This is a genomic window from Clostridium sp. 1001275B_160808_H3 (assembly GCF_015550425.1).
Taxonomy (GTDB): domain Bacteria; phylum Bacillota; class Clostridia; order Clostridiales; family Clostridiaceae; genus Clostridium.
This window is the reverse complement of the sequence record NZ_JADNAT010000006.1, coordinates 57,672-115,342: the sequence shown is the minus strand read 5'-3', so window position 1 is coordinate 115,342 and position 57,671 is coordinate 57,672. Positions and strand designations below refer to the sequence as shown.

Genomic DNA, 57,671 nt, shown 5'->3' with positions numbered 1-57,671 from the left:
TTATAGGAAAAATAAAGAAGATAAAATAGGTGATATAATGAATAATATTTTAAATTACAGTTTAGATGAAATTTCCTTATGGATGAAGGAAAATGGAGAAAGTGCTTTTAGAGCAAAACAAGTTTTTTCATGGATTTACAAGAATATTTGGGATTTCGATGATATGAAGAATTTACCTAATTCTCTAGTAGAGAAACTTAAAGAAAATTTTTATATAGGAATACCAAAAGTTGTAGAAAAGTATGAGTCAACTTTGGATGGTACACAAAAATTATTATTAGCTTTCGATGATGGTAACATCATTGAAAGTGTAATAATGAAATATAAACATGGAAACTCTATATGTATTTCTACACAAATTGGATGTAGAATGGGATGTAAGTTTTGTGCATCAACTTTAGAAGGTAGAGTGAGAAATTTAACAGCTGGAGAAATTTTATCAGAGGTTATTGTAGCACAAAAGGTCTTAGGAGAAAGAATCTCTAATATAGTATTGATGGGAAGTGGAGAGCCTTTAGATAACTATGAAAATGTTACTAAATTCTTAGATTTAGTAAATGCAGAGTATGGTTTAAATATAGGTCAAAGACATATAACTTTATCTACTTGTGGATTAGTACCTAAGATTTATGAACTAGCAGATAAAGGATATAGCATAACACTAGCTATATCATTACATGCATTTAGTGATGAAAAAAGAAGAGAAATAATGCCTATTGCCAATAAATATTCAATAAAAGAAATACTACAAGCGTGTGATTACTATTTTGAGAAAACGGGTAGACGTATAACTTTTGAGTATTCATTAGTATCAGGTATAAACGATGGTAAGGAAGACGCGAAATCCCTTTCAAAATTATTAAAAGGAAGGCATTGTCATGTTAACCTTATACCTGTTAATGAAATAAAAGAAAATACTCTAAAAAGACCTTCAAAAAAGACTATAGAAGAATTTGAAAAGATAGTAAATGAAAATGGAATTGAAGTAACTGTAAGAAGAGAAATGGGTAATGACATCAATGCAGCTTGCGGCCAATTAAGGAGAAATTTCTTAAAGTCTCAAAATTAGAGGGAGTGGGTGTTCATGATTGGTATAAAAAGTGATGTAGGGAACTTAAGAAACCTAAATGAAGATTATGCAGAATTTTATGAAGATGAAGAGTTTAAAATTTATGTAGTGGCAGATGGAATGGGCGGACATAATGCTGGCGAGATTGCTAGTAAAATGGCTTCAAAATCTTTAATAAAATACATAAGAGATAATTTTAAAAATATTAATAATACAGAAATATTAAGAAAAGCTATTAAACATGCAAACTTGAAAGTTTTTAACTTAGCACATTGCAATGAAACTTATAATGGAATGGGGACTACTTTAGTTGCATGTTTAATAACTAAAGATACAATTCAAGTAGCTAATGTTGGAGATAGTTCTTGTTATGGAATTAAAGTAAATAAAATTACTAAAATAACAAAGGATCATTCTTTGGTTCAAGAACTATTAGATTGCGGTAGCATTTCTAAGGAACAAGCTGTAAATCATCCTCAAAAAAATGTTATAACTAGAGCAATTGGAACAGAAGAAACTGTAGATGTAGATGTATTTGATATAGAAAAAGATAAATTTGAGTTTTTTCTTATGTGTAGTGATGGATTAAGCAATGAAATAGATTTAGAAGAGGTTTTATCATTTGAAATAGAAGAAAAATACTTACAGAATATTTGTGAAAAGCTTGTTGAATTAGCTAAAATTAATGGTGGAAGAGACAATATAACTGTAATGTTATTTGGAGGAGAGGTGTAATATGAACGGAATTATACTAGGTGGTAGATATGAGCTTCTTGAAAAAGTAGGGGAAGGCGGAATGTCTGAAGTTTATAAAGCTAAATGTAATAAGCTTAATAGATTTGTTGCAGTAAAAATATTAAAAAAGCAATTTGCAGACAATAAAGAAATTTCTCAAAAGTTCAAAAGAGAAGCAACTGCCATTGCAAATTTATCTGATACTAATATAGTTAATGTTTTGGATGTAGGTACACAAGATGATATAGATTATATAGTAATGGAATATATAAGTGGAAAAACTTTGAAGGAGTTTATTAATTATAGTGGAAAGCTTAATTATAGTACTGCTATAAAAATAGCACTTCAAATAGCTAAAGCTTTAGATTGTGCACATAGAAATAATATTATCCATAGGGATATAAAGCCACAGAATATATTAGTTACAGAATCTGGTGAAGTAAAGGTTACTGATTTTGGAATAGCAAAATCTACAGATTCTCAAACTATAACTAATACTACAAGTATTATTGGATCAGCACATTATCTTTCACCAGAGCAAGCAAAAGGAACATATATTGATTTTAGATCAGATATTTATTCTTTTGGAATAGTTTTATATGAAATGGTTACAGGAAAACTACCTTTTGAAGGTGATTCACCAGTTACAGTTGCATTAAAGCATTTGCAAGAAGATCCTATTCCACCTAAAAATATAAATTCTGCTATTCCAGATAGTTTGAATAAGTTAATACTTAAGGCTGTTGAGAAAGAGCCAATTAAGAGATATCAAAATGCAAAAGAAATTATTCAAGATTTGCAAAAAATACAGGAAAATCCAGATGTAGTTATTGGTAATCCAATCGTTGATAATAGTGATCATACTATAATTATGACACCAATTAATAATCAAAAAGCAACTAATATTTCTAAATTACAAGATGATTATTATGAAGACGATGAGTATGACGAAGATTATGATGATGATTATGAAGAAGAAGATGATGATGAGCTACCTAAGAAGAAAAAGAAAAACAAAAATTCAGCTAAAAAAGCTATAGTTATAATTGGAATTATAATTGGAGTTATAATTTTAGGTTCTGTGGGTTTCTTCTTAGCTCAAGGGAATGGAAGTAGTAAAGAAGTTGAAGTTCCAAGTATTATTGGAAAGACTATAGATGAAGTTAAAGAAGAAGTTGAAAAATTAGGCTTAAAAATAGAAATTAAATCTACACAAAATAGCGATAAGCCTGAAAATACTATATTAGAAACAGATCCAAAAGCAGGAACAAGAGTAAAAAAAGATTCGACAATTAAAGTTGTGGTTTCAGCTGGAGAAGAACAAATTGATATGCCTGATTTTAGAGATTATGAAGTTAATAATATAAAGCAAGTTTTAATATCTCAAGGATTCACTAATTATACAATTAGTGAAGAATATAGTGAAACATTTGATAAAGGATATTTAATAAGACAAAGTCCTGAAGCTCATTCTAAAATTAGTAAAAATACTAAGATAGATATAGTAGTTAGTAAGGGACCAGAAGTTAAACTTATAGATGTAAAAGATGTAAAAGGTAAATCATTATCAGAAGCTCAAGAGTTATTAAATGGTCTTAAAATTGAGGTTAAAGAAGAAATAACTAAGGATAAAAAACAAGATGGGGTAGTATTAGATCAAAGTTACTCTGGTACTAAGGTTCAGGAAGGAACGCCAATTACTTTAACAGTAGGAAAGTATGAGGAGAAGGTTAAGGAAGAAGCTATAGATATTGCTGGATTAGGACTTAAGTCAGGAATGAGAGTAGATGACGCAGTAACAATACTTCTTTCACACGATTTATCATATGAAATTGATGGTGTTGGAGATATCGTTGAAAGTTTTACTAAGGAAATCAAAAAAGGTCAAACAGTAAAAATTAAAGCCAAAAATTCAGCTAATGCAGAAGAACAAGAGAAACCTCAAGTCAATAACAGCAATATAAATGCTAACAATAGTGCTAATAATAATGAAGATAATCAATAAAATAAAAATCAGCTTTTAGCTGATTTTTATTTTATTTAAAATTTATTTGCATTTTTTGGTGAAATCTGTTTATTATAAATATAAAGATTAAATTATTCGGAGGAAGTATGGAAGGAAAAATAATAAAAGGCATTGGTGGGTTTTACTATGTTAAAACTAAAGAAGGAATTATAGAATGTAAGGCAAGAGGAAAATTTAGGCATAAGGATATGAAGCCTATGGTTGGAGATAATGTAGATATAAATGTTTCTAATGGAAAAGGAGTAATAGAAGATATACACGATAGAACTTCTGAATTAATAAGACCTACGGTAGCAAATGTTACACAAGCTTTTGTAGTGTTTGCAATAAAAAATCCAGACATTAATTTTGATCTTTTAAATAGATTTTTGATTTTATGTGAGTATAACAATATTAAGGCAATAGTTTGTCTAAATAAAGTAGATTTAGCAAGTACAGAAGAAAAAGAAGAAGTTAAGAAAAAAATTAATGATATTGGTTATGATGTATTATTTATAAATGCAAAAAAGGGATTAGGCATAGAATTACTTAAAGAAAGATTGAAAGATAATGAAACTGTATTATGCGGTCCTTCTGGGGCAGGGAAGTCAACTCTTATAAATACTCTTATAAATAGATCACATATGGAAACAGGAGTTGTATCAGAAAAAATAGGTAGAGGAAAGCACACTACAAGGCATAGTGAGCTTATTGAAATAGAAGATGGATATTTAGTAGATAGTCCAGGTTTTTCAAATATAGATATTAGCTTTATGGACAAAGAAGAACTTAGATATTCTTTCCCAGAATTTGAAGAATACAATCATAATTGTAAATTTAGAGGATGCCTTCATAATAAAGAACCTGAATGCGCAGTAAAAAAGGCACTACAAGAAGGTAAAATTAACGAAACTAGATATAATTTTTATATAAGAATACTAGAAGAATTACTAGAGGGGGAAAAATACAAATGGTAAAAATATCACCATCAATATTATCAGCAGACTTTTCAAAATTAGGTGAAGAAATTATTAATGTAGATAAGGCGGGAGCAGACTTTATTCATATAGATGTTATGGATGGAAATTTTGTGCCTAATATAAGCATAGGATTACCAGTAATAAAATCAATAAGGAATAAAACATCTAAAATTTTTGATGTTCATTTAATGATAGAAAATCCATCAAGATATATAGATGAATTTGTAAATGCAGGAGCAGACATAATAACTATACATTATGAAGCAGAAAAGCATATAGATAGAGCTATAGAATATATAAAATCAAAGGGAATAAAAGCAGGAGTATCACTAAATCCTGGAACTCCAACTTTTGTTTTGAAGGATATAATAAATAAATTAGATTTAGTTTTAATTATGTCGGTTAATCCTGGATTTGGTGGGCAAAAGTTTATACCGTATACTTTAGAGAAAATTAAAGAAGTTAAAGAAATGAGCTCAAATTCAAATAAAGATTTATTAATAGAAGTAGATGGAGGGGTAGATAGAACAAATGCTAAAGTTATAATTGAAGCTGGAGCTAATGTTTTAGTAGCTGGATCTGCTGTATTTGGAGATGGAAAACTTGAAGAAAATATAAAAGCAATAAGAGGAGAATAAAATGAAGGCAGTAATAGTATCAGGAGGAAAAGCACCTTCAAAAGAACTATTGTTAAATGAAATTAAGGATGCGCATTTAATAATAGGTGCTGATAAGGGGTGTGAGGTATTATATAAGTATAATATATCTCCAAATTACATATTAGGTGATTTTGATTCAGCTAATAAAGATATAATAAAAGCTATGGAAGTTTTAGATTGCGAAAAGCTTAAATATAAAAAGGAAAAGGACTTTCCAGATACAGAAATTGCCTTTAACTTAGCAATTGAAAAAGGTGCTAGTAATATAGTGTTATTAGGAGCTACAGGAACGAGATATGATCATTCACTAAGTAATTTAGGACTCATGCTAAAAGGCTTAAAAAAGTCAATTTGCACTAAAATAATAGATGATAACAATAAAATTTTTTTGACTGATAAAAGCATAGTACTAAAAGGAAATAAAGGAGAAACTGTGTCTTTTCATGCATATTGCGAGGTAGTAAAAAATCTTAATATAAATGGAGCTAAGTATAATCTTTTAAATTATGATTTATATTTTGGTGATGGATTAACAACATCGAATGAATTTATAGGTAATGATATAGAAGTTACATTTGATAATGGAATTTTAATGGTTCTCTATACACAAGATTAAATTTAAAAAAGTAATCACTCATTTTATTTATTTGCATACAATGTATATAAAGAGATGAGTGATTTTTTATTGGAGGGAGAATTTATGAAGATAATAGCTATAAAATTACCGAAGTTTATTTCGAATTTTATAAGATTTTTTAAAAGAAAAAAATAAAATACATATGAAGAGTATATGACTATTAAGGAAGAATCCTTTAAAAATTAAAAAAGGCAAAATAAAAAATGCAATTGCTAAGTCAATTGCATTTTCTATTTGAACTTATATTGCTCTTTGAACCTTACCAGATCTAAGGCATCTTGTACATACATGAACTGTCTTTGGTGTTCCGTTAACTAAAGCCTTTACTCTCTTTATGTTAGGAGCCCAAGTTCTCTTTGATTGACGATGTGAGTGGGAGTATTGAGTTCCAGATACAACCCCTTTATTACAAACTTCGCATCTTCTTGCCACTTGAAAACACCTCCTTATTTGTGAAGATAATTTCTCTTCAATAGGACAGATTAAATTTTAACATAGTAAGTGTCAAAAAAGCAAGAGAAATTGAGAAAAAAATGAAAAAACTTTTAAATTAAAAAAAATTATATATCTAAGCATATTTCCATATACTAACCTATGTAATATTTACTTGAATAATAAATGTAAGTAATATAAAATATAGTATAAGGATATTTATAAGGAGGATTCTATATGGTAGGATATTCAAATGAACTTGGAAATATACATTACTCTGAAGAGGTACTTGCAAAAATTGTTGGACTTTCAACTATGGAGTGCTATGGAGTAGTTGGTATGGTTTCTAAGAATGCCACTGAAGGCTTATGGGAATTAATGAGAATAGAAAATTTAAGTAAGGGTGTTAAGCTAAAGTTTAATGAAGATAAATTAGTTATAGAATTATATGTTATGGTTGAATACGGAACAAAGATTTCTGTAATAGCAAATAACATAATACAAAAGGTACGTTATAGTGTGGAAAACTTTACTGGATTAAAAGTTTCATCTGTTACAGTAAATGTTCAAGCAGTTAGAGTCTAGGAGGTAAAAAGATGAAATATCAGAAAATAAATGGCCATGATTTTTATAATATGGTTGTTAACGCTAGCAATAGATTGTTAGAAGAAAGTGAATACGTTAATTCTTTAAATGTATTCCCTGTTCCAGATGGAGATACAGGAACAAACATGTCAGCTACATTTAAAGCTGCGGTTAAAGAGATAGAAGGATTAAATTCTGATTCAATTGCAGAAACTTCAAAAAAGCTTGCAAAAGGAGCTTTAATGGGTGCAAGAGGAAATTCAGGAGTAATTCTTTCACAAATACTAAGAGGTATCTCTAAGGGATTAGAAGGAAAAACTGAAGTAGACACTGTAGAACTTGCAATAGCGTTTAAAGAAGGTAGTAATGCTGCTTATAAAGCAGTTATGAGACCAACAGAAGGAACTATACTTTCTGTAATTAGAGCAGCTGCAGAAGCAGCTATAGATACAGATGTTAAAGATGTGGTAGATCTTATGGATGTTATAGTAACAGAAGCAAAAATAATGTTAGATAAAACTCCAGATTTATTACCAGCTTTAAAGAAGGCTAAGGTTGTAGATTCAGGTGGAATGGGATTATATATTATCCTTAAAGGGATGTATGATGCTTTAAAAGATGATATAAAAGCAGAAATAAAAGATATTAAGCCAGCTTCATCTAAAATGCAAGGAGCTCAAGGTACAGAAGATATTGATATAAAATTTGGATATTGTACTGAATTTATAATTCTTGCAGATGCTATTAAAGCAGACAAATTTAGAGATGAAATAATACCTATGGGAGACTCACAAGTTGTAGTTGGATATGAAGATGTAATAAAAGTACATATTCATACTAATGATCCTGGTGCTGTTTTAGCAAAGGCTGTTAAATTAGGAGAATTATCTAAAATAAAAATAGATAATATGAGAGAAGAGCATAGAGAAGTGCTTTTAAGTAAAGAAGAATATAAAGAAGCTCATGTAGATGATTCAAATCATTTTGAAGGTGAAGCTGCTGTTGAAGAATTAGAGCAAGAAAAGAAGAAATATGCTTTCGTAGCAGTTGCTATGGGAGAAGGAATAACGAATATATTTAAAGATTTAGGTGTTGATTATGTTATAGAAGGTGGTCAAACGATGAATCCTTCAACTCAAGATATAATGGAGTGTGTATCTAAATTAAATGCTGAACATATATTTGTTTTACCTAATAATAAAAATATAATAATGTCAGCAAATCAAGCAGCTGAAATATCTGATAAAGATGTTAAAGTTATTCCAACAACTACAATTCCTCAAGGGATAACATGCATAACTATGTTTAATCCAGAAGCTGAAGTTGAGGAAAATATAGATAATCTTAATGAAGCAATGGGAATGGTTAAGACAGGTTCTGTAACTTATGCTGTAAGAGATACAGAAATGGATGGAATAGAAATAAAAGAAGGAAATATGCTTGGACTAATTGAAGGCAAGATAAAGAAAGTTGGATCATCATATTGTGATGTCGCAAAAGAAGTACTTGCTGAGATGATAGATGAAGAAAGTGAACTTATAACAATATTATATGGTGCAGATGTTACTGAAGAAGAAGCAGAAAAATTTGCAGAAGAAATAGAAGAAAAGTATGAAGATTTAGATGTTCAATGCTACAGAGGAGCACAACCTCTTTATTACTTCTTAATGTCAGTGGAATAATGATAAGAGCACAAGTTACTACTTTATTTACATAAGTGGAAACTTGTGCTTTAATATTTATTGAATTAAAATTTTGAGGTGAGCAAATGAATATATTTATGGAAATATCTACTCTAAAAGGAGTGGGACCAAAGCTTACTGAAAAGCTTAATAAATGTGGGATATTTACCATATATGATTTACTTTTATATTTTCCTAGAGATTATGAATTTATTAAAGGTGATGTTGACTTTAATGAAATAGATGGCGAAGAAAAACAAATTTTAACTTGTAGAGTAATAGGATACGATAGAGATGTTAAAACTAAAACTGGTAAGATAATATCTGCAATAAAATTTGATTATAAAGGACATATAGTTATCGCAAAATGGTTTAATCAAAGATACATAAAAAATTCTTATAGATTAAATGAATCTTATGATTTAGTTGGGAAGTTTAAAAGAACAGGAAATTTATTAGAAGTAATAAATCCTATGGTTGGATGTAGAGATGCAAAAAAAAGCGAAATTATCCCCAAATATCCATTAAAGGGTGATTTAAGTGATAGGATAATTACAAAGCTTATAAATCAGATATTAGATGAAGTAATAATAACAGATAATTTACCAAAGGAAATTTTAGATAAGTATAATATGATAGGTCTTGATAAAGCTATCAGAGAAATACATTTTCCAAAAGGAAAAGGTGATTTAAATCAAGCAGTTATAAGATTAAAATTTCAAGAATTATTTACCTACTCAATGAAACTGTTATTACTTAAAAATAAGTTAAGAAGCAATGATGGTATTTCTTTTTATTGGCATAAAGAATTAACTTTGTTAAAGGAATCATTACCTTTTAATTTAACAGATGCACAAACAAAAGTTGTTAGAGAAATCTTAAGAGATCAAAAAAGTAAATATTCTATGAACAGGTTAGTTCAAGGGGATGTTGGTAGTGGAAAAACTATTGTTGCCATAATAGCTATGTTTAATGTTATAAAAAATGGGTTCCAAGCTTCTTTAATGGTTCCTACAGAAATACTCGCTAATCAACATTATGAAGAAACATTGAAAATTCTAAAAAATTTCAATGTAGAAGTTGAATTGCTAACTGGAAGTACTAGTTTAAAAGAAAAAAGAAGAATAAAAGAAAGAATATCAACTGGAGAACCATTAATAGTTATAGGAACACATGCGTTAATACAAGAAGATGTAGATTTTACCAATTTAGGACTTGTTATTACTGATGAACAACATAGATTTGGTGTTGAACAAAGAAGTAAGCTTATAAACAAGGGAAGAAGACCAGATGTTTTAGTTATGACAGCTACACCTATTCCTAGGACACTAGCTTTATATATGTATTCTGATTTAGATGTATCAATAATTGATAAGTTGCCTCCAGGAAGAAAGAAAATAGATACAAGATTTTATTCTGAAAATGATAGAATGTTAGCGTATGATTTAGCTTTAGATGAAATAGGAAAAGGAAGGCAAGTTTATATAGTTTGTCCTTTAATTGAAGAAAATGAGAAAATGGAATTAAATTCAGTAGAAAAGCTTTATGAAGAATTAAAAGATGGTGTATTCAGGAATGTGAGTGTAGAAATATTACATGGTAAAATGAAGCCAAAAGAAAAAGATGAGCTCATAAACTTATTTAAAGATAATAAAGTAAAAGTTATTATTTCAACCACTGTTATTGAGGTAGGTGTAAATGTGCCTAATGCATCAATGATGATTATAGAGAATTCAGAAAGATTTGGATTAGCACAACTTCATCAATTAAGAGGGAGAGTAGGAAGAGGGCAATATGAATCATATTGTATTTTAATAGGAAAAGCTAAAAATGAAAAGACAAAAAAGAGAATGGAAATAATGACAGAGTCAACAGATGGTTTTTATATATCAGAACAAGATCTTAAGCTAAGAGGTGCAGGTGAAATGTTTGGACTTAAGCAAAGTGGGGATATTGGGCTTGTTCTTGCAGATATATATGAAGATATAGATATATTGAAATGTGCAAGATATGAAGCTAATAATTTAATTAACTCTGATAAAATAGAGCATGTAAAATTATGTAATGAAATATCTAATTCAATTGAGAGATATAGTCGATATATTTGTTTTAACTAAAAAAATTGTATATAAAGAAATATTATGTTAAAATTGAAATGATAGTACCTAAGGAGGAAACTAAATGAGAATAATAGCAGGAAAAGCAAGAGGAAGAAAATTAATACCTCCTGCAACTATGGAAACTAGACCAACTTTAGATAGAGTAAAAGAAGCTATGTTTAGTATAATTCAAGGATACATACCAGAAGCAGTTGTTGTAGATGTTTTTGCAGGGACAGGAAGTCTTGGTTTAGAAGCAGCAAGTAGAGGAGCTAAAGAAGTTTATTTAATTGATAAAAGTAACACAACATTTCCTTTATTAAAACAAAATGTAGAAAATTTAAAATTTCAAGATTTTTGTACTCCATTAAATATGGATTCATATGATGCTTTAAAAATGTTAAATAAAAAAGGAAAGATTTTTGATATTATATTTATAGATCCACCTTATTGTAAGGAAATGATTCCAGAAGCAATAAAAATAATTAAAGAAAATAATATGCTAAAAGAAAGTGGAATAATAGTCACTAAAATAGATTCTATAGAAGAAATATATGATGGATATAAAGATATAAAGTTATTACAAAGTAGAAAGTATGGTAATACAACAGTATGTTTTTATAAATATGAGGAGTAATTTAAAAGGTGAGAGATATGAATATAGCAGTTTATCCAGGAAGTTTTGATCCTATTACTAATGGTCACTTAGATATAATTACTAGGGGCGCTAAAATTTATGATAAGCTTATAGTTGCAGTGCTAGTAAATATGGATAAAAAATGTTTATTTGACATTGAAGAAAGAGTTGAGTTAATAAAAAAAGTTACTAAGGATTTAAAAAATGTAGAAGTCTTAAGCTTTGATGGATTGTTAGTGGATTTTGCAAGAATGCATAATTCAAAAGTTATATTAAAGGGTCTTAGAACAGTATCTGACTTTGAATATGAATTTCAAATGGCACTTATGAATTCTAAACTTGATTCAGATATAGAAACTGTATTCATTATGACTTCTTCAGAATATTCTTACGTAAGTTCATCTTCAGTAAAGCAAGTAGCAAAGTTTGGTGGAAATATTAAAGGTCTTGTACCTGAAGAATTAATTACAGAAGTTATGGATAGATTTTAATGATTTTTATCAAGGGGGAAGAGGTATGGAGAAGATTGAAGTTAATATTATAGAACTTTTAGAATACTTAGAGGAATTAATTGAAACAGCACCTAAGGTACCTATAACAGGTAAAAGTGTAATAGATAAGAAGGAATTCTTAGAAGTAATAGATCAAGTAGTAAATTATCTTCCAGATCAATTAAAAAAAGCACAATGGGTAATGACTGAAAAGGATAGAATTTTAGGTGATGCTCAAAAGCATTATGAATCAACCAAAAGTGAAATTATGGAAATGATGAAGCAGAAAGTTGAAAATCATGATATAGTTAAGGAAGCAAAAATAAGAGCTAATGAAATAATTGCCCTAGCTCAAAGAGATGCTAAGGCAATTAGAATTGGTTCTAGAGAATATTCAACAGAAATTTTAGCTCAATTAGATAGAGAAATTGAAGAAAAAAGAAATACGCTAATTGAAAATATGCAAAAATCTTTTGAAATGGCAGCAAAAGATATAGATGAAAAATTAAGTAGTACAGGAGATAAAATTAAAGAAAACATTTCAGAATTAAGAGGAATGTAATCTTCTTTTAAAGTTTTTTACTATCATCGATAATAATAGTGTTATAGTAAAGAATATTAATATAGGAATAAAAAATTTATAAAATGTTAAAATAGTATAATTTTCACTTGGAGTTATATTTGAAGTAGGTATTGAAGATAATAATATATTACTTACTACAAAGGTTATTACAAAACTTATTACTCCTTGGATAAATTTATAAAAAATATATTTTTTCATATTTGGATTACTTTTGCTTACTATAGAGCTTACTTGAGCTATAACTGATAAGCTTGAAAATGATAAAATAAAACTCATCATGCTTAATTTTAAGTTCATAGATATATTGGATATAGATATTAATTTACATCCGTTTGTAAATTCAATACTACCTAAAAATAAGTTGTATAAAGTTCCAGATGGTAATTTAATTAAGTTTTCCAAAGTTTCAAAAGCAGTACTTATATAAGTGTTGCTTTTTATTATGCTTATAACTACAGAAAATATTATTACAAAGGCACCTACATTGATAGTTGTAGTAATAGCACCTTCTATGGAATTTTTCAAATTAGTTCCAAAAGGATGTTCTTTATAAGTACTATTAATATTATTAGATGAAATAATATTAATAGTTTTTTTTCTTGTTAAAAAACCTACAATAATTATAGATAAGTAATTGGCAATTAATAAGATATATCCAAATTTTATATTATAAAGCATAGAAGCAGCAACTGATCCTAATATGAAAATAGGACCTGCATTAGAAGCTATATTTAATAGCCTTTCATACTCGCTTTTATGTATATATCCAAGTTCATAAATATCTGAAGAATACTTTGCTCCTAAAGGATAGCCGCATATAAAGCTTGCAGCTAATGGGAAAGAGCAAGTTTTTGAAAGACCTAATGGTTTGCAAAGCAATGGACCTAGTATTTTTGAGTAAAGTCCTATACCATCATAATAAATTAGTAAATTACATATAACACTAAACGGAAAAATTGTTGGTAATATTGCAGCTACAACTAGTTTTGCTCCATTTATGGCTGCAGCCATACTGACTTGTAAATTTACAACAAATATAATAATAAAAATTGTGATTGCAAAGCAAATTACATAATTCTTTTTTACATTTAAAAGTTTTAATAATAAAGCTACAAGAAAAAAAACAAAAAGCCATAAAACAAAAATACTAAACATAAAATTAACCTCCTATATAGTATTTATATGCCTATGACTTTTTAATATTAATCTTTTATTATAGGTGATTTAAAATAATCACTTAATGGATTTAATTTGTTATTTAAGATTGAGTATGCCTTAGTTGCTTGAATATCTAAATTCAATAAAGGGTTATTTATATTTTTAGGCACTTTTGTTATAATTGGTATTTTTGATTTTTTTTTCATTTCTTTTAATATAGATCTTCCAGTGTTATTGAAACCAAGAACTCTAGCATACAGATTTGTTGGTTTAATTAGTTCCTCATGTGAATACTTATCTAAAGATAAATATATCTGAGCCATTAATCTAGAAATTTTTGTATATGTATATCTCTTACTTTTTACTTTGAATATTAAATCTTCATATGAATTACTGTTGCAAATTTCCTTTAAAAATTTGTTATCTAAGCCTTCTTTTATTTCGAAAAGATTGTTAAAATCTATACAATTAGTTAGTAGTTTATACTTAATGTATGGATACATTTCTCTTTCAAATACAAAAGGGTAATTAATTTCTTTTAATGAATAAAGAATATCTAAAGATACACTAGGTAAATATTTATTTAGTTCTTCTAAAGATAAATCTTTTTTTAAGTTTTCTCTGATACTTGTTGCTGAAGCAAAAGTACTAGTTAATGATTTATCGTTATATCTTGCCCCTTCTCGTTTTAAAGTCATTGGGACAATAGAACTATTTAAATTTATTAGAGATTTTATGTATTCAATTCCTAAAATATTATTTGAGCTGGATAAGACTTCTTCAAGAGAGTCATCTTTTAATATCTCTTTTAAAGATAGTTCTCTTGCTTTAGCAAAGGTCATTCCAGTTTTTAAATTTTCTTTAATTTTAGATTGTAAATCATAGGATTCAATTGTTAATGTTTTAGCAATTTTTTCTAAGTAACTTATATTGCCGCATTCACTTCCAAAAAAAATGTTATTGATTACACCGATTGAGTCAAGAATATATATAGAACCTTTTGCGAAAAATTCTGCAGAAGATAAAGCATAAAAAGTAGGTAATTCAATAACTAAGTCAACACCATTTAAAATTGCCATTTCAGTTCTTTTCCATTTATCAATTAATGCGGGTTCACCTCTTTGAACAAAATTTCCGCTCATTATACAAACTATGCCATCGCAATTCGTTTCTTTTTTTGCAGAATTTAAGTGGTAAAGATGACCGTTGTGAAAAGGATTATATTCTGTTATTATTCCTGTTATATTCATAAATACACTCCTTATTGGGAAATATAAAATTATTATAGCATAATAAAAATTTATTAAAAGATTAATATGAAAGATAAGGACTATAAATACGAGGAGAATATTCTGAATATTTATAATATAAAGAATTAAATCTTTCGGCTATTTTTATGTTGAAAATTATAGTTACTTAGGAGTATATTAGTATATGAAGATGAGTCCGTGTCTTTTTGAAAGGAGTAAATATTATGGAACTTATGAATAAATTATGGGATGCAGCTAAAGCTGATAAAAGAAGAATAGTTCTTCCAGAAGGTGATGAGGAGAGAACTTTAGTAGCAGCTCAAAGAATCCAAGAGCTTGGTTTAGCTTATCCAGTTTTAGTTGGAGATAATACTAGAATTAATGAAAAGGCTAAAGAATTAGGAGTAAACTTAGAAGGAATAGAAGTAGTTGATCCAAATAATTCAGAAAGATTAGAAACTTATATTAATGAGTTTTATGAATTAAGAAAAAGTAAAGGTATGACCTTAGAAAAGGCAGAAAAAATAGTAAAAGATCCGTTATATTTTGGGACTATGATGGTTAAGTTAGATGATGCTGATGGAATGGTATCAGGTGCTGTACATACGACAGGAGACTTACTTAGACCAGGATTACAAATAATAAAGACTGCCCCAGGAGTGTCAGTTGTTTCAAGTTTCTTTATAATGATGGTACCTGGATCTAAATATGGAGAAGAAGGTATGCTTCTATTCTCAGATTGTGCAGTTAACCCAAATCCAAATTACGAACAATTAGCTGCAATAGCAATAGCTACAGCGGACACAGCTAGAAATCTTTGCAAGGTAGAACCAAGAGTGGCAATGCTTTCATTCTCAACAATGGGAAGTGCAGATCATGAAATGGTTGATAAAGTAAGAAAAGCTACAGAACTTGCAAAGGAATTAAGACCAGACCTTTTAATAGATGGAGAATTACAATTAGATGCAGCTATAGTTGATAAAGTAGCAGCACAAAAGGCTCCAAATAGTAATGTTGCAGGTAAAGCTAATGTATTAATATTCCCAGATTTACAAAGTGGTAATATAGGATATAAATTAGTTCAAAGATTTGCTAATGCAGAGGCTATAGGTCCTATGTGTCAAGGTTTTGCAAAGCCAATAAATGATTTATCAAGAGGATGTAGCTCTGATGATATAGTTAATGTTGTTGCATTAACTGCTGTTCAAGCGCAAGCTCAAAAATAATTATCCATTAGGAAGGAGTAAAACAAATGAAAGTATTAGTAATTAATTGTGGTAGTTCATCACTAAAATATCAATTAATCGATATGGCTACTGAAGAATCATTAGCTCAAGGATTAGTAGAAAGAATAGGAATTGAAGGATCAGTTTTAACTCAAAAGGTTGAAGGAAGAGATAAGTATATAGTTAAGCAACCTATGAATGATCATAAGATAGCTATAAAGTTAGTTTTAGATGCATTGATAGATGCAGAAAATGGAGTTATTTCATCAATGGATGAAATAACAGCTGTTGGACATAGAGTTGTTCATGGTGGAGAAAAATATAAAAATTCTGTAGTTATAAATGAAGAAGTTAAGGACTATATTAAAGATTGCTTTAAATTAGCTCCTCTTCACAATCCAGCTAACATGATAGGTATTGAAGCTTGTGAGGATTTAATGCCAAATACACCAATGGTAGCTGTATTTGATACTGCTTTCCATGGTACAATGCCAGAAGAAGCATATTTATATGCTCTTCCATATGATTTATATAATAAACATGGAATAAGAAAATATGGATTCCATGGTACTTCTCATAAATATGTTTCTCAAAAAGTAGCAGAAGTTATGGGAAAAGATATAAAAGATTTAAAAATAGTTACATGCCATTTAGGAAATGGTGCAAGTTTATGCGCTGTTAAGAATGGTGTATCTATAGATACATCAATGGGATTCACTCCACTTGAAGGGGTAGCTATGGGAACAAGAAGTGGGAATATAGATCCAGCTATAGTTACTTTCTTAATGAAAGAAGAAGGTTTATCAATTGATGAAGTTAACGATTTATTAAATAAGAAATCAGGTGTTCTTGGAATATCAGGAATTAGCTCAGATTTTAGAGATATTGAAGATGCTGCATTTAAAGAAGGAATTCATAGAGCTAAATTAGCACTTGCTATATTTGAATATAAAGTAAGAGCTACAATTGGATCATATGCTGCTATAATGGGTGGCGTTGATGCTATAGTATTTACTGCTGGAGTTGGAGAAAATGGACCAGAAACTAGAGAGTCAATTCTAAAAGGATTAGAATTCTTAGGAGTAGAAGTAGATACTGAAAGAAATAATGTTAGAGGTAAAGTAAGAGAAATATCTAAAGATGGTTGTAAGGTAAAAGCTTTTGTTATACCAACTAATGAAGAATTAGTTATAGCAAGAGATACTGTTGAACTAATAAAGTAGTTGATTTTTAGAGTGCATAATTATTAGTTGGGTTATTTAGAATAAATTGCTTGACTTTTAATCATGCACTTTATATAATAAATTGTGTTTATTCGGCAAATATTTATCTAAGGAGTGAAATGAAGCTTTGCTCAAGCTATACACATAAGGTGTATAATGTATCCTGAAGGATATGAGGACATTGTCTAGAGCAGTACATATGATTATACAATTTTCAGACTTAATTTCATCAAAGAAAAGAAAAAAAGAAATCAATGTAACATATGAATTAGCTCCACTTTATTTTGATGGAGAAAAAATAGAAGCTGTAGAAGCTGTAAATTTAGTTGGAAATGTTATCTCTGTTGAAGATGTTTTAACTTTAAAAGCTTCAATAAAAACAAAATTGAAATTAAATTGTTCAAGATGCCTAGAGGCCTTTATCTATCCAATAGATATTGATATAGAAGAAAGGTTTACAAATAATAAGGAACTTCAAGATAATGAAGAAATTATTTTTGTAGATAGCGATACTTTAGATATTGCTAAAATAGTTGAAAATGTTATTATTTCAACCTTACCTATTAAGAGACTTTGCACAGATGACTGTAAGGGACTTTGCTACCAATGCGGTAAAAATCTTAATGAAGGTTCTTGTCAATGTGAGACAAATGATGTAGACTTAAGACTGGCAAAGTTACAAGAGTTGTTTGGAAATAAGGAGGTGTAGTAATGGGAAATCCAGCTAGAAAAACATATAGAGCAAAGAGAAATTCAAGAAGAGCTCAAACTTTTAAGGCGAGCTTACCTGGAATAGTTGAGTGTCCACAATGTCACGAAATGAAGTTAGCTCACAGAGTTTGCAAGAACTGTGGATTCTATAAAGGTAAAGAAGTAGTTGCTTCAGTAGAAGAATAAAGAAAGTCTAATGACTTTCTTTTCTTTATATATAAAGAAAAGGGGCGAAGTGGTATTATGAAAATAGCTATAGATGGTATGGGTGGAGATAATGCACCTAAAGCCGTAGTAGAAGGCGTTATTCAAGCTTTGAAGGAATATGAAGGAATAGAATATTATATAACAGGTCCTAAAGAGCAAATAGAAGAAGAGCTAAAGAAATACCAATATGATGAAGGACTAATTAGTATAGTCGATGCAAGAGAGGTTATTTCTCCAAATGAGCATCCTGTAATGGCTTTAAAGAAGAAAAAGGATTCAAGTATATGCAAAGCATTGAGACTTGTTAAAGAAAAAGAATGTGATGCTATTATATCAGCAGGTAGTACAGGTGCATTTTTAGCAGGTTGTACACTTATAGTTGGAAGGATAAAAGGTGTAGAGAGACCAGCACTTGCTCCAATTATGCCTGGGAAAAATGGTAGTTTCATGATAGTAGATGCTGGAGCAAATGTAGATTGTAAGCCTAATTACTTAGTTCAATTTGCTAAGATGGGGAAAGTATATTATCAAGGTGTACTAGGGAATGATAATCCTTCAGTAGGGCTTGTTAATATAGGTGCAGAAGAAGAAAAAGGGAACGAATTAACTAAAACTGTTCATAAGCTGTTAAAAGAAGAAGATAGTTTGAATTTTATTGGTAATGTAGAACCAAGAGATACATCAAAAGGTGATGTAAATGTTTTAGTTTGTGATGGCTTTGTAGGAAATACATTGTTAAAAATGTATGAAGGGGTAGCATCAACATTATTAAACATGATAAAAGAAGAAATTTTATCAGGTGGTATAATGAGTAAAATAGGTGCTGGTCTTTTAAGTTCTGTATTTAAGTCATTAAAAGTGAAATTTGATTATAAAGAATATGGTGGAGCACCATTTTTAGGCGTAGAAGGTATTTGTATTAAAGCTCATGGAAGTTCAGATGGAAAAGCTTTTAAAAATGCTATAAGGCAAACAAAAACTTTTTATGACAATGGTGTATTAGAAAAAATAAAAGAAGAACTTCAAAATAATATATAATTTATTCCAATATGCATATTGACTAGATAAATAATATATAATATTATCTAAATGATGTATGTAGGAGGTGAATTAGATGTTTGAGAAAGTTAAAGAAATAATAGCTGAAAAATTAAGCATTAACGAAGATGATATAACAATGGATTCTTCATTCGTTGACGATTTAAATGCAGATTCATTAGATTTAGTTGAACTTATGATGGCTTTAGAAGACGAGCTAGATACTGAAATCCCAGATGAAGAAGCAGAAAATTTTAAAACTGTCGGAGATGTAGTTAAGTATTTAAAGAATCATGTTGAAGAATAATATAATCCCGCTTTAATGCGGGATTTTATATTTAAAATATACAGGAGAATTTGGTTTATTCTTGAATTTGCTCTATTAAAAAGAGTTTCTTAAAAAGCAAATTGAAGAATAAACTTCAAGGAGTGTACGAAATGGCGAAGTTTAATATAAAAGAAGTTGAGGATAGTATAGGATTAACGTTTAATGAGCCAAAGCTTTTAAAAACAGCATTAACACATAGTTCTTACGCAAATCAACACAAAGATCAAGAGTATAATGAAAGATTTGAATTTTTAGGAGATTCTATATTACAGTTATGTATAACTGAGTATCTTTTCTTAAATTATAAAAATAAGAGTGAAGGTGAATTAACAAAAATAAGAAGCCTTATAGTTTGTGAAAACTCACTTTATGAAATTGGTAAAAAATTAAATTTAGGATATTTTATTAGAATAAGTAGGGGTGAAGAGCTAACAGGAGGAAGAGAAAGGGTTTCTATAATAGCTGATGCTGTAGAGGCTTTACTTGCAGGAATTTACTTAGATAAAGGGCTTGAATTTGTTAAGGATTATATTTTAGGCCACTTTAAAGAAATAATAAATAAAGCAATAAATAATGATATTGTTTTAGATTATAAAACTAAGCTTCAAGAGGAAATGCAAAAGTCAGGTGAAGTCTCTATAATATATGAATTACTTAAGTATGAAGGACCTCCACACAGGAGAAAGTTCTATACCTCAGTTTTAATTGAAGATAAAGAGCTTGGAAAAGGTGAAGGTTATAGCAAAAAAGAATCAGAGCAAAATGCAGCTAAAGAAGCCTTAAGAAACTTGGAGGAATTAAATGAGTAAAAGACATTATATAATACCAATATTTATATCTCATCAAGGGTGTCCGCATCAGTGTGTATTTTGTAATCAAGATAGAATAGCAAAAGTTGTTCATGAAGAAGTTACAGATAAAGATGTAAGAGAAACTGTAGATGAATATCTTAAGACTATAGATCATAAAAATGCAACTGTCGAAATATCATTTTTTGGAGGAACTTTTACTGCAATAAATGTAAATAAACAAAAAGAATTACTAGCAGTTGCAAAAGAATATAAAGAAAAAGGTTATATAGATAAAATTAGAATGTCTACAAGACCTGATGCAATAAATAATTACATATTAGATTATTTAAAAGATTATAAGGTAGATGTAATTGAACTTGGAGTACAATCTTTAGATGATGAAGTGTTAAGATTATCAGGAAGAGGGCATAGTGCAGAAGATGTAGAAAAAGCTTCTAAACTAATAAAAGAATATGGTATTACATTAGGACATCAAATAATGCCAGGACTTCCAGGGGATACTTTTGAAAAAGATATAGAAACTGTAAAGAAGTCTATAAAAATGAAGCCGGATATATGTAGGATATATCCTTCATTAGTAATTAAAGACACACCTATGGCTGACATGTATGAAAGAGGTCAATATAAACCGTATTCCTTAGAAGAAGCTGTTGACATATCTAAAGATCTATATAGGCTATATAAAGATGCAAATGTTAATATAATTAGAATAGGTCTTCAGCCAACTGAAAGTATAACATGGGGAAAAGATATAATAGATGGACCGTTCCATCCATCATTTAGAGAATTGGTAGAGGGAAGTTTAATTTGTGATAAAATTGGAGCTGTCATAAATGAAAATGAAGATATAATTATTGAAATAAATTCAAAAGATTTAAGTAAGCTTTATGCAAATAAGAAAGTATATTTTAATAACTTAAGAAATAATCATAAAGGAAAAATACTAATAGCTACCAAAGATAAAGTAGACAGAGGAAATGTTAATATTATCGTGCTAAAAAGAATAGAAAAGGTTAGTATATAAGGTAGGCAAGATTTTGCCTACCTTATTATTGATATTTTAGCATCTTTACTATAAACTTAAATAAGAATAGGAGTGGTAATTATGAAGAAGCAAACAAGACAAAAAATGATATATGTAATTACTATAATTTTAGCAATCATGTTTTCAATGAGTTTAGTAGTATCATTGATATAGGTAAGGAGTGTATCTATGTTTTTAAAATCCCTAGAAATAAGAGGTTTTAAATCTTTTGCAGATAAAACCCAGTTAAAGTTTAGAAAAGGAGTAACAGCAGTAGTAGGTCCAAATGGAAGTGGAAAAAGTAATATATCTGATTCTGTAAGATGGGTTCTTGGTGAACAAAGTGTAAAAACACTTAGAGGTGGAAAAATGGAGGATGTCATATTTGCGGGGACTCAGTTTAGAAAACCGGTTGGACTAGCTCAAGTTTCACTTACGCTAGATAACTCAGATAATTCATTGGATACAGATTATTCAGAAGTAACTGTTACAAGAAGGATATTTAGATCTGGTGAAACAGAGTATTTAATAAACAATCAAAAATGTAGGCTAAAAGACATTAATAATTTGTTTATGGATACAGGGATAGGTAAAGAGGGGTATTCGCTTATTGGACAAGGTAAAATAGAAGCTATATTAAGTGGTAAAGCAGAAGATAGAAGAGCTCTATTAGAAGAAGCTGCAGGTATAGTTAAATTTAAGTCAAGAAAAGAAGAAGCAGAAAGAAAGCTATCTAATACTGAAAATAATTTAGTTAGAATACGAGACATAATATCTACTTATGAAGAGCGAATAGAGCCATTAAAAATAGAGAGAGAAAAGGCTTTAAAGTATAAAACTTTAGCAGAAGAGCTTAAAGTTAAAGAAGTTTCTGTTTTAGTTAATAATATAAGTAGAATTGACGAAGAAATTAATGGAATAAGTGAAGATATAACTGGTAGAAAAAGTGATATTGAAACTAAAAGAAATAAGTTACATAAAGACAAAGAAGAGCTTCTATTGCTAGAAAGTAAGATAGAAGAGTTAGAAAACAAAAATAATGCAGAAAAAAGTGAATATTATACTAAAAAGGAAGAATTAAATCAAAGTCTAAAGAATATAGAAATATTCAAAGAGAGAATAAAAAATTTAGATGAAGTAATAAAGAGAGACTCATCAGAAATAGAAGATTTAGAAAAGAGTTTGAAAATTTCTATAGATGAAAAAAACCTTTTAGGCAAGGAACTAGAAGAAAAGATAAAAGAGCAAATACAAAGAGAAGATGATATTAAGAGGTTAGAAAAAGAAGTACAAGATTTAAATAGGGAAATTCAGGAGTTAGAGAAAAAGATTCAACATTTCAAAGATGAAGAATTTGAACTTTTAAGGAAGACATCAGAAATAAATAATAATATAGCTTTATTAAATAAAGAAATCTTAAATAAAGAGGAACTAGGAGCAAATGGAGAAAATACTTTAAAGACTATTGAAGGAAATATAAGTATTAACTTAGCTACAATTTTAGGCCTTAAGAAAAATATTGATGAAACAAGAAAAGTAAGAGAAGAAATAAAAAATAATATAATTGAAAATAAGAAAAAGCTTTCTAATTTTAGTAGTTCAGCAACAAAGAAGGAAAGCCTTATAAGAGAAATATCTAAAAATATTAATACTTTAGAAGGTAAATTAACAACTTTAAAGGATTTAGAAAAAAGCTATGAAGGTTATCAATTATCCGTAAAGAGATTGATGGAAAGAATAGAAAAAGGTCAGGTTTCTTATGGAAAAGGTACTAAGGTTTTAGGTGAGATATTTACTGTGAATAAGGAGTATGAAACTGCTATAGAAATAGCTTTAGGTGGAGCTATTTCAAATATAATTACAAAAGATGAAAATGTAGCAAAGCTATTAATAGATTATCTTAAGAAAAATTCTTTAGGAAGAGCGACTTTTTTACCATTAAATATTATTAAGGGTAATAGATTAATAATTTCTGACAATATAAAAAATGTTCCTGGATTTTTAGGATTAGCATCTGATTTAATTGAGTTTGACAGTACATTTAAGGAAATAATGGATTATTCTTTAGGTAAAACAATAATAGCAAGAGATATGGATTGTGCCTTAAAAATATCTAAACTTGGAAATTATAAATTAAAAATAGTTACTTTAGATGGTGAAGTTATTAGTCCAGGAGGAGCTCTTACTGGAGGGAGTATATATAAGAAAAATAATTCAAGTATTTTAGGAAGAAGAAGAGAACTTCAGGAATTAGAAGAAAATATATCAAAGAGTAAAGAAAGATATTCTTTAGAGCAGGAGTCTTTAAATAAAATAAAAGAAGAAATAAAAGTAATAGATGAAGAAAATCTAAATAAAAGCGATGAAGTCCATGAAAAGACAATTGACATAACAAGATTTGAAAGTGAAATTAAAGCATTAGAAAATGAAGGTTATAAGCTTAAAAACTCTCTTGAAGTTTCAAAAAAAGAATTATCTTTAAATAAGGAAACTTTAAATAGATTAAGAGAAGAAATAAAGATAAAAAAAGAACTATTAGACAAATTAAAAGAAAATAATTCGAGCAATAAAAATGAGTCACAAAATTTACAAACATTATTGATTGAAAAGAAGGAAAACTTTGATAAAATAAAAGATGAAGTTATGCAAATAAAAATAAATAAAGCAACATTAGACGAAGTAGTTTATGGAAAAGAATCAGAAATAAAAAGAAAAGAAAAAGATGAAAAAGAAAAAGAAGAAAAGATATTAAAGCTTAAAGTTGAAAATACTGAAAAGGAAAAAAATATAAACTACTTAAAAAATCAAATAGATGAAAAAGTAAATTTAATAGATGAAATCAATAAGAGGTTAAATGAACTTGAAGATATTTTTAAGTCTGATGAAGTAAGAAGAATAACTTTAAAGGATAGGTTAAAAATAAAAGATGGAGAAACTAATGAATTAATAGAAACATTAAGAAATCTAGAAGGAGAGCTAAATAAAAGGGAAATAGCATATGCCAAAATAGAAAGTGAAAGGGAAAATCATTATAAAAGGTTAAATGAAGAATTAAATTTAACCTTAGCAGAAGCTGTTGAAATTGCATTAGAGATAGAAAATATTTCAAATGTTAAGGATGAGATATTTAAGTTAAAAGCTAAAATTACTGCACTTGGAACAGTAAATTTAGCAGCAATTGCAGAATATGAAGAAGTTTGCGAAAAATATGAGTTTATGTCTGCTCAAGAAGAGGATTTAAACAAAGCAAAAGATGAGTTGATGACTGTTATTAATGAAATGACTTCAAAGATGCAAGAGTTATTTAGAGAAAATTTCAAGATACTAAATAAAAACTTTAATGAAACATTCAAGGATTTATTTAAAGGTGGAAATGCAGAACTTATTTTAGGTGAAGGTGATGAACTAACAGCTAATATAGAAATAAATGTTCAACCACCAGGTAAAAAGCTTCAAAATATAAATTTAATGTCAGGTGGAGAAAAAGTCCTTTCTGCTATAGCACTTTTATTTGCAATTTTAAAGATGAAGCCAACACCATTTTGTATATTAGATGAAATTGAAGCAGCATTAGATGATGCAAATGTATATAGATATGCAGAGTTTTTAAAGGAATTCTCTGAGAATATACAATTTATAGTTATTACACATAGAAAAGGTACCATGGAAGCAAGTGATGTTATGTATGGAGTGACTATGGAAGAAAAAGGAGTTTCAAAAGTAGTTTCTGTTGACTTAAGCAAAGATAATTAGGAGGTAAACTATGGCCATATTTGGAAAAATATTTGACAATTTAAAATCAGGACTTTCAAAAACAAAGGATGCACTTACAGATAAAATAAATGAAACACTAAAACTAGCTATTACTATAGACGAAGATTTATATGAAGAATTAGAAGAAATTTTGGTTATGTCTGATATAGGAATGGATACAACAGTAGAAATTATAGATAGATTAAAAGCAAAAATAAGAAAAGAAAAAATTAATGATCCAAGTGAAGTTTATCCAGCTTTAAAAGCTGTAATCAAAGATATATTACTTGAAGGAACAGAAGGAAAAGAAGAAGATATAGCTTCTAAAAAGAAAGTATTACTTGTAATAGGTGTAAATGGAGTAGGTAAGACTACTTCTATAGGGAAGCTTGCAGCAAAGAGTAAAGAAGAAGGTAAAAAAGTATTACTTGCAGCAGCAGATACATTTAGAGCAGCTGCTATAGACCAACTAGAAGTATGGAGTGAAAGAGCAGGGGTAGACTTAGTAAAGCATATGGAAGGTTCTGATCCAGCAGCAGTAGTTTTTGATGCTGTAAATGCAGCTAAGTCAAGAAATATTGATTTATTAATATGTGATACAGCAGGAAGGCTTCATAATAAGAAAAATCTTATGGATGAATTATCTAAAATAGGCAGAATAATAGATAGAGAATTTAATGATGCATCAAAAGAAACACTTTTAGTATTAGATGCAACTACAGGTCAAAATGCCGTAATTCAAGCAAAACAATTTATGGAGGCTTGCCCTATTGATGGTATTATATTAACTAAGCTAGATGGAACAGCTAAAGGTGGAGTTGTAATTTCAATTAAAAACACGTTAAATATACCAGTTAGATATATAGGTGTAGGAGAAGGAATAGATGACCTTCAAGAATTCGATGCAGAAGGATTTGCAGAAGCACTGTTTTAACAATTGATAATTATCAATTGTACATTTAAAAATTTTGAACAAAATTTTTATTGGGTGTTAAGTAAAAATACTTGACAGTATAGAATTGTTTTGTTAAAATCTCTTTTGTGGGTAAGGTGATGAAATGGAAGATAGGGTTGAGATTTCATTATTAATGGATTTATATGGTCCATTATTAACAGAGAAACAGTATAAAATTATGGAGCTTTACTATAATGAGGATTTATCCTTAGCTGAAATTGCTGAATTGAATAACACGAGTCGTCAGGCTATCCATGATTTAATAAAGAGATGCTATAAACAATTTCTATCCTATGAAAGTAAACTTAATTTACTTAAAAAAAGTTTTAATCAAGAAAAAGTAATTATAAGTCTTCTTGAGGATTTAAAAAATAAATACTCAATATCTGAAGATGATTATAATAAATATAAAAGTATTTTAGAAGATTTATAAGATCATAGGAGGGATTAACGTGGCTTTTGAAGGTTTATCCGATAAGTTACAGGAAGCTTTTAAGAAGCTTAAGGGCAAAGGAAAGCTAACTGAAAAAGATATAAAAGAAGCCATGAGAGAAGTAAAACTTGCGTTACTTGAAGCTGATGTTAACTTTAAAGTAGTTAAGAAGTTTATTTCAAGCGTTAGTGAAAAGTGTGTTGGAAATGAAGTTTTAGAAAGCTTAACTCCAGCTCAACAAGTTATAAAAATTGTTAACGAAGAACTTACTAATCTTATGGGAGGTAGTGAAAGTAAATTAGACTTTAACTCTGTAGGTCCAACAGTTATAATGATGGTTGGTCTTCAAGGGGCAGGTAAAACTACAATGAGTGGTAAGCTTGCACTACAACTTAGAAAGCAAAATAAAAAACCTCTTTTAGTAGCTTGTGATATATATAGACCAGCAGCTATTAAACAATTAGAGGTAGTTGGAAAGCAAATAGATATTCCAGTTTTTCAAATGGGTGATAAAGTAAATCCTGTTGATATTGCAAAAGCAGGTATAGCTCATGCAAGGGAAAATGGAAATAATGTAATAATAATAGATACAGCAGGTAGACTGCACATAGATGAAAATCTTATGGAAGAATTGAAATCTATCAAAGAAGTGGTAAATCCACAAGAAATATTACTTGTAGTAGATTCAATGACAGGTCAAGATGCCGTAAATGTTGCTGAAAGCTTTAATAATTCATTGGATGTTTCTGGTGTTATATTAACTAAGCTTGATGGTGACACAAGAGGTGGAGCAGCTTTATCAATTAGAAGTGTTACAGAAAAACCAATTAAGTTTATTGGTGTGGGTGAAAAAATGAGTGATTTTGAAGTTTTCTATCCAGATAGAATGGCTTCAAGAATATTAGGAATGGGAGATGTCCTTTCATTAATAGAAAAAGCTCAGCAAGCCTTTGACGATAAAGAAGCACAAGAATTAAGCTCAAAAATGCTAGAAAATGATTTTACTTATGAAGATTATTTAACAGCAATGGAACAAATGAAAAAACTAGGATCTTTAAGCAAGATAATGGAAATGGTGCCTGGGATTCCAAAGGAAGTGAAAGATATAGATTTCGATGCTGGTGAAAAACAGTTAGGCAGAGTAAAAGCTATAATTCATTCAATGACACCAAAGGAAAGAAGAAATCCAAAGCTTATAGCTGGATCATCTTCAAGAAAGAAAAGAATTGCTAAAGGTTCAGGTACATCATTACAAGAAGTAAATAAACTCATTAAGGGCTTTGATATGATGAGAAAGCAAATGAAACAAATGAAGTCATTTCAAAAGAAATCTAAAAAAGGATTCTTTGGTAAATTACCTTTTATGAGTTAATATAAATTATACTTTTAAAGGAGGTGAAACAACATGGCAGTAAAAATCAGATTAAGAAGAATGGGTGCAAAGAAAGCTCCTTTCTATAGAATAGTAGTTGCTGATTCAAGAGCACCAAGAGATGGTAGATTCATAGAAGAAATAGGATACTACAATCCTTTAACTGAACCAGCTGAAGTTAAAATCAATGAAGAAAAAGCTACTAAATGGGTTCAAAATGGAGCTCAACCTACAGATGTAGTTAAGAGACTTTTTGCTCAAGCAGGATTAAATAAGTAATTTTTAGGAGGTGAACTCTGTAATTATCATAATTACAGGTGTTTATGAAGGAATTAATTGAAATTATAGCTAAATCCCTTGTGGATAATCCAAATGAAGTTCATGTAAATGAAATCGAAGGAGAGCAATCAATTATTCTGGAACTAAAGGTTGCTCCTGCAGACATGGGAAAAGTAATTGGTAAACAGGGAAGAATAGCAAAAGCTATTAGAACTGTTGTAAAAGCAGCAGCAATGAAAGAAGACAAAAAAGTAGTAGTTGAAATTATTGATGTAAAGAGTTAGGATAATCCTAACTCTTTTTAAACATACAATTACTATAAGAAAATATATAATTAATTGTAATATTTCTAATGTATCTATCAAATATTATAGAAATATTAGAAATATTAAATATGCTAAATTAAAATTAGTGTTTTAACTTTAGTATATATGGACAATACTAAGCTAAATAGATAAATTGAAATAAATAATTTAATAAAAAGAGGTGCTAAAATGAGGGATATTTTAAGAGTTGGGAAAATAGTAAATACTCATGGATTAAAAGGAGAAGTAAAAGTTATAGCTTTAACTGATGACCCTAAAAGATATAATGATTTAGATTTTGTATTAATTGATGGAGTAGAAAGAAAAATTCAAGGTTGTAAATTTCAAAAAGATAGAGTAATAGTGAAAATAGAAGGAATTGATTCTATAGAAGAAGCAGAAAAATATAAAAATAAATATATGGAAATTCCAAGAGAATATGCAGTTCCATTAGAAGAGGATACATATTATATTGCAGATATAATAGGATGCAATGTTTATGATACAGAAGGTAAATCTTTAGGGGAAGTTTATGATGTAATACAAACAAAAAATAATGATGTGTATTGGATAAGAAAACCAAAGGAGTTATTAATACCTGTTCTTTTGGATATAGTGACAGATATAGATGTAGAAAATAGAAAAATTACAATAAAACCAGTAGGAGAATGGCAAGATGAAGATTAATATTCTTACATTATTTCCTGAAATGTTTGATATATTTAATCACAGTATTATAGGAAAAGCTAAAGAAAAAAAACTTGTAGAAATAGATGCAATAAATATAAGAGATTTTACAGTGAATAAGCACAAAAAAGTAGATGATTATCCTTATGGTGGAGGAGTTGGAATGGTAATGACTCCTCAACCATTAGTAGATTCTATAAGGCATTGCAAAAAATCTAATAATGGAAAAGTAATTTTTCTAGGACCACGAGGAAAAACTTTTAATCAAGATATGGCTAAAGACTTAGCAAAGGAAGATGAGCTTATATTTATGTGTGGACATTATGAAGGTATTGATGAAAGAGTTTATAAGCATATAGATTTAGAAATATCATTAGGAGATTTTATATTGACTGGTGGTGAAATGGCAGCAATTCCTATAATTGATTCTATATTAAGATTAAAAAATGGAGTTTTAGGAAAAGAAGAAAGTTATATTGATGAATCATTTTCAGATGGATTATTAGAATATCCACAGTATACAAGACCAGAGGAATTTGAAGGAGATAAGGTTCCAGATATATTGCTTTCAGGACATCATGAGAATATAAGAAAATGGAGAAGAGCTCAATCATTAATAATAACTAAAAGAAAAAGAGAAGACTTATATAATAAAATGACTCTTACTAAAGAGGATAAAAAAATACTAGAAAAGTATAAATAAATTGTTGAAATATAACATTACTTATGTTAAAATAACCTTTGTGTTAGTACGGGCGGTCCTCTGTCAAGTATTTGTTAAGAACGTCTAATATAAATTTAAGGAGGGACTACACAATGAACGAAATAATAAGAGCTATTGAAGCAGAACAAATGAGAAGTGATCTTCCAAATTTCCACGTAGGAGATACTGTTAAAGTATACGTTAAAATTAAAGAAGGTACAAGAGAAAGAGTACAAATGTTTGAAGGAACAGTTATTAAGAAGCAAAACGGTGGATTAAGAGAAACTTTCACTGTAAGAAGAGTTGCTTACGGAACTGGAGTAGAAAGAACTTTCCCAATGAACTCTCCAATCATTGATAAAATGGAAGTTGTAAGAAAAGGTAAAGTTAGAAGAGCTAAGTTATTCTACTTAAGAGACAGAGTAGGTAAGGCTGCTAAAGTTAAAGAATTAAACGTTAGATAATTATCTAATGATTAAGTAAGGGACTTTTATAAGTCCCTTTTTCTTTATTTTTAGGAAAGTACAATGATATTATTGTGTAAATAAGTTTATATAATATTTATCTTCATTTTTAAAGTGACCATATGTAAATTTGCGTTAAACTGAAATAAGGCAACGGAATGATATGTGAATTACATATGATTGCTTTTTTACTTATAAAGAAATTAAATTTTAATTATTGATATATAAGAAAATATAAATGGATATAATACAAAATATTAAGTAGATAGGGAGGAATTTTAATATGCCTACAATTAACTGGTTTCCTGGACATATGAAAAAAACTCAAAGAGAAATAAAAGAAAACTTAAAATTGGTAGATGCAATTATTGAAATAAGAGATGCTAGAATACCAAGAAGCTCAGCAAATCCTGATATAGATAAACTTTGTGAAGGAAAGCCAAGAGTTATACTTTTAAATAAAAGTGATTTATCAGAAGCAAGAGTAACAAAAATGTGGATGAATCATTTATCTTCAGAAAATGTAAAAGTTATAGAAGTAAATTGTTTAACAGGAAAAGGATTAAATCAAATTAAACCAACCTTAGATTTATTATTAAAGGAAAAGCATGATAGATTAAAGGCTAAGGGTTTAGTAAAAATACAAATGAGAGTTATGGTAGTAGGAATACCTAACGTGGGTAAGTCTACATTTATAAATAAGATGGCTAAAAATAATATAGCAAAGACAGGGGATAGACCTGGAGTAACAAAGAGTAAACAATGGATTAAAACTAAGATGGATATAGAAATGCTTGATACACCTGGAGTTTTATGGCCTAAGTTTGAAGATGAAAAAACCGCCCTTAATTTAGCTTTTACTGGAGCAATTAAGGATGAAATAATGGATATAGAGGAACTATCATTTAATTTAGTAAAAAGACTTCAAAGCTTTTATGGTGATAAATTAAAAGAAAGATATAAAATTGAAGAAATAAATGAAGATCCACTAGAAACACTAAATAGCATAGCGAGAAAAAGAGGATGCTTAGTTAAAGGCGGAGAAATAGATTATAATAGAATAGCTGTAATTCTTTTAGACGAGTTTAGAGGTGGGAAAATAGGCAATATTTCATTAGAGCGCCCAAATGATATAGAAGAGTTAGAGGGGTAATTTAATGGATTTATTAAAAAAGGATATAAAAACTTTAAGTTATAAAGATATAAAGTCTCATGTAGATAATATAAATATAATTGAAGAAAGAAATAATGCAGAACTTGTATATTTGATTGATAAGCTATCTTTAGATGAAAGAAAAAATGTTAAAGCATTAGCTGAAAAGTTACTTAAAGAAAAGAAAAAGATAGAAAAAGAAGTTCAAAGAGTAAAATTAATGTATAATTTCGATAAAGGATTTGGAAAGTATACATATGTAGCTGGAGTTGATGAAGTAGGAAGAGGTCCGCTTGCAGGACCAATTGTATCATGTGCAGTTATATTAGATTTAAATGTCATGGAAGATGAACTTATACTTTGGTTAAATGACTCTAAGAAATTATCAGAAAAGAAAAGAGAAGCTTTATCGGAAATAATAAAAGAAAAAGCGTTAGCATATTTTATCTCAGAAAGCTCAAATGATGAAATCGATGAAAAGGGTATAGCTTATTGTAATAATAATATATTCCTAGAAGCTTGTACATCAATGAAAATTAAGCCAGATCTTGTTTTATCAGATGGATATTTAGTTAAGGGAATTAATATTCCAAATAAATCAGTAATAAAAGGTGATGCAAAGTCAGCATCAATAGCTGCTGCATCTATTTTAGCAAAGGTTTATAGAGATAATTTAATGAAAGATTATGCAAAAGAGTATCCACATTATGCTTTTGAGGAAAATGCAGGTTATGGTACTAGTAAACATATTGAAGGTTTAAAGAAATTTGGAGCATGTAAAATACATAGAAAATCATTTTTAAAGAATATACTTTAAGTCAAATATATAATATAGAAGTACAGTCTTATGAATTTACTTTATTTAATTTTAGTAAGGTTTATTGCCTTGAAAAAGTTAATTTATTTTTTTGAAAGGGGGTCGCATTTCGCGACTCCCTTTATGATTCCATATTATTTTTTAGGGGTAACGAAATGTGAGACCCTTTTAAACCGTTTATACTTATTTTATTAATAACCTCTAAAGGCATCTTCTATATGATTTAGTAAATAAGATTCATTATTTGAATTGAAATAAATTTCCACAACATCAAACCTACAATTATAATTAAATAACTTTCTTGTAAGTATATAAAATTTACATAAATTAATTATTTGTTTTTGTTTTGAAGAAGTAACAGATTCACATGGTAATCCATAGTTGTAGTTATACCTGCTTTTTACTTCTACAAATATTATTAAACCATCATGTCTACATATCAAATCAATTTCTCCATATTTATTTCTAAAATTTTTTTTCAATATGTAATAGCCTTTAGATTTTAAATAAGATGAAGCTAAATCTTCACCATAAGATCCAATACATTTATTAAATTTACTCATAAAATACCACCATTAATTAAATAAAATTAATAATTATAGAAAATTATCATCACCTTATAATATTGACAAAAATAATATATTAAATCATAAAAAATGATGTTTAATAATTAAATTAGAATGTCAATAATGTTTAAGAGGTGATAATTATGTCAATAGAAATAATAAGTGCTACACATAATGGACTTGATGGAATACTTATAAATGTTGAAGTGGATATTAATAAAGGAATGCCAAGTTTTAGTATAGTGGGTCTTCCTGATGCTTCAATAAAAGAATCAAAGGAACGAGTAAGGTCTGCTATAGTTAATAGCGGGTTTGAGTTTCCACTAGGAAGAATTACTATAAATTTAGCGCCAGCAGATATTAAAAAGATAGGTTCATTACTTGATTTACCTATAGCTCTTGGCATACTTATGAAATCAAATCAAATAATTAACAAAAATTTAAAAGAATTTATAGTTTTTGGTGAACTTTCTTTAGGTGGAGATCTAAAAGAGATAAAGGGAATACTTCCGATAATATTTGAAGGGGAAAATAATAAGAAAAATAATTTCATTTTTCCTTTTAATAATCTAAATGAATTAAGATCCTTTAATGTAGGTAATTTTTATCCTTTTAGAAATTTAAAAGAAGTTGTTTCATTTATTAATAATGAAGATTTATTGCCATTTAGTTTTGAAGAAAAGGTTAAAAAAGCTAATAAATTATATTTAGATTTTTCAGATATAATAGGACAAAAAACATCTAAAAGAGCAATGGAAATAGCAGCTGCAGGTAAACATAATATATTGCTTTATGGGTCACCAGGTTCAGGCAAGACAATGCTTGCAAAGGCATTGCCATCTATATTACCACCTCTTACTTATAAGGAAGAAATGGAAATTGCAAAGATATATAGTGCATCTGGTATATTTTCAGGTGAAGATGGAGTGATTAGACCTTTTAGAAATCCACATCATACAATAACTAAAATAGCATTGGTTGGTGGTGGAAAAGAAGTAAAGGCTGGGGAAATAACTTTAGCACATAATGGAGTACTTTTTTTAGATGAAATATTGGAATTTAAAAGAGAAGTGTTAGAAGTTTTAAGAGAACCATTAGAAGAAAAAGTTATTAATATCAATAGGGTTAATGGAACATATAAATTACCTTCTAATTTCTTGCTTGTTGGAGCTTTTAATCCTTGTCCTTGTGGACTTTACTTAGGAGGAGTAGATGAAAATAGATGTATATGCTCAGAAAATGAAAGAAGAAAATATTTAAATAGATTATCAAGAGCCCTTCTAGATAGAATTGATTTGTTAAACTACGTACCGAGATTAAAGTATGAGGATATATCGAAAAAAAATGATAATTTAAGTTCCGAAAAGATGAAAATAAAGGTATTAGAAGCGAGAGAAATACAAAAAATCAGATATAAAAATAGTGAATATAGCTATAATTCAGAGGTGAGAGGAAGAGATTTTGAGTATTTATTTAAAATTTCAGAAGGTGCAAAAAGTTTATTAAAGATGTGTTATGAAAGATACAATTTAACAATGAGAGGATATGATAAAATAATAAAGATTTCTAGAACAATTGCAGATTTAGAAGCTTCAGATAAAATATATGAACATCACGTTTTTGAAGCATTAGGGTATAGAAAAAATGTAGATGGAGAAATAATTTAATTAAAGGTGGTTATTATGAAAAATGACGAATTATGGTTTATTTTAACTAATATATCTAACGAGAAGAAGTTATTACTATTAAAAAGATATGAAAATGAAAGTAATATTAGGAAGCAAAAAAATGAAATAAGAGAATTACAAAAGATAAAAGATAAAAATATTTCTGAAGAGAAAATCAGTGATTTTAATAATTACATAAATAGTAGTGGAATAGGATATATTACAATTAACTCAAAAGAGTATCCAGAAATTTTAAAGCATATTGAAGAACCACCTTACGTACTATTTTATAAAGGAAACTTAGATTTATTAAGGGGAAAATTAGCAGCTGTAATAGGAGCTAGAAAATGCACACAATACGGAATAGAAGTAGCTAAAATTATAGGAAGAGAATTAAGTGAAAATAATATAACTGTTGTAAGTGGATTAGCAGCTGGAATAGATTCAGTAGCACAAAAAATTGCTTTAGAATATAGAGGTAAAACTATAGGGATATTAGGATGTGGTATAGATGTAGTATATCCTAAATGCAATAAATTATTATATGAGAAAGTTATAAGAGAAGGGTTATTAATTTCAGAATTTTTACCTAAAACTCCACCTATGGCATATAATTTTCCAAGAAGAAACAGAATAATAAGTGGAATAAGTGACAAAGTAATAATAGTGGAAGCAACCAAAAAAAGTGGTACTCTTATCACTGTAGATTATGCTTTAAACATAGGTAAAGACATAATGGCAGTTCCTGGACCGGTGATAAATGGGAATAGTGAAGGATGTAATAAATTAATAAGAGATGGAGCAAAACCATTTACTGAAATAGAAGATTTATATGATTTTTTTAATATAAAAAAAGATATTAAAGAAAAAAATGAAAATAATGGATATAAACAGTGTCTTTTAAAGGTTATAGATAATGAACCAAAACATTTAGATGATATAATAGAATCTGTAAATGTTGACAGAAAGGTATTATTTGAGTTATTATTTGAAATGCAAAATAGAAATGAAATTATTTGTCTTCCAGGCAATTATTATGCAAAATCATTATAAATTTAAGGGGGTGTAAACTCCATAAAAATTACTGGAGTTTTTATGTATGGGACAAAATCTTGTAATAGTAGAATCACCTGCAAAGGCTAAGACTATAGGAAAGTATCTTGGTAAGAATTATATAGTAGAAGCATCTATGGGACATGTAAGAGATTTGCCAAAAAGTACATTGGGCGTTGATATAGAAGATAATTTTAATCCAAAATATATAACTATAAGAGGAAAAGGCGAACTTTTAAGTAAACTTAAAAAGGCAGCTAAGAAAGCAGATAAGATATATCTTGCAACTGATCCTGACCGTGAAGGGGAAGCAATATCATGGCATTTAGCTAATATTTTACATATTTCAGAAGATGAAAAATGTAGAATAGTATTTAACGAAATTACTAAAACAGCTGTAAAGGCATCTATAAAAGAAGCGAGAAAGATAAACATAAATTTAGTAGATGCACAACAAGCGAGAAGAATATTAGATAGATTAGTTGGTTATGAAATTAGCCCTATATTATGGAAGAATATAAAATGGGGTTTAAGTGCAGGAAGAGTTCAATCAGCAGCGTTAAAACTTATATGCGATAGAGAAGAAGAAATTAATCGTTTTGAACCTAAAGAGTATTGGACCGTTGATTGCATAGCAACTAAAGACAGAAAGAAGTTTCCAATAAAGTTATCACAATATAAAGGTAAAAAGATTGAAATAAGTACTAAAGAAGAAAGTGAGAAAATAATAGACGAGTTAAAGAAAGATAAGTTTATTGTAACTAAAGTGAAAAAAGGAACGAAGGTAAAAAATCCATTACCACCTTTTACAACAAGTACACTTCAACAAGAAGCATCAAAAAAGTTGAACTTTATGACTAAAAGAACAATGTCTATAGCTCAAGTGCTATATGAAGGTGTTGAAGTTAAAGGTTATGGAACAGTAGGATTAATAACTTATATGAGAACTGACTCAGTTAGAATTTCAGATGAAGCACAAGGAAAAGCATTAGAATTTATCAATTCGAATTTTGGAGAAGATTATGCACCAAATTCTCCAAGAATATATAAGGGAAAGAAAAATATTCAAGATGCCCATGAGGCCATAAGACCATCTATAATTGATATTACTCCGGAAATTGCAAAGGCTTCTTTAACTACAGAGCAATATAAGTTATATGCATTAATTTGGAATAGATTTATGGCAAGTCAAATGGCTTCCTGTGAGTTGAATACTAATAACATAGAAATTAAAAATGGAGACTATAAGTTTAGAGCAAGTGGATCTACTGTAAAATTTGATGGATTTATGAAACTTTATGAATATTTAACGGATGAAGATAATGAAGATGTTTCATTGCCTAAGTTAGAAGAAAATGATGAGTTAAATAAAGTTGATATAGAAGGAAAACAACATTTCACACAACCGCCGGCACGTTATACTGAAGCATCCTTTGTAAAATTACTAGAAGAAAAGGGAATTGGAAGACCGAGTACTTATGTTCCTACAATAACTACATTATTGAGTAGAGATTATATAAAGAGAGAGAAGAAAGTATTATTTCCAACAGAACTTGGTTTTATAGTTAATAATATGCTTAGCGAATATTTTAAACAAATAGTAGATGTTGATTTTACAGCTGAAATGGAAAGAAATCTCGATCATATAGAAGAAGGTCAAGAAGAATGGAGAAAAGTAGTTGGAGAATTCTTTGGGCCATTAAAAATTGCAATAGATAAGGCTGAAAAAGAGGTTTCTAAGGTCGTTATAGAGGATAAGGTAAGTGATGTTCCGTGTGATAAATGCGGTCGTATGATGGTAATAAAGCATGGTAGATATGGGGATTTCTTAGCTTGCCCAGGATATCCTGAATGTAAAAATGCAAAACCTATTGTTGAAGAAATTGAAGCACCTTGTCCAAAATGTGGAGGAAAGATATTAGCGAAAAAAAGTAAAAAAGGTAAAAAGTTCTTTGGTTGTGCTAATTATCCGCAATGTGATTTTGTTAGTTGGAATGAACCGTTAAAAGATAAATGCCCAGATTGTGGTGCTTATATGGTTTTAAAATATAGTAAAGCTAAAGGAAGCTATGCACAATGTTCTGATTCGAATTGTAACAAAACTGTTAACTTAAATAGGGAAAGTAATGATAATTAACGAATAGAAATCAATTACAATTTAATAAAATATTAAAATAAGCAATTTTTCTAAGGAAATGTCGAAAAGCATAAAAAATTTGTTGAAAATAAGTACTTCCTATGTTAGTATAAATAAGTAATTAAGATGTTTTGAGAAAATTTGATCAATTTCAAATTTTCAAAAAATTTAACAGGCTTTATTTATAGGAGGAAGATGGGATGTCATCATTATTAAATAAGACAAGAATGTTGAATAAGATACTGCAAAAATCCGGTACAGATCCTGTAGCGTTTGAAGACATATGTTCTTTATTAAGTGAAGTATTATTATGTAATGTCTATGTGGCAAGCAGAAAAGGTAAGATTCTTGGATATTCATTTTCAAAAAATTTTGAATGTGATGTTATGAAAAATCAAGTTATAGATGAAAAGAGATTTCCAAAAGATTATAATGATAATTTATTAAATGTTCATGAAAGTATTGCTAATTTAGCTAATAAAGGTTTATGTGTTTTTGAAAATCAAGGAAATTGTATTATGGAAGATAAGATTAGTACAATAGTTCCTATAATCGGAAATAGAGAAAGACTTGGTACTTTAATTCTTGCAAGATTTGGTGAAGAATTTACAGATGAAGATTTAGTTTTAGCTGAATATAGTGCAACTATAGTAGGAATGGAAATACTAAGATCAAAGCAATTAGAAATAGAAGATGAAGCAAGAAAGAAAGCTGTTGTACAATTAGCTATAGGAACTTTATCATACTCAGAACTTGAAGCTGTGGAACATATTTTTGGTGAATTAGAAGGAAATGAAGGATTATTAGTTGCATCAAAAATAGCTGATAAAGTTGGTATAACAAGAAGTGTTATAGTTAATGCACTTAGAAAATTTGAAAGTGCAGGAGTAATAGAATCAAGATCTCTTGGGATGAAGGGAACACACATAAAAATATTAAATGAAAAGTTATTAGATGAATTAAAAAAGATAAATTAACATAAACTAAAAGCGTCAAGTTACTTGTTGTAATTTGACGCTTTTAGAATTTATAAGAAAAATTAGAATAGTTTATACAAAAATATTTGATAGTAATTAAAAAAGTTTTATGAAATAAAAAGATTGTAGAAAAATATTGAATTTTCTAATAATGTAAAAATATTTAATTTTACATTTATTGATTTTTAGATGAAAAAAATGTTGCTACTACAATTAGCTTATGTTATACTATCTAAGGTAAATAAATACACACATTGTCAGATTTATAGAGATGGTGCCTTATTTTAGGAAACTCTATAAGAAGGCAATGGAGGAAAAAACCAGGAGGTAACAGAATGTCAGTTATATCAATGAAACAATTATTAGAAGCAGGTGTACACTTTGGACACCAAACAAGAAGATGGAACCCTAAGATGGCTCCTTATATATTCACAGAAAGAAATGGAATATATATAATAGATCTTCAAAAGACTGTTAAGAAAGTTGATGAAGCTTATAACTTTATAAAAGAAGTTGCAGCAGAAGGAAAAGAGATCTTATTTGTAGGAACTAAGAAACAAGCTCAAGAAGCTATCGAAGAAGAAGCAATAAGATCAAACATGCACTTTGTTAATAACAGATGGTTAGGTGGTATGTTAACAAACTTCAAAACTATCAAAACAAGAATTAACAGATTAGAAACTTTAAAGACTATGGAAGAAGATGGTACATTTGAAGTTTTACCAAAGAAAGAAGTTATAAAGTTAAAAGGTGAAATGGAAAAACTAGAAAAGAACTTAGGTGGAATTAAGAACTTAGATTCTACTAACATAGGTGCTATATTTGTAGTTGACCCAAGAAAAGAAAAGAACGCAATTTCAGAAGCTAAGATATTAGGAATACCAGTAGTAGGTATAGTTGATACTAACTGTGATCCAGAAGAAGTTGATTACGTAATTCCAGGAAACGATGATGCAATCAGAGCTGTTAAATTAATAACTGCTAAAATTGCTGATGGTATAATCGAAGGAAGACAAGGCGAACAATTAGCTGAGTAATAAAATTAAAGGGTAGGTGAGTTAACTCATTTACCTTTTGACCTAAATAATAAGGTTTACATTAAGTTAGGAGGAATTTACATTATGATAACTGCTCAATCAGTTAAAGAATTAAGAGAAAAAACTGGTGCAGGAATGATGGACTGCAAAAAAGCTTTAACAGAAGCTCAAGGAGATATGGAAAAAGCTGTTGAAATATTAAGAGAAAAGGGTCTTGCTGCTGCTGCTAAAAAAGCAGGAAGAGTTGCTGCTGAAGGTATAGTAAAAACTTACATATCTGAAGATAAGAAATCAGCAGGTATAGTTGAATTAAACTGTGAAACAGACTTCGTTGCTGCTAATGAAGAATTTGTAACTTTTGCAGATAGATTAGCTCAAATGGCATCTACAACTTCTGCTACAACTGTAGAAGAATTTGTTGCTGAAAAATTTGATGCTGAAAATACAGTTTCAGAAGCACTTACTGCTTTAATAGCTAAGTTAGGTGAAAATATGACTGTAAGAAGATTCAACAAGTTTGCTGTGGCAAATGGCGTTGTAGAAAGCTATATCCATGGTGGCGGAAGAATAGGTGTTGTAGTTGAATTAGGATGCGAAGCTGATAATGCTACTGTTTTAACAGAAGTAGCAAAGGACGTTTGTATGCAAGTTGCTGCAGCTAACCCAACATTCTTAAGCAGAGAAGATGTTGATCAAGAATCATTAGAAAAAGAAAAAGAAATCTACAGAGTTCAAGCTTTAAATGAAGGAAAACCAGAAAACATAGTTGAAAAAATGGTAATGGGAAGAATTCAAAAATACTATAAGGAAGTTTGTCTTTTAGATCAAGCATGGGTAAAAGATGGCGATAAGAGCATAAGCAAATACCTTCAAGAAAAATCAAAGGAAGTTGGTTCTCCTATAACTATCAATAAGTTCGTAAGATTCGAAAGAGGAGAAGGTATCGAAAAAGCAGAAGATAACTTCGCAGAAGAAGTAGCTAAGATGACTAAGTAATACAAAGGAGGACACATATGTGTTCTCTTTTTTTAGGAAGTAACCGAATAATATATGGAGGTACTAAGAATGGATAAATGTCAATATAAGAGAGTAATTCTAAAGGTTTCAGGAGAAGCTTTAGCAGGTGTAAATGGATTTGGATTTGATTTTGATATAATAAAAAGAATCACATTAGAAGTTAAAGACTTAGTAGAAATGGGAGTAGAAGTAGGATTAGTAGTAGGTGGAGGAAACATCTGGAGAGGAAGAAGTGGAGAAGGTATGGATAGATCACAAGCAGATCATATGGGAATGCTTGCTACATGTATAAATGCTTTAGCGCTTCAAGATTCACTTGAACAAAACGGAGTAATGACAAGAGTTCAAACAGCTATCGAAATGAAAGAAATTGCTGAACCATTTATAAGAAGAAGAGCAGTGAGGCATTTAGAAAAAGGTAGAGTAGTTATATTTGCAGCAGGAACAGGAAATCCATATTTCTCAACTGATACTACAGCAGCTTTAAGAGCAGCAGAAATTGAAGCTGATGTTATACTACTAGCTAAAAAAGTTGATGGTGTATATGATAAAGATCCATATAAGTACTCAGATGCTAAAAAATATGATACACTTACTTATATAGAAGTTCTTGAGAAGGGGTTACAAGTAATGGATTCAACTGCAACTTCTTTATGTATGGATAACAGTATTCCAATCTTAGTATTTGGATTAGAGGAACCAGGAAATATAAAAAGAGCTATTTCTGGTGAGAAAATAGGAACTTTAGTTTCATCTAAAAAATAGGAGGTTTTTATGATTAAGGATATTATTCAAAGAGCAGAAGAAAAAATGAACAAAACTATTTCTGTATTAAAATCTGATCTTTCAACTATGAGAGCCGGGAGGGCTAACCCAACAATGCTTGATAGAATACAAGTTGATTACTATGGTAGTCCATGTCCATTAAATCAAGTAGCTAATATTTCGGCACCAGAACCAAGAGTTTTAGTAATATCACCTTGGGAAAAAAGTTTAATGAAAGAAATAGAAAAAGCTATACTTACTTCAGATTTAGGAATAAATCCATCAAATGATGGTAGCGTAATCAGATTAGTAGTTCCAGAATTAACAGAAGAAACAAGAAAAAACCTTGTTAAAAATGTTAAAAAAACAGGTGAAGAAGCAAAGGTTGCTTTAAGATCTATAAGAAGAGAAGCTAATGATAAGATTAAAGCATTAAAGAAAGATGGAGAAATAACTGAAGATGAACTTAAAAATTCAGAAGAAAAAGTTCAAAAGGTAATAGATTCTTTCGTTAAAGAAGTAGATACAATAATTGTGGCAAAAGAAAAAGAGATTATGTCAATTTAAAACCTGCCTTTAGCAGGTTTTTTTCCATATTAGTAATGGTGGAGGGAACATAAATATGTTAGATATTTTTAAAACTAGTAGAAATAAAAAAAATAAAGAAGAAATAGTTTTAGATAAAGAAAATATACCTAAACATATAGCTATAATCATGGATGGAAATGGAAGATGGGCTAAGCAAAGAAAGCTTCCAAGAACTATGGGGCATAAAGCTGGTGTTGAAACTATAAGAAGAGTAATAAAAGAATCGCATATTTTAGGAATAAAATACCTTACGTTATATGCATTTTCAACTGAAAATTGGAAAAGACCAAATGAAGAAGTTTCTGCACTTATGAAATTGCTAGTTGAATATTTGAGAAGTGAATTAGCAGAATTAAATAGAAATGGTGTTGTAATCAAAGTTTTAGGGGATATTAACAAGTTACCTATTGATGCTCAAGAAGAAATTAATGAAGCAATAAATATAACTAAAGATAATAAAGGAATAGTTTTAAGTATAGCTTTCAATTATGGTGGGAGAGATGAGATAATAAGAGCAGTTAAAATGGTATCAGAAGATGCTAAAAAGGGAAATATAAATATAGATGATATTAATGATAAAATATTTGAAAGATATTTATATACTAATAATACACCAGATCCAGATTTGATTATAAGACCTTCAGGTGAACAAAGAATTAGTAATTTCCTGTTATGGCAATGTGCTTATTCAGAATTTTGGTACTCCAATGTATGTTGGCCAGATTTTAAAGAAGAACATTTACATAAAGCCATATATGATTATCAGCATAGAGACAGGAGATATGGTGGAGTATAATAGTTGAGGTGGAAATATGAAGTTAAATAGTAGATATTTGGGAGCGGCTATGATAGCTCCATTTATACTGTTTATTTTACTAGGTGGAATTTGGCTTAAGTCTTTTACAATAGTCATTTCAGTATGTGGTTTATATGAGTTTTATAAAGCATTAAAAGAAAAGAAGTTTAAGCCAGTACCTATAGTAGGATATGCACTTTTAGCAATTTTTTATTTAAGAGGAAATAATTTTGAGGAAATTATGTATATTATAGTTCTTGCAGCTATAGTTTTACTAATTATACCTATTATAAATTTAAAATATACATTTATTGATGTTTCAATAACTTTATTAGGTTTCTTATATATAGGTATGCTATTTAGCTTTATTCCTATAGTAAATAGTAAAACTGGTGGAGAATATTTAGTTTGGTTAATTTTCTTAGGATCTTGGGTTGCTGATACAACTGCATATTATGCAGGTAAGTATTTAGGAAAAAGAAAGATTTGTCCAGAGGTTAGCCCTAAAAAGACAGTTGCAGGATCAGTTGGGGGATTCTTAGGAAGTACTATTGGTTGTGGAATATATGGGTTGATAATTGTTAACTATGTTCCAGAGGTTTCAATAATTCATTTCTTTTTAATAGGTGCATTATGCGGAATAATGGGTCAATTCGGTGATTTAGTTGCATCATCTGTAAAAAGATATGTGGGGATTAAAGATTATAGTAACTTAATACCTGGACATGGTGGGATTTTAGATAGATTTGATTCTATATTATTTAATGCAGCTGTAGTTTTCTATTACCTAACTTTTATTGTGGGAATTTAGATTTAAATGATATAATATTAAATTTTTTAATAAATATAAATTATTAATTAAAGATGGTAGAGAAATTACTTCTCTACCTTTTTTTGTATTAAAAAAATTATATTACTAAATAGTAAGGTATGTATTAGAATCAAGATTAATATAATCATAGTATGTATGTTTTGATTAGTGATTTATGAATTCAAAGTATTGATATATTAAATGTTTGTATATATTAAGCCTAATAAAATATTGGATTAAAAACATATAGTATTTAAATTTTTTATATAAGTTGAAAAATATTAGGTTTACTTAAATACTTTTAATAATTATTTGGATATTTAAGTTGAATATAATTCAAGTACAACCTATATATGATATGTTAAGGAGCAATATTATGAAATTATACGATACTTATAGTAAAATAATAAATTTAGTAATTGCATTTATTATTATTTCGTTAATTACATTATTAATAAAAAACTATTTTCAACCTTTTATTATTGTTGTTATAATGATTTTAATAACTCAGCCATTATATAAATTTTTTATAAAAACTAACTTACCGAAATCTATGTGTGCAATCTTAAGTTTACTTATAATAAATATTTTTATGTTTGTTATAATATTTTATTTTGGAAATACAATTTTAAGTTTATTTTATAAGTTTTATAGAAATAATATGTCAGAAGTAGATGCATTTATTAAAAATATGAAAATACTTTTGAATTTTGACTTGAATAAAATGCTACAAACTTTAAGTGGTTTCTTTAGTAGTAATATGATAATGCAAGGTGCAATAGTAACTGGAGATGGAGTTATAGCATACTTTTTAGCTAATATTATAGATTATTTTATATTAGTTGATAAGAGTAAAATTTATGATTTATTAAAAAACATATTTCCAAATGAAGTTATAAATAATTTCATGGAGAAAATAAAAAATTTAAAAGAAGTTTTTAAAATAGAAGTAAGGTTAATAATATTAAGTGCTTTTATAATAACATTAGGATTTAAGATACTTGGAATACATAATAGTATTTTTTTAGGAAGTCTATGTGCAATTTTAGATATACTTCCTTTTGTTGGAACAACAATTGTTTTTATACCAATTATAATATACAATATTATAATGAAGAGGTATTTATTAATAATTGGATTAATTTCATTATATTTGTTAGAACGGTTTGTTAGGGAAATATTAGAGGCAAAATTTCTAAGTAGCAAATTAGAAATTCATCCATTAATAGTAATAGTATCGATTTATGTAGGGGTAAAAATGTTTGGATTTATTGGTATAATTGCAGGTCCAATTTACAGTATAATTGCAAAAGATATGATATACAGTAGTTAAATACTGAATTCGAGGAGGTAAGTATGAAAAACATTTCGATTTTAGGGGCTACAGGCTCAATAGGTACTCAAACTTTAGATGTAATAAGAAGTTCAAATAATGAAATTAAGCTTATAGGTGTAAGTGCTAATTCATCTGTTGAAAAGATTAAGGAAATAATAAATGAATTTAATCCTAAGTATGTGGCTATGATGGATGAGGAAAGTTCAAAAGTTATTAAACGTTATTGTTTAGATAACAATTTGAAGATAGAAGTCTATTCAGGAATAGAAGGTCTTGAAAAAATAGCTACATTGGAAGAAATAGATATGGTTTTAACTTCAGTAGTGGGTATGATTGGATTAAGACCAACTATAAAAGCTATTGAAGCAAAAAAAGATATAGCATTAGCTAATAAGGAAACTTTAGTTGTAGCTGGCGAGTTAGTTATGAAAAAAGCAAAAGAAATGGGAGTAGATATACTACCAGTAGATTCGGAACATAGTGCTATATTCCAAGCTTTAAATGGGTATACTGAAAATGATGTAAGTAAAATTATTTTAACAGCTTCAGGGGGACCATTTAGAGGAAAAGATAATGAATACTTAAAAAGTGTGACGGTAAATGATGCATTAAAACATCCAAAATGGAATATGGGGCAAAAAATATCTATAGATTCAGCAACACTTATGAATAAAGGACTTGAAGTTATTGAAGCACATTTTTTGTTTAATTGTTCATATGAAAATATAGAAGTAGTAGTGCACCCTCAAAGCATAATTCATTCAATGGTAGAGTATAATGATGCAAGTGTTATTGCTCAGTTAGGTTCAACGGATATGAAGTTACCTATACAATATGCAATTAATAAAAAAGAAAGAAAACATGCTATAGCAAAAAAACTTAATTTTTATGAAATTGGAGCATTAACTTTTGAAAAACCTGACTTAGAAACTTTCAAGTGTTTAAAGCTTGCTTATAAAGCTGGAAAAGAAGGAGGGTTAGCTCCATGTATATTAAATGGTGCTAATGAAGAAGCGGTATCTTTACTTTTAGAAGAAAAGATAAAGTTTTTACAAGTTTCAGAAATCATAGAAGAGGCTTTAGAACATTTTAAAGAAGAAAAATCAAAGGAAGTTAATTTAGAAAATGTAATTGAATTAGATAAGAAAGTAAGAGAATATATAAGGGTAAGATGGAATTAGGAGGAGAAATATATTGTATATAATCTATGCGTTATTGGGATTTAGTTTACTTATAATAGTCCATGAACTTGGTCATTTTGTAATGGCAAAGGTAAATGGAATAAAGGTTGAGGAATTTGCTATTGGAATGGGACCTAAAATACTTTCAACTCAAGGAAAAGAAACAAAATATTCAATAGGTTTGTTTCCTATTGGAGGATATGTTAAAATGATGGGAGAAGAAGAAGAGGTTCAAGATGAAAGGAGCTTTTCTTCGAAATCGCCTCTTAGAAGAATAAGTGTTATTATAGCTGGAGCAACTATGAATTTCTTATTTGCTATAATTATATTTACAGTATTTTTAAATAAGTTTGGATATAGTTTACCTAAGGTAAATAGCTTAATTGAAAATATGCCAGCAATGGAAGCTGGATTACAAGAAGGCGATACTTTCGTAAAGGTTAATGGAAGTAGAGTATTTTCAGCAGATGATTTAACTATAGGTATAAGTCTTGCAAAAAATAATCCAATTAACTTTTTAATTGAAAGAAATGGGGAGAAGAAGGAAGTTACTGTTACTCCAAAGTTGACAGAGGAAAATGGAAGGGAAAGATACATGATAGGCTTTGGATTCGAAAGAGTAGATAACCCTGGTATTGTACAAAGTTTTAACCAAAGCTTCAAAGAAACATTATCAGTAATTAGTCAAACTTATAAAAGTTTAAAGATGATGATTATGGGTGAAGTTAATTTTAAAACAGATGTAGGGGGACCGGTATCTATTATCAGAATGTCTAGTGAGGCCGCAAAAAATGGTATATGGAATCTTATGTATTTTGTAGCCTTTATAAGCATAAATTTAGCTGTATTTAACATGTTACCATTCCCAGCCTTAGATGGTGGGTGGACTGTAATATTATTAATAGAGCTTATTACAAGAAGAAAAGTACCAGATAAATTAGTTGGGGCAATGAACTATGTTGGAATAATGTTACTTTTTGGGCTTATGATTATAGTTACAATAAAAGATATATTATTCCCTATACAACTTTAGGAGAGGAAATAAAATGGAAAGAAAACAAACAAGAAAAGTTAAGGTTGGAAGTTGTTATATAGGAGGAGATGCTCCTGTATCTATTCAATCAATGACAAATACAGATACAAGAGATGTAGAAGCTACATTAGAACAAATAAATACTTTATATAAAGCAGGATGTGAAATAATAAGATGTGCAGTTCCTGATATGAAGGCGGCAGAGGCATTAAAGGAAATATGCCAAGGTTCACCAATTCCTGTAGTTGCAGATATACATTTTGATTATAAATTAGCTTTAGCAGCTATCGAAAATGGAGTATCTGCTTTAAGAATAAATCCAGGTAATATTGGAAGTATAGAAAAAGTTAAAATAGTTGCAGAAGCAGCAAAGGCTAAAAACTTACCAATTAGAATTGGCGTAAACTCAGGGTCTTTAGAAAAAGATATTTTAGAAAGAGATGGAAAGCCAACTGCAAAGGGGTTAGTTGAATCAGCTTTAAGACATGTTAAAATACTAGAAGAATTAGACTTTTATGATATAGTTATTTCAATAAAATCATCTGATGTTGTAATGATGATAGAAGCATATAGATTGATGAGTCAAAGTTGCAATTATCCTCTTCATTTAGGTGTAACTGAATCAGGAACACCTTTTAGGGGAACAATAAAATCAAGTATTGGACTTGGTACACTTTTAGCAGAAGGTATAGGCGATACTGTTAGAGTATCTTTAACTAGTGATCCGATTGAAGAAATAAAGGTTGCTAAGGAAATATTAAAAGCCTTAAAATTAAGAGAAAGCGGATTACAATTTATATCTTGTCCTACTTGCGGCAGAACTCAAATTAACCTTATTAAAATAGCACAAGAAGTTGAAAAAAAATTAGAAAGTATAAACAAAAATATTAAGGTTGCTGTAATGGGCTGTGCTGTTAATGGACCAGGAGAAGCAAGAGAAGCAGACATTGGAATTGCCGGTGGTAGAGGAGAAGGTTTAATCTTTAAAAAAGGTATAATTGTTAAAAAAGTAAAAGAAGAAGATTTAATTGAAGAGTTAATGAAAGAAATAGAAAATATGTAATTAAAATAATTGACAATGAATAATGAAAAATTAAGTTGGATAAATACTTAATTGACATTTTACATTGTCAATTATTTCGTTAATTATTATTTGCCAAATATTAATAAATATTTTACTCAACACTTCATAAAATATTAAACTATGCATTATCAATTAGATATGATCAAGTATACAGGAGGTGTTATTTATTTGAGTGAAGATGCTTTAAAACTTATAAAGAAAGAAATAAATAAGAATGAATCATTAGAAGATAAAGGAATAAATATAATAAAGTTTCAGTTTTTAAAGAAAAGCAATCTTCTAAAAGTTGTATTACGTGGAAAAGATGGTTTAAATAATCAAGAAGAAGATGAAGTTAAAAGGGCAATTAAGAAAACATTAGGAATTGATATAAATATAGAAGTCTTATTTTATAGGGATATATCAAACTTAACACTAAATGAGATAGTAGAAAAACATTGGCTTGAAGTTACAGAAGATGTAATGAAAAAAGCACCTTTATCTAAATCAGTACTTATTAAAGGAAAGAAGAGTGTTAATGGTAATACTATAAATATAGCTAGTGGATATGAGAAAATAAATGAGCATCTAAATACAAAAGATATTCCAAAGCAAATAGCATTAAAGATAGAAAGTATATTTGGAATAAAATCTAAAATAACTTTAGAGTATGATAGTAGCTTGGAAGTAGAAAGTAACTATACTGAAAAACTTGAAAAAGAAAAAGAAGTTTTAAAAGAAATCTTCAGTGGAAGAAATATTTCAGTGCAGTCTACAAGTAATCCAAGTGAAGAAAAACAAAATGCTAAGGCTAAGAAACCATATGAAAAAAGAGAATTCAAAAGAGAGCCTAAAAGTGAAAATAGCATTTTAGGAAGAGGTATAAGTCAAGAAGCTATACCAATTAAGGAAATTGATGAAACTTCAGGTGTTGTTGCTGTTATAGGGGAAGTATTTAAAACAGATATAGTTGAAACTAAAACAGGTAAAATTATATTAACTTTCTTTATTACAGACTATACAAGTTCAATAACTGTAAAATGCTTTTTAAAGCCACAAGAAACTGAAGAAGTATTAGAGAATGTTAAAAAAGGCTTATACTGTAAAGTGAGAGGAGAAGCAATTTACGATACATATGCTAGAGAAGTAGTAATAATGGGAAGAGATATCTTAAGAATGAGTAAGATAGAAAGAATGGATGGAGCTGAAGAAAAAAGAGTTGAGCTTCATTGTCATACAACCATGAGTGCTATGGATGGCGTTGTGTCAGCTACTAAAATAATAGAAAGAGCAGCAAAATGGGGTCATAAAGCTATCGCAATAACAGATCATGGTGTTGTTCAAGCTTTTCCAGATGCTCAAATTGCAGCTAAAAAGAATAAAATTAAGGTGCTATATGGAGTAGAAGGATATTTAGTTAATGATGGAATACCTATAGCATTAAATGATATGGGGCAAAGCTTTGATGATACTTTTATAGTATTTGATATAGAAACTACAGGATTTTCAGCTAAAAATGATAAGATAATAGAAATAGGAGCTGTGAAGATTAAGGGAAGAGAAGTAATAGATACATTTAGTGAATTTGTATATCCTAAATGTAGAATTCCTTATAAGATAACGGAACTTACTGGAATAACTGATGAAATGGTTCAAGATGCAGATCCTATAGAAGCTGTTTTACCTAAATTTATGGAGTTTATAGATGATTGTGCAGTGGTAGCTCATAACGCAGCATTTGATACAGGATTTATAAAAAAGAATTGTAATGACTTAGGTCTTGAATTTAATTCAACTATAGTAGATACAGTTCCTCTTGCAAGATTTTTATATCCTGAATTAAAAAGAGTAAAATTAAATTTAGTAGCTAAACATCTTGGAGTTTCACTTGAAAATCATCATAGAGCAGTTGATGATGCAAAGGCAACTGCAGAAATTTTCTTGATATCTATCAAAAAGATGGTAGAAGAATTAAATATGAATAGTCTTAATGATTTAAATAGGGAATTCCTTGAAAAAATGGATATTAAAAAGGAAAAGACATATCATATAATAATTTTTGCAAAGACTCAAGCAGGTATGAAGAACTTATATAAATTAGTATCTGAAGCTCATATAGATAATTTTCATAAGAATCCAAGGGTTAGAAAAAGTAAGCTTATGGAAATGAGAGAAGGGCTAATTATTGGTTCGGCTTGTGAAGCTGGAGAAGTATATAGAGCTGTTTTAGATGGAAAGTCAGATGAAGAACTAAAAGAAATCATGGGATTTTATGATTATTTAGAAATCCAGCCTATAGGGAATAATGAATATCTTATAAATAAAGGAAATGTAAAAGATGAAAACGAACTTAGAAGTTTAAATACTAAGATATATAATTTAGGTAAAGAACTTAATAAACCAGTAGTAGCAACAGGAGATGTACACTTTTTAGATCCACAAGATGAGGTTTTTAGAAGAATAATAATGGCAGGGCAAGGTTTCTCAGATTCAGAAAAACAGCCCCCTTTATATTTAAAAACTACTGAAGAAATGTTAAAAGAGTTTTCTTATTTAGGAGTAGATGTTGCAAAAGAAGTTGTAATAACTAATCCAGGAGAAATAGCAGATTCTATAGATGTTTTAAAGCCAATACCAGATGAAACATATCCACCTAAAATAGAAGGTGCAGATGATGAAATTAGAGAAATGACTATGAAAAAGGTACATTCAATTTATGGAGATCCACTGCCCGAAATAGTTCAAAAAAGATTAGATAAGGAATTAAACTCAATTATAAATAATGGGTATGCTGTGTTATATTTGATTGCCCAAAAACTAGTTGCAAAATCACTAGCAGATGGTTACTTAGTTGGATCAAGAGGATCTGTTGGATCATCTTTTGTTGCAACAATGTCAAATATAACAGAGGTTAATGGGTTACCTCCACATTACGTTTGCCCTAACTGTAAAAATTCGGAGTTCTTCTTAGATGGTTCTGTAAGCTCAGGTGCTGATTTAGAAGATAAGGATTGTCCGAAATGTGGAGCTAAATATATAAAAGATGGTCATGATATACCGTTTGAAACTTTCCTAGGATTTGAAGGTGATAAGGAACCTGATATAGATCTTAACTTTTCAGGTGATAACCAAGGAGAAATTCATAAATATACAGAAGTTTTGTTTGGTAAAGGATACGTATTTAAAGCAGGAACAATAGGTACTGTTGCTGAAAAAACAGCATATGGATATGTAAGAAAATATTTAGATGAAAGAGGGCTTAGAGCATCAAGTGCTGAAATTGAAAGATTAACTATTGGTTGCACAGGAATAAAAAGAACAACAGGACAGCATCCAGGTGGTATTATGGTTGTTCCAAGTGATAATGAAATTTATAATTTCACACCAATACAACGTCCTGCTGATGATCCAACATCAGATGTTACAACAACTCATTTTGATTATCACTCTATATCAGGAAGATTACTTAAGCTTGATATACTTGGACACGACGATCCAACTATGATAAGAATGCTTCAAGATTTAACAGGAGTAGACCCTAAGACAATACCTTTAAATGATAAAAAAGTTATTTCTTTATTTACTTCACCAGAAGCACTAGGAGTAACTAAGGAAGAACTAGGGTGTGAAGTTGGTAGTTATGGACTTCCGGAATTTGGTACAAAATTTGTTAGAGGAATGCTTGTAGATACTCAACCCAAAAGTTTCGCAGATTTAGTTAGAATATCTGGTCTTTCACATGGTACAGATGTATGGCTTAACAATGCACAGTACTTTATAAAAGAAGGATATACTACACTTAAAGACTGTATATCTACAAGAGATGATATCATGGTTTATCTAATGTATGCTGGAGTACCTCCTAAGATGGCGTTTACCATAATGGAAAGTGTAAGAAAAGGTAAGGGACTTACAGAAGAATTTGAAAAAACAATGAAGGAAAATAATGTTCCTGATTGGTATATAGAGTCATGTAAAAGAATAAAATACATGTTCCCTAAAGGGCATGCTGTTGCTTATGTAATGATGGCTGTAAGGATAGCTTACTTTAAGGTATATTATCCTGAAGCATATTATGCAACATATTTTACTGTAAGAGCAGATGATTTTGATGCAGACCTTATTTGTAAAGGACCAGGAGCAATAAAAGCAAAATTAGATGAACTTTACGAACTAGGAAATAAAGTTACAGCAAAAGATAAGGGATTAATTACTGTTTTAGAACTTTCCTATGAACTTTATGCAAGAGGACTCAAATTCTTAAAGGTAGATTTATATATATCAGAAGCAACAAAGTTTACAATTGAGAAGGATGGAATAAGACCTCCTATAAGTGCGCTTCAAGGAGTTGGAGATAACGCAGCAAAAAGTATAGTAGAAGCTAGAAAAGAAGGCGAATTTATATCTAAAGAGGATTTAAGAGTAAGATCAAAAGTTTCAAAAACTGTAATAGAAACATTGAGTAATCATGGGTGCCTTGAAGGAATGTCAGAAACGAATCAGTTATCCTTGTTTTAAATTAAGTATAAAAATAATATATATGGGGCAAGTAATTAATATAAGTAGCGTAACAATTTAATTACTACCCCTTGTATTAATTAGGAAATTATGATAGGATAATTAAAGAAGTAATTTACTAATAGCTAGAAAATGTGAGTGGGAGTGATAAATGCCCGCTCTTTCTATTTAATTGCAACTACAAATAGTTGCTTTTTTTATAGAGTAGTTAAGATTTAGTAAAGCTTTAAAATTTAAAAACTGAATATAGTAAAGGAGGGTTAATATGAAAGTTGATGCATTATTAGAAACTATTGATCAATTAGTAAGACCTATAGCTGAAGAACTTAATTATGAAATTTATCACATTGAGTATGTAAAAGAAAATGGAGATTATTATTTAAGAATATATATTGATAAAGATGGTGGTATAGCATTATCTGATTGTGAAGCATTGTCTAGAAGAGTAAGTGATGTCATGGATGAAAAAGATCCAATCAAAGATGCATACTTCTTGGAAGTTTCATCACCAGGATTAAATAGAGGACTATTTACAGATGAACACTTTAAAAAGCAAATAGGAAAAGAGATAATGGTTAAATTCACAAAATCATTAAATGGAAGAAAAAATTTAAAAGGTATATTAAAGGAAGTAAGTGATGATTCAGTTGTAGTTGAAGCTGATGAGTTAGTTACAATTCCAAAAGATAAAATAAAATTAGCCAATTTAGAAGGGGAAATATAATAAGGAGGATATTAAAATGAACCAAGAGTTTATAGGTGCTCTTAGAGAAATTGTTAAAGATAAGGGGATTAGCGAAGATTTACTTTTTACAACTATTGAGGATGCGTTAGTTGCAGCATACAAAAAGAACTACGCTAGCCCAACAACTTCAGCACAAAATGTTAAAGTAAGTATAAATAGAGAAACAGGAGAAATTCATGTATACGCTCAAAAAGTAGTAGTTGAAGATGTGTATGATGATGTAACTGAAATAAGTTTAGAAGAAGCTAAGGAAGTTAGCCCAAGATATGATCTTGATGATATAGTTGATTTAGAAGTTACTCCAAAGAATTTTGGTAGAGTAGCAGCTCAGCTTGCTAAGGGTGTGGTAACTCAAAGAATAAGAGAAGCTGAAAGAAACATAGTATATTCAGAGTACAAAGAATTAGAATATGACATAATTACTGGTACTGTCTTAAGAAAAGATAAAGGTAATGTCTTTGTAAATCTTGGAAGAATAGAAACATCTATTGGACCAAATGAACAAATTCCAGGAGAAGAATATAAATTTAATGAAAAAGTAAAACTATATGTTGTAGAAGTTAAAAATGGATCAAAAGGGGCTCAAATTTTAGTTTCAAGAACCCATCCAGGTTTAGTAAAAAGACTATTTGAGTTAGAAGTGCCTGAAATATATGAAGGTGTTGTTGAAATAAAGAGTATTTCAAGAGAAGCTGGTTCAAGAAGTAAAATTGCTGTTTACTCAAATGATGAAAATGTAGATCCAATGGGGGCTTGTGTTGGACCGAAAGGAACAAGAGTACAAAATATAGTTAACGAGCTTAAAGGTGAAAAGATTGATATAATAAAATGGAGCAAAAATCCTGAAGAGTTTATAGCAGCATCATTAAGTCCTGCTAAAGTTTTAGAAGTAGTTGCTTGTGAAGAAACAAAATCTGCTAAAGTAGTTGTAGACGATAATCAATTATCACTTGCAATAGGAAAAGAAGGGCAAAATGTTAGACTTGCAGCTAAGTTAACAAATTGGAAAATAGATATAAAAAGCAAATCTCAAGCAGATGCATTAAAAGAAGAAACAGTTGAAGAAACTATAGAATAAGGGAGGATTTTTATGAAAGTAAAGAAAATTCCTTTGAGAATGTGCACAGGATGTATGGAGATGAAACCTAAAAAGGAACTTATAAGGGTAGTAAAAACTCCAGAAGGTGATGTTTCAGTTGATTTAACTGGGAAAAAATCAGGCAGAGGCGCATATATTTGCAAAGATAAAGAGTGTTTAGAAAAAGCTTTTAAAACAAAAAGGCTTTCAAGAAATTTAGATATAGCTATAGATGAAGTTATATACAATAGATTAAGGGAAGAGATTGAAAATGAATAAATTTTTTAATTTTCTAGGCCTAGCTAAAAGATCAGGAAATTTAGTTGAAGGGTATAGTAAATGTGACGAGCAAAGAAATAGGAAATCTATTTTTTTATTCATCATGTCTAATGATGCTTCAAATAGTACAAAAAAGAAATTTAAAAATCATTGCGTATCAAAAGATATAAAATTTATAGAAGACTTTTCAAAAGAAGAGTTAGGTGCTGCAATTGGAAGAGAAGAAGTGAAAATATTAGCTATAACAGATGAAAATATGGCTAAAAAACTTTATACCCTTTACGAAGAGGAAAAAGTTAAAATTTAACCGGGGGTGATTTTATTGTCAAAAATCAGAGTATATGAATTGGCAAAAGAACTGCAAATAAGTTCAAAGGAACTTATAGAATTATTAATGAATGAGTTTAGCGTTGATGTAAAAAATCATATGAGCGTTATAGAAGATGAAGATGCAGAGTTAATCAAAGAGTTAATTGGAGATACTGGAGCATCAGGAGATAAAACTATAGTTGATGAATATGAAGAAATATTAGCTGAAGAAGTTAATAATCAAGCTAAAAAAAGAAAAAGAAAGAAAGTAGAAGAAGACGCTAACATAATTGGTGAAGGCGGATCAGGTGTTGTTGAAATTGGAGAGACAATAACTGTAAAAGAACTTTCAGAAAAACTTGGAAAACCAAGTGCAGATGTTATAAAGACTCTTATTTTTACAGGCGTTATGGCTGCTATAAATCAAGAAATAGATTTTGCAACTGCTGAAAAAGTATGTGAAAAATATGAGTGTTTAGTTGTTAAAAAAGAAGAAAAAGAAGAGCTAGAAGTGGTTGAAGAAGAAGAAGTGGTAGAAGAAAACCTAGTTAAGAGACCTCCTATAGTTACAGTTATGGGTCACGTTGACCATGGTAAGACTTCATTATTAGATGCTATAAGAAAAGCTAATGTTACTGCTCATGAAGCTGGTGGTATAACTCAACATATTGGAGCTTACACTGTAAATTTAAATGGCGAAAAATTAACATTTTTAGATACACCAGGACACGAAGCTTTTACAGCAATGAGAGCAAGAGGAGCTCAAGTTACAGACGTAGTTATATTAGTTGTTGCAGCAGATGATGGTATAATGCCACAAACAAAAGAAGCTATTAGCCACTGTAAAGCAGCGGAAGTTCCTATGATAGTAGCTATAAATAAAATAGATAGACCAGGAGCTAATATAGACAGAGTTAAACAAGAATTAACTGAATATGAATTAGTAGCCGAAGACTGGGGTGGAGATACTATATGTGTTCCTGTATCAGCAAAGACAGGTGAAAATTTAGAACAATTATTAGAAATGGTTCTATTAACAGCAGAAATGGCAGAACTTAAAGCAGATCCAAAGAGAAAAGCTAAGGGTACTGTTATAGAAGCTAAACTTGATAAAGGTAGAGGTGCAGTAGCAACACTACTTATTCAAAATGGTACATTACATGTAGGAGATTCAATATTAGTTGGTTCTACATATGGTAGAATAAGAGCTATGTTTGATGATAAAGGAAAGAGTATAAAAGCAGCTGGTCCTTCAATTCCAGTGGAAATTTTAGGCCTTTCAGAAGTTCCAGCAGCAGGAGATAGATTTACTGTTGTTAAAGATGAAAAAACAGCAAGAAATATGGCTGAAACAAGAAAACAAAAAATTAAAGATGAAAGCTTCCATTCAGCTAATAGAGTTTCTCTTGAAGATTTATATAGCCAAATTCAAGAAGGAACAGTTAAAGAACTTGGTATTATAGTTAAGGCTGATGTTCAAGGGTCAGTTCAAGCTATAAAACAATCATTAGAAAAGCTTTCAACTGAAGATGTTAAAGTAAGAGTAATTCATGGTGGTGTTGGTGCTATAACTGAAACAGATGTTACTCTTGCAACGGCTTCAAATGCATTACTTATAGGATTTAATGTAAGACCAGATTCAAATGCTACAGTAGTTGCAGATAAAGAAGGGGTCGAAATTAAAACATATAGAATAATTTACGATGCAATAGAAGATGTTAAATCAGCTATGATTGGAATGCTTGATCCAGAGTATAAAGAAGTTGTAAATGGAAAAGCAGAAGTAAGAATGGTTTATAAGATTTCAAATGTAGGAACAATTGCTGGATGTTACGTTACAGATGGTAAAATAATAAGAAACTCTGAAGTTAGAGTTATAAGAGATGGAATAGTAATATTTGAATCAACTTTAGCTTCACTTAAGAGATTTAAAGATGATGCGAAGGAAGTAAACACTGGTTATGAATGTGGTTTAAGTGTTGAAAAGTTTAATGATCTTAAAGAAGGTGACGTAATAGAGTCATTTAGTATGCAAGCAATTGAAAGAAAGCAGCTTTAATTAAAGAGGTGATTTTAAATGGCTAATTACAGAGGTGGCAGAATAAACGAAGAAGTTAGAAGAGAAATAAGTGTTATCATAAGAGATGAAATTAAAGATCCTAGAATGACTGCTATGGTTTCAATTACAGCAGTTAAAGTAACTAAGGATTTAAGATATGCAAA

Annotated in this window: 57 protein-coding genes (2 of these 57 cut by a window edge); 53 read left to right on the top strand and 4 right to left on the bottom strand. The window is 29.1% G+C overall.

The window, feature by feature from the left end:
- From rsmB to I2A75_RS06395, 7 genes are all read left to right on the top strand, one after another.
- A protein-coding gene (gene rsmB / locus I2A75_RS06425) for a 16S rRNA (cytosine(967)-C(5))-methyltransferase RsmB (protein WP_195263649.1) crosses the window boundary here: on the top strand, window positions 1–29 show its end. 1,291 nt of this gene lie to the left of the window's left edge; only the last 29 of its 1,320 coding nucleotides appear in the window; its start codon lies off the left edge, out of view; the stop codon is at window positions 27–29.
- Between the two features lie 8 nt (window positions 30–37).
- On the top strand, window positions 38–1,069 hold the full coding sequence (rlmN, locus tag I2A75_RS06420) for a 23S rRNA (adenine(2503)-C(2))-methyltransferase RlmN (protein WP_195263648.1): 1,032 nt from the start codon (window positions 38–40) through the stop codon (window positions 1,067–1,069).
- Between the two features lie 15 nt (window positions 1,070–1,084).
- On the top strand, window positions 1,085–1,804 hold the full coding sequence (locus I2A75_RS06415) for a Stp1/IreP family PP2C-type Ser/Thr phosphatase (RefSeq protein WP_195263647.1): 720 nt from the start codon (window positions 1,085–1,087) through the stop codon (window positions 1,802–1,804).
- Between the two features lies 1 nt (window position 1,805).
- On the top strand, window positions 1,806–3,809 hold the full coding sequence (pknB, locus tag I2A75_RS06410) for a Stk1 family PASTA domain-containing Ser/Thr kinase (protein ID WP_195263646.1): 2,004 nt from the start codon (window positions 1,806–1,808) through the stop codon (window positions 3,807–3,809).
- 107 nt (window positions 3,810–3,916) lie between these two features.
- Window positions 3,917–4,786, top strand: coding sequence for a ribosome small subunit-dependent GTPase A (gene rsgA / locus I2A75_RS06405; protein ID WP_195263645.1), 870 nt, complete (start codon window positions 3,917–3,919; stop codon window positions 4,784–4,786).
- The gene (gene rpe, locus I2A75_RS06400) at window positions 4,780–5,427 is read left to right on the top strand and encodes a ribulose-phosphate 3-epimerase (RefSeq protein ID WP_195263644.1); all 648 of its coding nucleotides are present in this window, start codon (window positions 4,780–4,782) and stop codon (window positions 5,425–5,427) included. The genes rsgA and rpe overlap by 7 nt, the downstream gene beginning before the upstream one ends.
- Before the next feature lies 1 nt (window position 5,428).
- Window positions 5,429–6,064 (top strand): thiamine diphosphokinase, encoded by a 636-nt coding sequence (locus I2A75_RS06395; protein WP_195263643.1) that lies wholly within the window; start codon window positions 5,429–5,431, stop codon window positions 6,062–6,064.
- 261 nt (window positions 6,065–6,325) lie between these two features.
- Here I2A75_RS06395 and rpmB read toward each other — a convergent pair whose 3' ends face one another.
- Complete coding sequence (gene rpmB, locus I2A75_RS06390; protein WP_008678335.1) at window positions 6,326–6,517, bottom strand: 50S ribosomal protein L28; 192 nt, start codon at window positions 6,515–6,517, stop codon at window positions 6,326–6,328.
- 237 nt (window positions 6,518–6,754) lie between these two features.
- Between rpmB and I2A75_RS06385 the strand changes: the two genes are divergently transcribed.
- The 6 genes from I2A75_RS06385 (at window position 6,755) to I2A75_RS06360 (ending at window position 12,573) form a co-directional block, all read left to right on the top strand.
- The gene (locus tag I2A75_RS06385) at window positions 6,755–7,102 is read left to right on the top strand and encodes an Asp23/Gls24 family envelope stress response protein (RefSeq protein ID WP_008678337.1); all 348 of its coding nucleotides are present in this window, start codon (window positions 6,755–6,757) and stop codon (window positions 7,100–7,102) included.
- A gap of 11 nt (window positions 7,103–7,113) precedes the next feature.
- Complete coding sequence (locus tag I2A75_RS06380; RefSeq protein WP_195263642.1) at window positions 7,114–8,784, top strand: DAK2 domain-containing protein; 1,671 nt, start codon at window positions 7,114–7,116, stop codon at window positions 8,782–8,784.
- 86 nt (window positions 8,785–8,870) lie between these two features.
- Window positions 8,871–10,901, top strand: coding sequence for an ATP-dependent DNA helicase RecG (recG, locus tag I2A75_RS06375; protein WP_195263641.1), 2,031 nt, complete (start codon window positions 8,871–8,873; stop codon window positions 10,899–10,901).
- Window positions 10,902–10,965: 64 nt separating this feature from the next.
- Window positions 10,966–11,520: a 16S rRNA (guanine(966)-N(2))-methyltransferase RsmD gene (rsmD, locus tag I2A75_RS06370; protein ID WP_195263640.1), complete on the top strand. Its 555-nt coding sequence runs from the start codon at window positions 10,966–10,968 to the stop codon at window positions 11,518–11,520.
- Window positions 11,521–11,537: 17 nt separating this feature from the next.
- Entirely contained in the window at window positions 11,538–12,011 is a 474-nt protein-coding gene (gene coaD, locus I2A75_RS06365) for a pantetheine-phosphate adenylyltransferase (RefSeq protein ID WP_195263639.1), read from the top strand.
- Between the two features lie 25 nt (window positions 12,012–12,036).
- Window positions 12,037–12,573 (top strand): ATPase, encoded by a 537-nt coding sequence (locus tag I2A75_RS06360; protein ID WP_195263638.1) that lies wholly within the window; start codon window positions 12,037–12,039, stop codon window positions 12,571–12,573.
- Here the strand turns inward: I2A75_RS06360 and ylbJ are convergent.
- Complete coding sequence (ylbJ, locus tag I2A75_RS06355; protein WP_195263637.1) at window positions 12,559–13,749, bottom strand: sporulation integral membrane protein YlbJ; 1,191 nt, start codon at window positions 13,747–13,749, stop codon at window positions 12,559–12,561. The genes I2A75_RS06360 and ylbJ overlap by 15 nt on opposite strands.
- A gap of 47 nt (window positions 13,750–13,796) precedes the next feature.
- The gene (locus tag I2A75_RS06350) at window positions 13,797–15,002 is read right to left on the bottom strand and encodes a nucleotidyltransferase (RefSeq protein ID WP_195263636.1); all 1,206 of its coding nucleotides are present in this window, start codon (window positions 15,000–15,002) and stop codon (window positions 13,797–13,799) included.
- A 224-nt stretch (window positions 15,003–15,226) separates the two neighbouring features.
- Here I2A75_RS06350 and pta point away from each other — a divergent pair, with 224 nt between their 5' ends.
- The 19 genes from pta (at window position 15,227) to I2A75_RS06255 (ending at window position 32,492) form a co-directional block, all read left to right on the top strand.
- Window positions 15,227–16,228, top strand: a complete 1,002-nt coding sequence (gene pta, locus I2A75_RS06345) for a phosphate acetyltransferase (RefSeq protein ID WP_195263635.1) — start codon at window positions 15,227–15,229, stop codon at window positions 16,226–16,228.
- 26 nt (window positions 16,229–16,254) lie between these two features.
- Window positions 16,255–17,451 carry an acetate kinase gene (locus I2A75_RS06340; RefSeq protein ID WP_195263634.1) on the top strand — a complete coding sequence of 399 codons (1,197 nt, stop codon included), beginning with the start codon at window positions 16,255–16,257 and terminating at the stop codon, window positions 17,449–17,451.
- 199 nt (window positions 17,452–17,650) lie between these two features.
- On the top strand, window positions 17,651–18,160 hold the full coding sequence (locus I2A75_RS06335) for a DUF177 domain-containing protein (protein WP_195263633.1): 510 nt from the start codon (window positions 17,651–17,653) through the stop codon (window positions 18,158–18,160).
- A 2-nt stretch (window positions 18,161–18,162) separates the two neighbouring features.
- Window positions 18,163–18,348 carry a 50S ribosomal protein L32 gene (gene rpmF / locus I2A75_RS06330; RefSeq protein ID WP_008678357.1) on the top strand — a complete coding sequence of 62 codons (186 nt, stop codon included), beginning with the start codon at window positions 18,163–18,165 and terminating at the stop codon, window positions 18,346–18,348.
- Between the two features lie 57 nt (window positions 18,349–18,405).
- Window positions 18,406–19,407, top strand: coding sequence for a phosphate acyltransferase PlsX (plsX, locus tag I2A75_RS06325; RefSeq protein WP_195263632.1), 1,002 nt, complete (start codon window positions 18,406–18,408; stop codon window positions 19,405–19,407).
- Between the two features lie 76 nt (window positions 19,408–19,483).
- Window positions 19,484–19,714 (top strand): acyl carrier protein, encoded by a 231-nt coding sequence (acpP, locus tag I2A75_RS06320; protein ID WP_008678360.1) that lies wholly within the window; start codon window positions 19,484–19,486, stop codon window positions 19,712–19,714.
- Window positions 19,715–19,845: 131 nt separating this feature from the next.
- A complete protein-coding gene (gene rnc / locus I2A75_RS06315) occupies window positions 19,846–20,544 on the top strand; it encodes a ribonuclease III (RefSeq protein ID WP_195263631.1) in 699 nt (232 codons plus the stop codon).
- Window positions 20,537–21,571, top strand: a complete 1,035-nt coding sequence (locus I2A75_RS06310) for a radical SAM protein (protein ID WP_195263630.1) — start codon at window positions 20,537–20,539, stop codon at window positions 21,569–21,571. Before rnc ends, I2A75_RS06310 begins: the two co-directional genes overlap by 8 nt.
- Before the next feature lie 189 nt (window positions 21,572–21,760).
- Window positions 21,761–25,324 (top strand): chromosome segregation protein SMC, encoded by a 3,564-nt coding sequence (smc, locus tag I2A75_RS06305; RefSeq protein ID WP_195263629.1) that lies wholly within the window; start codon window positions 21,761–21,763, stop codon window positions 25,322–25,324.
- Window positions 25,325–25,340: 16 nt separating this feature from the next.
- Window positions 25,341–26,258: a signal recognition particle-docking protein FtsY gene (ftsY, locus tag I2A75_RS06300; RefSeq protein WP_195263700.1), complete on the top strand. Its 918-nt coding sequence runs from the start codon at window positions 25,341–25,343 to the stop codon at window positions 26,256–26,258.
- 124 nt (window positions 26,259–26,382) lie between these two features.
- The gene (locus tag I2A75_RS06295) at window positions 26,383–26,712 is read left to right on the top strand and encodes a putative DNA-binding protein (protein ID WP_195263628.1); all 330 of its coding nucleotides are present in this window, start codon (window positions 26,383–26,385) and stop codon (window positions 26,710–26,712) included.
- Between the two features lie 19 nt (window positions 26,713–26,731).
- A complete protein-coding gene (gene ffh, locus I2A75_RS06290; RefSeq protein ID WP_195263627.1) occupies window positions 26,732–28,084 on the top strand; it encodes a signal recognition particle protein in 1,353 nt (450 codons plus the stop codon).
- A 33-nt stretch (window positions 28,085–28,117) separates the two neighbouring features.
- Entirely contained in the window at window positions 28,118–28,363 is a 246-nt protein-coding gene (rpsP, locus tag I2A75_RS06285; protein ID WP_008678375.1) for a 30S ribosomal protein S16, read from the top strand.
- Between the two features lie 44 nt (window positions 28,364–28,407).
- A complete protein-coding gene (locus I2A75_RS06280) occupies window positions 28,408–28,647 on the top strand; it encodes a KH domain-containing protein (protein ID WP_008678378.1) in 240 nt (79 codons plus the stop codon).
- Window positions 28,648–28,857: 210 nt separating this feature from the next.
- Window positions 28,858–29,355, top strand: coding sequence for a ribosome maturation factor RimM (gene rimM, locus I2A75_RS06275; RefSeq protein ID WP_008678380.1), 498 nt, complete (start codon window positions 28,858–28,860; stop codon window positions 29,353–29,355).
- On the top strand, window positions 29,345–30,058 hold the full coding sequence (gene trmD, locus I2A75_RS06270) for a tRNA (guanosine(37)-N1)-methyltransferase TrmD (protein WP_195263626.1): 714 nt from the start codon (window positions 29,345–29,347) through the stop codon (window positions 30,056–30,058). The genes rimM and trmD overlap by 11 nt, the downstream gene beginning before the upstream one ends.
- 113 nt (window positions 30,059–30,171) lie before the next feature.
- On the top strand, window positions 30,172–30,522 hold the full coding sequence (rplS, locus tag I2A75_RS06265; protein WP_195263625.1) for a 50S ribosomal protein L19: 351 nt from the start codon (window positions 30,172–30,174) through the stop codon (window positions 30,520–30,522).
- Between the two features lie 283 nt (window positions 30,523–30,805).
- Window positions 30,806–31,675, top strand: coding sequence for a ribosome biogenesis GTPase YlqF (ylqF, locus tag I2A75_RS06260; RefSeq protein ID WP_195263624.1), 870 nt, complete (start codon window positions 30,806–30,808; stop codon window positions 31,673–31,675).
- A gap of 4 nt (window positions 31,676–31,679) precedes the next feature.
- Window positions 31,680–32,492 (top strand): ribonuclease HII, encoded by an 813-nt coding sequence (locus tag I2A75_RS06255; RefSeq protein ID WP_195263623.1) that lies wholly within the window; start codon window positions 31,680–31,682, stop codon window positions 32,490–32,492.
- 191 nt (window positions 32,493–32,683) lie between these two features.
- Here the strand turns inward: I2A75_RS06255 and I2A75_RS06250 are convergent, their stop codons facing one another.
- Window positions 32,684–33,055: a YraN family protein gene (locus I2A75_RS06250; RefSeq protein WP_195263622.1), complete on the bottom strand. Its 372-nt coding sequence runs from the start codon at window positions 33,053–33,055 to the stop codon at window positions 32,684–32,686.
- Window positions 33,056–33,201: 146 nt separating this feature from the next.
- Here I2A75_RS06250 and I2A75_RS06245 point away from each other — a divergent pair, with 146 nt between their 5' ends.
- The 21 genes from I2A75_RS06245 to rbfA form a co-directional block, all read left to right on the top strand.
- The gene (locus I2A75_RS06245; protein ID WP_195263621.1) at window positions 33,202–34,725 is read left to right on the top strand and encodes a YifB family Mg chelatase-like AAA ATPase; all 1,524 of its coding nucleotides are present in this window, start codon (window positions 33,202–33,204) and stop codon (window positions 34,723–34,725) included.
- 15 nt (window positions 34,726–34,740) lie between these two features.
- Complete coding sequence (dprA, locus tag I2A75_RS06240; RefSeq protein ID WP_195263620.1) at window positions 34,741–35,778, top strand: DNA-processing protein DprA; 1,038 nt, start codon at window positions 34,741–34,743, stop codon at window positions 35,776–35,778.
- Window positions 35,779–35,824: 46 nt separating this feature from the next.
- Window positions 35,825–37,915 carry a type I DNA topoisomerase gene (gene topA / locus I2A75_RS06235; protein WP_195263619.1) on the top strand — a complete coding sequence of 697 codons (2,091 nt, stop codon included), beginning with the start codon at window positions 35,825–35,827 and terminating at the stop codon, window positions 37,913–37,915.
- A gap of 200 nt (window positions 37,916–38,115) precedes the next feature.
- Entirely contained in the window at window positions 38,116–38,892 is a 777-nt protein-coding gene (gene codY, locus I2A75_RS06230) for a GTP-sensing pleiotropic transcriptional regulator CodY (RefSeq protein WP_195263618.1), read from the top strand.
- Between the two features lie 335 nt (window positions 38,893–39,227).
- The gene (rpsB, locus tag I2A75_RS06225; RefSeq protein WP_195263617.1) at window positions 39,228–39,929 is read left to right on the top strand and encodes a 30S ribosomal protein S2; all 702 of its coding nucleotides are present in this window, start codon (window positions 39,228–39,230) and stop codon (window positions 39,927–39,929) included.
- Between the two features lie 84 nt (window positions 39,930–40,013).
- Window positions 40,014–40,925 (top strand): translation elongation factor Ts, encoded by a 912-nt coding sequence (gene tsf / locus I2A75_RS06220; protein ID WP_195263616.1) that lies wholly within the window; start codon window positions 40,014–40,016, stop codon window positions 40,923–40,925.
- 69 nt (window positions 40,926–40,994) lie between these two features.
- On the top strand, window positions 40,995–41,711 hold the full coding sequence (gene pyrH / locus I2A75_RS06215; RefSeq protein WP_195263615.1) for a UMP kinase: 717 nt from the start codon (window positions 40,995–40,997) through the stop codon (window positions 41,709–41,711).
- A 9-nt stretch (window positions 41,712–41,720) separates the two neighbouring features.
- Entirely contained in the window at window positions 41,721–42,278 is a 558-nt protein-coding gene (gene frr, locus I2A75_RS06210) for a ribosome recycling factor (protein WP_195263614.1), read from the top strand.
- A 55-nt stretch (window positions 42,279–42,333) separates the two neighbouring features.
- A complete protein-coding gene (locus I2A75_RS06205) occupies window positions 42,334–43,095 on the top strand; it encodes an isoprenyl transferase (protein ID WP_195263613.1) in 762 nt (253 codons plus the stop codon).
- Window positions 43,096–43,111: 16 nt separating this feature from the next.
- Entirely contained in the window at window positions 43,112–43,906 is a 795-nt protein-coding gene (locus I2A75_RS06200) for a phosphatidate cytidylyltransferase (protein ID WP_195263612.1), read from the top strand.
- Window positions 43,907–44,282: 376 nt separating this feature from the next.
- Window positions 44,283–45,239 (top strand): AI-2E family transporter, encoded by a 957-nt coding sequence (locus tag I2A75_RS06195; RefSeq protein ID WP_195263611.1) that lies wholly within the window; start codon window positions 44,283–44,285, stop codon window positions 45,237–45,239.
- A gap of 23 nt (window positions 45,240–45,262) precedes the next feature.
- Entirely contained in the window at window positions 45,263–46,423 is a 1,161-nt protein-coding gene (gene dxr / locus I2A75_RS06190; RefSeq protein WP_195263610.1) for a 1-deoxy-D-xylulose-5-phosphate reductoisomerase, read from the top strand.
- A gap of 13 nt (window positions 46,424–46,436) precedes the next feature.
- Window positions 46,437–47,456 carry a M50 family metallopeptidase gene (locus I2A75_RS06185; protein ID WP_195263609.1) on the top strand — a complete coding sequence of 340 codons (1,020 nt, stop codon included), beginning with the start codon at window positions 46,437–46,439 and terminating at the stop codon, window positions 47,454–47,456.
- Between the two features lie 13 nt (window positions 47,457–47,469).
- On the top strand, window positions 47,470–48,519 hold the full coding sequence (gene ispG, locus I2A75_RS06180; protein WP_195263608.1) for a flavodoxin-dependent (E)-4-hydroxy-3-methylbut-2-enyl-diphosphate synthase: 1,050 nt from the start codon (window positions 47,470–47,472) through the stop codon (window positions 48,517–48,519).
- A 189-nt stretch (window positions 48,520–48,708) separates the two neighbouring features.
- A complete protein-coding gene (locus tag I2A75_RS06175; RefSeq protein WP_195263607.1) occupies window positions 48,709–53,037 on the top strand; it encodes a PolC-type DNA polymerase III in 4,329 nt (1,442 codons plus the stop codon).
- Window positions 53,038–53,302: 265 nt separating this feature from the next.
- A complete protein-coding gene (gene rimP, locus I2A75_RS06170; protein WP_195263606.1) occupies window positions 53,303–53,761 on the top strand; it encodes a ribosome maturation factor RimP in 459 nt (152 codons plus the stop codon).
- 16 nt (window positions 53,762–53,777) lie between these two features.
- Complete coding sequence (nusA, locus tag I2A75_RS06165) at window positions 53,778–54,860, top strand: transcription termination factor NusA (RefSeq protein WP_195263605.1); 1,083 nt, start codon at window positions 53,778–53,780, stop codon at window positions 54,858–54,860.
- A 12-nt stretch (window positions 54,861–54,872) separates the two neighbouring features.
- Window positions 54,873–55,139 (top strand): YlxR family protein, encoded by a 267-nt coding sequence (locus I2A75_RS06160; RefSeq protein ID WP_195263604.1) that lies wholly within the window; start codon window positions 54,873–54,875, stop codon window positions 55,137–55,139.
- Window positions 55,132–55,446, top strand: a complete 315-nt coding sequence (locus I2A75_RS06155) for a ribosomal L7Ae/L30e/S12e/Gadd45 family protein (protein WP_195263603.1) — start codon at window positions 55,132–55,134, stop codon at window positions 55,444–55,446. The genes I2A75_RS06160 and I2A75_RS06155 overlap by 8 nt, the downstream gene beginning before the upstream one ends.
- Window positions 55,447–55,461: 15 nt before the next feature.
- The gene (gene infB / locus I2A75_RS06150; RefSeq protein ID WP_195263602.1) at window positions 55,462–57,507 is read left to right on the top strand and encodes a translation initiation factor IF-2; all 2,046 of its coding nucleotides are present in this window, start codon (window positions 55,462–55,464) and stop codon (window positions 57,505–57,507) included.
- Window positions 57,508–57,525: 18 nt separating this feature from the next.
- Window positions 57,526–57,671, top strand: the start of a protein-coding gene (gene rbfA, locus I2A75_RS06145; protein ID WP_195263601.1) for a 30S ribosome-binding factor RbfA. The gene runs 205 nt beyond the window's last position; the window shows 146 of its 351 coding nt (coding positions 1–146); its start codon is at window positions 57,526–57,528; the stop codon falls past the right edge of the window.

Coding starts and splice junctions, on each gene's coding strand:
- I2A75_RS06350 (WP_195263636.1), bottom strand. CDS start 15,002: ATGAATATAACAGGAATAATAACAGAATATAATCCTTTTCACAACGGT.
- acpP (WP_008678360.1), top strand. CDS start 19,484: ATGTTTGAGAAAGTTAAAGAAATAATAGCTGAAAAATTAAGCATTAAC.
- rimP (WP_195263606.1), top strand. CDS start 53,303: ATGAAAGTTGATGCATTATTAGAAACTATTGATCAATTAGTAAGACCT.
- I2A75_RS06385 (WP_008678337.1), top strand. CDS start 6,755: ATGGTAGGATATTCAAATGAACTTGGAAATATACATTACTCTGAAGAG.
- codY (WP_195263618.1), top strand. CDS start 38,116: ATGTCATCATTATTAAATAAGACAAGAATGTTGAATAAGATACTGCAA.
- nusA (WP_195263605.1), top strand. CDS start 53,778: ATGAACCAAGAGTTTATAGGTGCTCTTAGAGAAATTGTTAAAGATAAG.
- I2A75_RS06245 (WP_195263621.1), top strand. CDS start 33,202: ATGTCAATAGAAATAATAAGTGCTACACATAATGGACTTGATGGAATA.
- pyrH (WP_195263615.1), top strand. CDS start 40,995: ATGGATAAATGTCAATATAAGAGAGTAATTCTAAAGGTTTCAGGAGAA.
- ispG (WP_195263608.1), top strand. CDS start 47,470: ATGGAAAGAAAACAAACAAGAAAAGTTAAGGTTGGAAGTTGTTATATA.
- pknB (WP_195263646.1), top strand. CDS start 1,806: ATGAACGGAATTATACTAGGTGGTAGATATGAGCTTCTTGAAAAAGTA.
- rimM (WP_008678380.1), top strand. CDS start 28,858: ATGAGGGATATTTTAAGAGTTGGGAAAATAGTAAATACTCATGGATTA.
- rpsB (WP_195263617.1), top strand. CDS start 39,228: ATGTCAGTTATATCAATGAAACAATTATTAGAAGCAGGTGTACACTTT.
- topA (WP_195263619.1), top strand. CDS start 35,825: ATGGGACAAAATCTTGTAATAGTAGAATCACCTGCAAAGGCTAAGACT.
- rpmF (WP_008678357.1), top strand. CDS start 18,163: ATGGGAAATCCAGCTAGAAAAACATATAGAGCAAAGAGAAATTCAAGA.
- I2A75_RS06250 (WP_195263622.1), bottom strand. CDS start 33,055: ATGAGTAAATTTAATAAATGTATTGGATCTTATGGTGAAGATTTAGCT.
- I2A75_RS06200 (WP_195263612.1), top strand. CDS start 43,112: ATGAAGTTAAATAGTAGATATTTGGGAGCGGCTATGATAGCTCCATTT.
- dprA (WP_195263620.1), top strand. CDS start 34,741: ATGAAAAATGACGAATTATGGTTTATTTTAACTAATATATCTAACGAG.
- I2A75_RS06295 (WP_195263628.1), top strand. CDS start 26,383: ATGGAAGATAGGGTTGAGATTTCATTATTAATGGATTTATATGGTCCA.
- smc (WP_195263629.1), top strand. CDS start 21,761: ATGTTTTTAAAATCCCTAGAAATAAGAGGTTTTAAATCTTTTGCAGAT.
- rlmN (WP_195263648.1), top strand. CDS start 38: ATGAATAATATTTTAAATTACAGTTTAGATGAAATTTCCTTATGGATG.
- rplS (WP_195263625.1), top strand. CDS start 30,172: ATGAACGAAATAATAAGAGCTATTGAAGCAGAACAAATGAGAAGTGAT.
- I2A75_RS06335 (WP_195263633.1), top strand. CDS start 17,651: ATGATTATACAATTTTCAGACTTAATTTCATCAAAGAAAAGAAAAAAA.
- rsgA (WP_195263645.1), top strand. CDS start 3,917: ATGGAAGGAAAAATAATAAAAGGCATTGGTGGGTTTTACTATGTTAAA.
- plsX (WP_195263632.1), top strand. CDS start 18,406: ATGAAAATAGCTATAGATGGTATGGGTGGAGATAATGCACCTAAAGCC.
- trmD (WP_195263626.1), top strand. CDS start 29,345: ATGAAGATTAATATTCTTACATTATTTCCTGAAATGTTTGATATATTT.
- rpe (WP_195263644.1), top strand. CDS start 4,780: ATGGTAAAAATATCACCATCAATATTATCAGCAGACTTTTCAAAATTA.
- recG (WP_195263641.1), top strand. CDS start 8,871: ATGAATATATTTATGGAAATATCTACTCTAAAAGGAGTGGGACCAAAG.
- I2A75_RS06340 (WP_195263634.1), top strand. CDS start 16,255: ATGAAAGTATTAGTAATTAATTGTGGTAGTTCATCACTAAAATATCAA.
- I2A75_RS06360 (WP_195263638.1), top strand. CDS start 12,037: ATGGAGAAGATTGAAGTTAATATTATAGAACTTTTAGAATACTTAGAG.
- dxr (WP_195263610.1), top strand. CDS start 45,263: ATGAAAAACATTTCGATTTTAGGGGCTACAGGCTCAATAGGTACTCAA.
- I2A75_RS06280 (WP_008678378.1), top strand. CDS start 28,408: ATGAAGGAATTAATTGAAATTATAGCTAAATCCCTTGTGGATAATCCA.
- ylqF (WP_195263624.1), top strand. CDS start 30,806: ATGCCTACAATTAACTGGTTTCCTGGACATATGAAAAAAACTCAAAGA.
- pta (WP_195263635.1), top strand. CDS start 15,227: ATGGAACTTATGAATAAATTATGGGATGCAGCTAAAGCTGATAAAAGA.
- I2A75_RS06155 (WP_195263603.1), top strand. CDS start 55,132: ATGAATAAATTTTTTAATTTTCTAGGCCTAGCTAAAAGATCAGGAAAT.
- I2A75_RS06195 (WP_195263611.1), top strand. CDS start 44,283: ATGAAATTATACGATACTTATAGTAAAATAATAAATTTAGTAATTGCA.
- rpsP (WP_008678375.1), top strand. CDS start 28,118: ATGGCAGTAAAAATCAGATTAAGAAGAATGGGTGCAAAGAAAGCTCCT.
- frr (WP_195263614.1), top strand. CDS start 41,721: ATGATTAAGGATATTATTCAAAGAGCAGAAGAAAAAATGAACAAAACT.
- I2A75_RS06415 (WP_195263647.1), top strand. CDS start 1,085: ATGATTGGTATAAAAAGTGATGTAGGGAACTTAAGAAACCTAAATGAA.
- I2A75_RS06160 (WP_195263604.1), top strand. CDS start 54,873: ATGAAAGTAAAGAAAATTCCTTTGAGAATGTGCACAGGATGTATGGAG.
- I2A75_RS06310 (WP_195263630.1), top strand. CDS start 20,537: ATGAGTAAAAGACATTATATAATACCAATATTTATATCTCATCAAGGG.
- ylbJ (WP_195263637.1), bottom strand. CDS start 13,749: ATGTTTAGTATTTTTGTTTTATGGCTTTTTGTTTTTTTTCTTGTAGCT.
- rsmD (WP_195263640.1), top strand. CDS start 10,966: ATGAGAATAATAGCAGGAAAAGCAAGAGGAAGAAAATTAATACCTCCT.
- rnc (WP_195263631.1), top strand. CDS start 19,846: ATGGCGAAGTTTAATATAAAAGAAGTTGAGGATAGTATAGGATTAACG.
- tsf (WP_195263616.1), top strand. CDS start 40,014: ATGATAACTGCTCAATCAGTTAAAGAATTAAGAGAAAAAACTGGTGCA.
- I2A75_RS06380 (WP_195263642.1), top strand. CDS start 7,114: ATGAAATATCAGAAAATAAATGGCCATGATTTTTATAATATGGTTGTT.
- I2A75_RS06255 (WP_195263623.1), top strand. CDS start 31,680: ATGGATTTATTAAAAAAGGATATAAAAACTTTAAGTTATAAAGATATA.
- I2A75_RS06395 (WP_195263643.1), top strand. CDS start 5,429: ATGAAGGCAGTAATAGTATCAGGAGGAAAAGCACCTTCAAAAGAACTA.
- coaD (WP_195263639.1), top strand. CDS start 11,538: ATGAATATAGCAGTTTATCCAGGAAGTTTTGATCCTATTACTAATGGT.
- I2A75_RS06205 (WP_195263613.1), top strand. CDS start 42,334: ATGTTAGATATTTTTAAAACTAGTAGAAATAAAAAAAATAAAGAAGAA.